This is a genomic window from Kitasatospora aureofaciens, assembly GCF_001188955.3.
In the GTDB taxonomy this organism is placed as follows: Bacteria; Actinomycetota; Actinomycetes; order Streptomycetales; family Streptomycetaceae; genus Kitasatospora; species Kitasatospora aureofaciens.
Genome location: NZ_JPRF03000054.1, coordinates 280,585 through 338,255, shown reverse-complemented (window position 1 = coordinate 338,255; position 57,671 = coordinate 280,585). Strand labels below are relative to the sequence as shown.

Below are 57,671 nucleotides of genomic sequence, written 5' to 3'. Positions count from 1 at the left end.
GCTCTACGAGATGGACGGTGTCCGCCGTCAGGACAGCGACACCCTCTGGATGCGCCAGACCGTGATGACCGCGTCCGGCCCGCACCGCCCGTACGAGGGCGGGGTGCCCGTCACCACCGCGCTCACCGAGCCGGACCTGCTCAGGCTGAACGGCGACACCTGGCGCACCATGACCGTCGTTGCCGACCTGGCCGGCATCGAGGTGCGCTCCGCCGTCACCCACCGCCTTCCCGCCGGCCGTCCGTCGGTGGCCGCCGAGGCGGTGGCACGGTGACCCGAGCGGCCGTCCTGGCCGGTGTCGGTGCCACGGTGCCCCCGCGGGTGGTCACCAACGCCGAACTCGCGCAGCGGCTGGACACGTCGGACGAGTGGATCCGCACCCGCACCGGCATCGCCCAGCGGTACGTCGTCGACCCCGGCATGACCACCGGCGATCTCGCCGTCGAGGCCGGACAGCGGGCGCTCAAGAGCGCCGGGACGACCACTGTCGACCTGGTGGTGCTCGCCACCACCACACCGGACCGGCTCTGCCCGGCCACGGCCCCCTCGGTCGCCACCCGGATCGGCCTGGTCGGCGTGCCGGCCTTCGACGTCGCGGCCGTCTGCTCCGGCTTCCTCTACGCGCTGCAGGCCGGTGCGGCCGCCATCGCCGCCGGACACGCCGACAGCGTGCTGGTCATCGGTGCCGAGACCTTCAGTACCATCCTCGACCCCGAAGACCGCTCCACCAGGGCCATCTTCGGCGACGGCGCCGGTGCCGTGGTACTGCGGGCCGGGCAGCCGGACGAGCCGGGCGCGGTCCGGCAGATCCGGCTCGGCAGTGACGGCGGCATGGCCGACCTGATCACCGTCCGCGGAGGCGGCTCCGAGGAGCGCACCAGCGGCCGGCCGCCCCGCCCGGAGGACGCCTACTTCCGGATGGAAGGGAAGTCGGTGTTCTTCACCGCCGTGCGCCGGATGACCGAGTCCTCCCTGGAGGTCCTGGCCCGGACCGGGTGGCAGGTCGCCGACGTCGACCGGATCGTCGCCCACCAGGCCAACGTCCGGATCGTCCACGCCGTCGCCGACCAGCTCGGCGTTCCCACCGACCGGGCCGTCCTCAACATCGACCGGGTCGGCAACACCTCCGCCGCCTCCATCCCGCTGGCCCTCGCGGACGGTGCTCTCGACGGCCGGCTCACGCCCGGCGACCGGGTGCTCCTGACCGCCTTCGGCGGCGGCGCGACCTGGGGGGCGGCAACCCTCACCTGGCCCGCCGTCACCCCGGGCTGAGCCCGGCACCACCACCGCGCACGACCGGCCACCACCCCGACGCACGAACACCACGAACACGCACGAGGAGACCACGAATGACCGGGACCGTCACCGAGATGATCATCGAGATCCTGACCACCAAGTACGAGGTGCCCGCTGAGGATGTCTCCCCGGAGGTCGCCTTCGACGAGCTCGCGGTGGACTCGCTCACCCTGCTGGAGATGTCCCTGATCCTGGAGAAGCGCCTCGGCATCGCCATCCAGGAGGGGGCCCTCGAAGCCGGCCAGACCGTCGGCGAGGCCGCCGAGATGATCAGCTCGCTCGGCGCGGCCGCCTGAGGTCGACCGTCGTGCGCCTCGTCCTGCTACGCCACGGTGAGACCGACCTCAACACCCGTAACCGCTTCCAGTCCCAAGCCGACACCCCGCTCAACGCCGAAGGACGGCGCCAGGCGCGGGCGGCGGCCGAGCGGCTGACGCCGGGCCGGTGGGCCGCCGTCCACGCGTCCCCGCTGGTACGGGCCGTGGAGACCGCCAGGCCCGCCGCCGAACGGCTCGGCCTGCCGCTGTCCACCCTCGACGGCCTGCGGGAGCGGCACCTGGGCACCGTCGACGGCCTGGACCGGACCCGTTACGCCGCCGAGGACCCGGAGGCCATGCGCCGGCTGCTCACCGATCCGGACTACGGGCCGCCCGGGGGCGAGACCGGGGCACAAGCCCACCGCCGCTTCCTCGCCGCGTTGCGCGGCCTCGTGGCGGCCGACCACGACGGACCCGTCCTGGTGGTCACTCACGGCGGCGTCCTGAACCTGCTGCGCGGCGGCCTTCCCGGCGGCGCGCACGGCGCGATGGTGGGCAACTGCAGAGCGGTCGGCCTCGACGCCGTCCTCTCCCCGGACGGCGAGCTCCAGATCGAGGGGTGGCGTTGGGACGTCGCCCCGCACGAATGCGAGGACGGGCCCGTCGCGGCGTCCTCGCCGACCCCGAACGAAAGGACCCCGGCATGACCATCCAGATCGTCGTCACCTTCGACCTCGTCCCCGAGCGGCTCGCGCCGACCCTGGCCGCGTTCCAGGAACTGGCCCGGCACACCCGCCGCGAGGTGGGCGCGCTGCGCTTCGACGTCTTCCGGTCGGAGGCCGAGGAGCACACGGTCGTCCTGGTCGAGGACTGGGCCGACCAGGAGGCCATCGACCTGCACATGAAGCAGGAGTACACCCGAGCGTTCCTCGCCGCGGTCGACGGTGCCTTCCGCACCCCGGCCAGGGTGCACCGGCTGGCCGAGATCGGCGGCTGAGCGGTGGCCGAGGAGCACGGACAGCCGCGTGTGCTCGTGGTGGGCGCCGGGCCGGTCGGCATGGTCCTGGCCTCCGAGCTGCTGCGCCACGGCGTCCAGGCCGATGTGATTTCCAACGCCCGCCGGCAGAGCCCGCATTCGCGTGCCACCATCCTCTGGCCGAGGATCCTGGAGCTGCTCGACCGGGTGGGCGTCGGGGAGAAGCTGGTGGCGGCAGGCCACTACTTCGACCAGATGAACTACTACTCCAACAAGAAGATGGTCGGCCTGGTCCGGTTCGACCGGCTGCGCGGCGTCGGCTACCCGTTCGCCATCACCATCCCACAGTGGCGCACCGAGGCCGTGCTGGAGGAGCACCTCGAAGCCCTCGGCGGCACGATCCGCTACGACCACGCCTTCGTCGAGGGCACGCAGTCCGAGGACACCGTCCACTGCGTCCTGCGCGGGCCCGACGGCACGTCGACCTCCCGGTCGTACGACTACGTGGTCGGTGCCGACGGCTACAACAGCACCGTCCGCCCGGCGTTCGGCTTCGAGTTCGCCGGTCGTACGATGCGCACCCGGCTGGCGATCACCGACGCCGAGCTGGTCGGCGAGACCACCAGCAGCGAGGCGGCCTACTACCTCACCCGCACCGGCAACATGGTGCTCGCCCCGCTCGGCGGCGGGATCTTCCGGGTGGGTGCCAGCGTGCCGGACGGCTACCAGGGCGAGCCGGACCGGGCGTTCTTCGAGCGGCTGCTGTCCGAGCGGGTTCCCGGGGAGCGGCGGCTCGGAGAGATGAAGTTCAGCGGGGTCTTCACCGCGCACGTCCGGTCGGCGAGCACCTACCAGCGCGGCCGGGTGTTCCTGGTCGGGGACGCCGCCCACGCCATGAGCCCCTCCGGCGCCCAGGGCGTCAACACCGGCATCCAGGACGCCGTGAACCTCGGGTGGAAGCTCGCGGGCGTGCTGCGCGGCGACTACCGGCCCGGTCTGCTGGCCAGTTACGACCGGGAGCGCCGGCCCGCCGTCGAGACGGTGGCCGGGCTGTCCACCCGGCTGGCCCGGATCGGCCTGTACAGCAAGCCGCACCAGGTCATCGGCCGGGACATCGCCTACCGGTTCGGATCGGCCACCCAGCTCCTGGAGCGCGTCCTGGCACCGAAGCTGGCCCAGGTCGACACCCACTACGGCCCGCGGCCCAAGCGCCGCGGCCTCGTCCCCGGCGAGCGGCTGCCGCTCGGTTGGCGGGCCTGCGCCGCCGCACCGGTCCTCGCCGTCGACCGCTACACCGTCCTGCTCTGGCCCGGCCTGGAGTACCGCTACGACCGGTGGGTCCAGCTGGTCGAGCGGCTGGGCGAGGCCGTCGACCGCGCCCGGGTCACCGACCTGGGCGGCCGCCCGCCGGGCCCCGTACTGGCCAAGTTGGGCGCGACACCGTGCGCGCTCGTGGTCCGTCCGGACGGCCACCTGGACAGAGTCGTCGAGCTCGACGACCGCGAGCCCGAGGCTGCCGTCCGCGCGGTCGACCGGGCGCTGGACGAGCGCCTCCTGCCGAGCCCGGCCCGGGCCCTCGTGACCAGCTGAACGACCCGGAGAAACCCGAACGGCCCGAACGGCCGTCCGCACCGCAACACCGAAAGAAGAGAACCGAGATGACCGACCGCGTGACCCTCACCAACGTCGCCGACATGACCGCCGAGCAGCGCGAGGTGTACGAGAAGTTCCAGTCCAACCTGACCCGTGCGCTGCTGCTCACCAAGGGCTCCGCCGGTCCGCACCTCGCCCTGGGCGGTTCGTTCACCGTCGGCCTGCTGAGCCTGCTGGACCGCGAGGTGATCGTGCTGCGGGTGGCGAAACTGCGCGACAGCGAGTTCGAGCGCCTGCTGCACTACCCCCTGGCCGTCAAGGCCGGACTGACCGACACCGAGATCGAGGACATCGAGGAGGGCCGGTTCGAGGAGATGCCGCCGTCCCGCGCCGCCCTGGTCCGCTACGTCGACGACTGCATCCTGCAGCACAAGGCCGGCCACGACGCGTTCTGGGGCCTGCGCGAGCACTACTCGCAGAACGAGGTCGCCGAGGTTACCCACCTGGCCGGCCACAGCGCGATGACCGCGATGTTCCTGGCCAGCCTGGAGATCCCTCTCGACCAGGACATCGCCTCCTGGGGCCGCCTGACCGAGGTCAAGTGACCGGCCGCCACGCACGAGGAGAAGCGACGTGAAGTACGCACGGCTGGGCTCGTCCGGCCTCAAGGTGTCCCGGCTGGCGCTCGGATGCATGAGCTACGGCGAGCCCGGCCGGGGCACCCACCCCTGGTCACTGCCGGAGGAGGAGAGCCTGCCGTTCATCGCCCAGGCCCTCGACCTCGGCGTCAACTTCTTCGACACGGCCAACATCTACTCGCTGGGTACCAGCGAGGAGTACCTGGGCCGCGCCCTGAAGAAGCTGACCCGGCGCGAGGACGTCGTCATCGCGACCAAGGTGTACGAGGCGATGGGCCCGGGGCCGCTCTCCGGCGGCCTGTCCCGCGGCGCCGTCATGCGTGAGCTGGACGCGAGCCTGCGCCGGCTCGGCACCGACTACATCGACCTGTACATCATCCACCGCTGGGACTACGGGACCCCGATCGAGGAGACCATGGCGGCCCTGCACGACGCCGTCACCGCGGGCAAGGTCCGCTACCTCGGCGCGTCGTCCATGCACACCTGGCAGTTCGTCAAGGCCCAGTACACCGCCGACCTGCACGGGTGGACGCGGTTCGTCAGCATGCAGAACCACTACAACCTGCTCAACCGCGAGGAGGAGCGGGAGATGATCCCGTACTGCCTCGCGGAGGGCGTCGGCGTCACCCCGTGGTCGCCGCTGGCCCGCGGCCTGCTGACCCGGGACTGGGACGCCCAGTCCGCCCGGACGGCCGGCGACCCGATCCAGGAGCGGTTCTACGGGCCGACCGAGGAGGCCGACCGGCGCGTCGCCCGGGCGGTCGCCGAGATCGCCGCCGAACGCGGAGTCCCGCGCGCCCGGATCGCGCTGGCCTGGCTGCTGCGGCAGCCCGCCGTCACCGCCCCGGTCATCGGCGCCACCGCGCCGCACCACCTGCCGGACGCGGCCGCCGCGCTCGACATCGAGCTCGACGACGCCGAAGTGGCCCGGCTGGAAGCCCCGTACGTCCCCCACGCGGTCGTCGAGTACGTCTGACCGCCGAACCCCCACCCCCTGGACCCCCGGGGCCCGGCCTCCCCCCCGTCGGCCGGGTCCCGGGCACCTGTCCTGCCCCCGTGCGCTCCGGCCCGAAACAGTGGCTGGCCGCACGGGGGCACCGCCACGCCCCGCCCGCCCAGCACGACACCGATTCGGAGACCACCATGGGGATCACAGACTTCGCCCTCACCACCGGCAGCGGCAAGGTCACCGCCGAGCAGCTCGCCCGTGAGTCCGGCTGCGACCAGGACAAGGTGAACGAGATCCTGCCCGCGGGCCGGCTCTCGGCGCTCGGACCGGGCGAGAGCTCGTGGAGCCTCGGGCGGGACGCCGCCGCCAAGGTCCTCGCCCGTAACGGGGTGTCCCCCGAGGACATCGGCCTGGTGATCTACGCGGGCTCCAGCGAGTGGGGGACCCCGTTCTGGTCGCCGGCCGCGAAGATCGCCCAAGAGCTCGGCATCCTCCAGGCGCACTGCTACGAGGTGTCCAACTTCTGCAACGCCGCGCCCACCGCGATCCGGATCGCCGACGACCAGGTCAAGGCCGGGGCCTGCCGCTACGCGCTGGTCGTCGTGGCCGACCGGCTCAGCGAACTGGTCGACCGCCCGGGCGGCCTGGTCGAGCTCTTCAACTTCGCCGACGGCGCCGCGGCCGTTCTCGTCTCGGCCGAGAAGCCGCGCTACGAGGTGCTGGCCTCGGCCAACCGCACCGACCCGACCTTCGTCGACCTCTACTACGGCGAGGTCCGGGAGAACGAGGTGAAGGTTTTCCGCCGGGAGGGCGGCGAGGGCCTCGGCGAGGCGTTCATCACCAACTTCACCGCCCTGACCGAGCAGGTGCTCACCGCCGTCGGCCGCGGCCTGGCTGACGTGGCCTACCTGTTGGTCACCCACGGCAACCGGAACACCCAGGTCAAGCTCTTGGACACGCTCGGGCTGCCGCACGAGCGCAGCGTCTTCAACTACGAGGTCGAGGGCCACCTCGGCGGCGCCGATCCGCTGCTCGCCCTGGAGGACCTGGAACGGGCCGGCCGGCTGGAGTCGGGCGACCTCGTGCTGCTCGCCACGGCCGGCTCCGGGTTCACCTGGGGAGTGACGGCCCTCCAGGTCGTCTGAGGCCGTCGCCGGGGCCCGCGGACCTCGGTCCGACGGTCCCGACGAAGAAGCCGCCCGGCAGCGGACTCCCGCTGCCGGGCGGCTTGCTCGTCGGCCCCGGTCGGCCGGTGCCGACCCGTCAGAACCGGCGGACCGGGTCGAGGTCCACCGCGAGCAGGCGTAGCGCCGCGTCGTGCGGACTGTCCGGCTCAGCGTGGTAGAACTTCAGGATGTTCCCGTCGCCCAGGTCGGCGGACTGGTACATCAACTCGAACTCACCGACGCTCGGGTGGTCGAAGGTCTTCGTGCCGACGGTGCAGTTCGCGACTCGGTGGCTGATCCAGAGCTTGGAGAACTCCTCGCTCCTGATGCTCAGTTCGCCGATCAGCTCGGCCAACTGCGGGTCGTGCCGGTGGTTCCCGGCGATGAACCGCAGGTACGAGACGTTCGACCGGGCCTCCAGCGGCCAGTCCACGTACAGGCCGCGGACGTTGTCGTCGAGGAAGTTCAGGCGGATCACGTTCGGCCGCACCGTCGCGTTCTTCGGCGCGTCGAAGTCGAGGTGCGGAGCGAACAGCCGGTGGTAGAGCGAGTTCCAGCCGAGGATGTCGCAGCGGTAGTTGAGCACCGCCACCGCCGCGTTCCCGAGAGAGTCGACCAGCATCCGGGTGTACGGGCTGATCTGGTCGACCCGGCGGGCCGGCAGCTCCCGCTCGGTCACCGGAGTGCCCACCTTCAGCAGGTACTCCTCCTCGTCCGGGCTGAGGTCCAGGGCGCGTGCGATCGCGACCAGGATGGCCGGCGAGGCGTGTGCGGTCTGGGACTGCTCCAGCCGCGTGTAGTACGTGGGGCTCACCCCGGCGAGCGCCGCCACCTCCTCGCGCCGCAGGCCGGGCACCCGGCGCGCACCGCGCACCGCCAGCCCGATCTCCTCCGGCTGGACCCGCTCGCGCATCCGCTTGAGGTAGCTACCCAGGTCGGTGTTCACTGGTTTTTCCACGCTCCTAGTGTCACACGGGGCTGAACAGGGGTCAGGGGTTCGCCTGGCTGGATCAGTCGGCGGTCGGCGCGCTGCGCCGGCCCCCCAGCGCCGCCCACAGCAGCAGGCCGGCCACCATGAGCAGCCCGGCGTCCACGGTCAGCGCGAGGTGGATGCCCGACAGCTCGTCGGCCGCGCCGCCCCCGTCGCCGATGCTCGCGGCGAACACCGCGCTCAGCAGCGGGATGCCGATGGCGATGCCGACCTGCTGCGCCTGGGTGGCCATGCCGGTGGCCATGCCCTGCATCGAGGAGTCGACGGCCGAGGTGGCGATCACCATGAAGGAGAGCATCGCCAGCATCGAGAAGACGCCGTTGACGAACTGCGCGACGACCACGGGGACGAGCCAGACCGAGTCGTTCGTCATCCACACCATCGGCAGCATGAACGCGCCCTGGCCCGCCAGCGCGGTGCCCAGCAGGATGCGCGGAGAGACCTTGCCGACGATCTTCGGGCCGATGGTGCCGCCGAGGATCTGGCCGGCGCCGACCCCGAGCAGGACCAGTCCGGCTGCCAGCGAGGAGAAGTCAAGCACGTTCTGCACGTACAGGCCGGTGAAGAAGATCATCGCGGTCTCGCCGCCGAAGATGAACAGCGCACCGAGGTTGCTCAGGGCGATGTCCGGCAGACGCAGGATCCGCACCGGTACCAGGGCGCCCTCGGTACGGCCCTCGACCACCCAGAACACGGCGAGCAGCACGGCCCCGGCCACCAGGGTGCCGGTCGCGAGGGCGTCCAGGCCGGACTCGGCGGCCCGGGTGATGCCGAAGATGCCGGAGAACAGGCCGGCGGTGATCAGCAGGGCGCCCGGCAGGTCGAGGCGGTCGCGGGTCTCGGCGCGGCTCTCCTCGACGACGATCGGGACCACGATCACGGCGGCCACGGCGACCGGGATGTTGATGAAGAAGGCCCAGCGCCAGGAGAGCAGTGCGGTGAGGACGCCGCCGAGGATCGAGCCGACGGTGAAGCCGGAGCTCATCATGACGCCGTTCAGCCCGAGCGCCTTGGTGCGCATCGCGGGCTCGGTGAAGGCGGTGGTCAGCAGCGCCATCGCGGCCGGGGTGATGGCCGCGGTGGCCAGGCCCTGGAGCGTACGGGCGACCAGCAGCAGCGCCGGGGAGGTGGCGATGCCGCCGATCAGCGAGGCGACCGCGAGCACCACCATGCCGGCGACGAAGATCCGGCGCCGACCGAGGTAGTCGCCGACCCGGCCGAAGACCAGGGTGCAGCCGGCCGCGCAGAGCGCGAACATCGTGGTGATCCACTGCAGGTTCCCGGCCGTGAAGCCGAGGTCCACACCGACCCGGGGCAGCGTCACGTTCAGGATCGAGAAGTCGGCCGCCATCATGAACTGGGAGGCCAGCAGCACCACCAGGACGGTGAGCTGGCGGCCGGTCATGCGGACCGAGGCTGACGGAGCCGTCGCGACGGCGGTATCGGTTGTCATGGTCCCAGCCTGGTACGACCGGCGCTGACCAGCCAGAACCCGGCTGTGCCTACCTCCGGCCTGCCTACCACTGGCAGTGCCAGGCTGGGGCCGGCTCCTCAGCCGAGGCCGGCCAGCCGGTCGGCGTACTGTTCCGCGTTGTGCCGCAGGAACCGCCGCCTCCTTCGGGGTCCAGCAGGTCCGCTCGTCCGCGCGGGGCTTGGTGGGCGGCGCAGGTGTTTGCGGTCGGGCGACCTCACCACCGCAGGCGCCATCAAACGCGGCGGCCAGGCGGTGGTCGCCGCGTTTGATGGCGCCTCGCTGGAATCGCTCTACTTCAGTGGCACGTTCCTCAACGGCTCGGGGAAGCAGAGCCATTCCGACAACTCCGGCGTCAGCGGACCCGCGGCCTTCTACCGGAGCTGTGAAGGCGCTTCCAAGTTCAAGATCGCACATCGTTAGCCGGGGGCGGTGACGGCCGAAGTCCTTCGAGTCCGCCCGAACGGGGCCGCTCGGCCGCCGACGCGAGTGACGGCCGTCCTCCGTCCGGTCGGCTCGCGATGCACCCAGGGGAGGAATGCCTCACTACTGGGGGTAGCGATGTGCGATCGGGTCGTCACGGTGTGGTTGGAAGGGCAGGGTCTGCGGATGAGGATTGTCGTCGATCTCAACCGGTGTCAGGGCTACGCGCAATGCGCGTTCCTGGCACCGGACGTGTTCGAGATGCATGGCGAGGAAGCGCTTCTCTACGACCCCGCCTTCACCGAGGCGCACCGCGAGCAGGTGCGACGGGCCGCGGCCGCTTGTCCCGTCCAGGCGATCCTGGTCGAGGCGGACGAGGCTCGGGTCACGCCGGTGGGGGCCTGAGATGGCGGTCTCCGTGGGCGAAGTCGTCCAGGCGTTCCGGCGCGACGGGCGGATCGTCGTCGTCGGCGCCTCGCTGGCCGGACTGCGGGCTGCCGAGGCGCTGCGCACGGGCGGGTTCAGCGGGTCGCTCACGCTGGTCGGGGACGAGCCCGACCTCCCGTACGACCGGCCCCCGCTGTCCAAGCAGGTCCTGCTCGGCCGGGCGCGCGCCGACGCCACCACCCTGCCGCAGCGCAACAGCGTCAACGCGCAGTGGCGGCTCGGTACGGCCGCCACCGGGCTGGACCTGGCGGCGAAGCGGCTACGCCTGGCGGACGGCGAGGAGATCGACTACGACCGCCTGCTCATCGCGACCGGCGTGCGGGCCCGGCCCTGGTTCAACGCGGCGGAAGCGGCCCTCGACGGGGTCTTCACGGTGCGCACCAGCGAGGACGCGGCCCGGCTGGAGCGGCGGCTGTCGGCGAGGCCGAGTCGGGTGCTGGTGGTAGGTGCCGGGTTCACCGGCTCCGAGATCGCCTCGGCCTGTCGCGAGCGGGGTCTGGAGGTCACGGTTGCCGAACGCGGGGCGGCGCCGCTGGTGGGCGCCCTCGGCGGGGTGGTCGGTGCGGTCGCCGCGGACCTGCAGCGCCAGCACGGCGTGGACCTGCGCACGGGCGTCATGGTGACGGCACTGGAGGGCGACTCCGGCGGCCGGCTCGAGCGCGCCCACCTGTCCGACGGGACCTCGCTGGACGTCGAGGTCGCGGTGATCGCGCTCGGTGCCACCCGGAACACCGAGTGGCTGGCCGGATCGGGCCTGGCCGCCGGGCCCCGGGGGATCGCCTGTGACGCGGGCTGCCGTGCCTTCGATGTCCAGGGCATCGTCACCGATGACGTGTTCGTCGCCGGAGACGTCGCGCGCTCGCCCCACCCGCTGTTCGGGTACCAGTTCCTCTCACTGGAGCACTGGGGCAACGCGGTCGAGCAGGCCGGGGTCGCCGCGCACAACATGATCAACGTCGGCCCGGACCGCCGGGCCCACCTGTGGGTGCCGACCTTCTGGTCCTCCCAGTTCGGCGTCAACATCAAGTCCGTCGGGGTGCCCAACATGGGGGACGAGATCGTCATCACCCAGGGCTCGCTCGCCGAGCGCCGGTTCGTCGCCGTCTACGGCTTCCAGGGCCGCATCGTCGCCGCCGTCACCTTCGACCAGGCGAAGTGGCTGGACTTCTACCGGGAGCAGATCGAGGTGCGCGCACCCTTCCCGCCGGACTACGCCACCGTCGACCGGCAGCCGGGCGGGATGCGACCGGTCCCGGCGGGGTTCCAGGACCCCTCCCTGCCCAGCCACGGCGCGACCGTGACCCTCACCGGCCACGACCCCAACGAACGCCGCGTCCAGTTCACCCCCGCACGCGCCTGACCGCCCGCCCACACCTCAGGAGACCGTTCCATGACGCCGGGCACCTTGCTCCAGCAGATCACCGACTACGCCAACCGCGCCAACCCGTACCCGCTCTACGCCGAACTCCGCAAGACACCCGTGGCCCGCCAGGACGACGGGTCGTACCTGGTCGGCGGCTACTACGAGATCAGCAGCCTGCTGCACGACCCGCGGATCAGCTCGGATCAACGCAACCTCGTCGCGCGGGACGGTGGGGGGCTCCAGGCGGAGGAGGAGGCGGGCCTTCCACCCTCCATGATCAGAACCGACCCGCCCGAGCACGACCGGCTGCGACGCATGGCGATGCGTCCGTTCGGCCCGCCGCACACCCCGAGGCGGGTTCACGAGATGGGGGGCGAACTGCACCGGATCGTCTCCGGCCTGATCGACGGCTTCCAGGGCAAGGACCACGTCGACATCGTCGACGACTTCTCCTACCCCTTCCCGGTCACCGTGATCTGCCGACTGCTCGGCGTCCCCCGAGAGGACGAGTCCCGGTTCCACGTCTGGGCCGACGCGATGGTCGGCGCCGCGGACCCCTCCCCGAGCGCGGACCTCCAGGAGCGGCAGCGCGCCGGGACGCGGGCCAGGACCGAGCTCGGCCGGTACCTGGCCGGACTCGCCGAAGAGCACCGCCGCAGCCCCGGTGACGACCTGCTCTCGGCGCTCGCCACCGACCACGGCCCGGACGGGCAGATGTCGATGGTCGAACTCGCGAGCACCTCCGTACTTCTCCTGATCGCCGGCCACGAGACCACGGTCAACCTCATCACCAACGGGATGCTCACCCTGCTCCGGTATCCCGAACACCTCGAACGGCTCGTCAAGGAACCCGAGGTCGCGGTCCCGATGGTCGAGGAACTGCTGCGCTACGAGCCCCCCGTCCATCTGGCGCTCCCACGCGTCGCCCTGGCCGACATCGAGGTCAAGGGCACCGTCATCCCCAGAGGCTCGACCGTCTGGCTCGGCCTGGCATCGGCCAACCGGGACCCGCGCCGCTTCGACGACCCCGACCGCTTCGACCCCGATCGCAGGGACAACCAGCACCTCAGCTTCCTCGGCGGGATCCACAACTGCTTCGGATCCCCCCTCGCCCGGCTGGAGGCCCAGATCGCGCTGACCGAGCTGGCTCGTCGGCTGGCCAACCCCCGGCTCGTCGAAGACCCCCCGCCCTACCGGCCGAACCCACTGCTGCGCGGGCCTCGTCACCTCGCGGTCGCCTTCGACGGCGTCCAGGGCTGACCGGTTCACCCGGCAGGGTTGGTCCCGGAGCCGGACAGCCTGCTGACCACCGGACGTAGCGGACGGCGCGCCCGGCCCTCCAGGGCGAAGCCCTCGCGGTAGCCGGGGTCGTGGTAGCAGCTTGCACCGCGCCGGCCGAGCACCGGGCCCCGGATTGCGTTGGACCAATGGGGCGATATCGGGCGAGCGGATACCGGGGGTGGAGCGGTTGTTCGCTTAGCCTTTCGCCCTGCCGCCTCCTCGGTGGCGCCGGGTTCGGGGACGAGGACAGGGGCGCAGGGTGAGTTCGTCGGGTGCGGCTGCGTCGGCGCGGCGGACGGGGTTCCGGGCGTGGCTGCTGGAGGGCCTGTCCGACATGGCCAAGCAGTATCCGGGGCCGCATGCGGAGGCGCCGGTCGAGCACAAGGGCCAGCGGTGGTGGCGGGTGATGTGCCTGACCGGTCTGGACTACTTCTCCACGCTCGGCTACCAGCCCGGTATCGCGGCGCTCGCGGCCGGGCTGCTGTCGCCGGTGGCGACCATCGTGCTGGTGATCGTGACGCTGTTCGGCGCGCTGCCGGTGTACCGGCGGGTGGCGCAGGAGAGTCCGCACGGTGAGGGGTCGATCGCGATGCTGGAGCGGCTGCTGTCGTTCTGGCAGGGGAAGCTGTTCGTGCTGGCGCTGCTGGGGTTCGCGGCGACGGACTTCATGATCACCATCACCCTGTCGGCGGCGGACGCGACCGCGCACCTGGTGGAGAACCCGAGCCTGCACAGTGCGCTGTCCGGCAGGCAGATGCTGATCACCCTGCTGCTGGTCGCGTTGCTCGGCGCCGTCTTCCTGAAGGGCTTCAGCGAGGCGATCGGCCTGGCGGTGGTCCTGGTCGGGGTGTACCTGGCGCTCAACGTCGTCGTGGTGGTGAACGGGATCTGGCACGTGCTGAAGGCCCCGCACGTGGTGACGGACTGGTCCGACGCGCTCACGACCGAGCACGGCAACGCGTTCGCCATGATCGGCGTCGCGCTGATCGTCTTCCCGAAGCTGGCGCTGGGCCTGTCCGGCTTCGAGACCGGCGTCGCCGTGATGCCGCACATCGAGGGCGACCCGGAGGACACCGAGGAGAAGCCGGTCGGCCGGATCCGGGGCGCCCGCAAGCTGCTCACCACCGCCGCCGTGATCATGAGCGCGTTCCTGATCACGACGAGCTTCATCACCACGGTGCTGATCCCCAAGGCCGCGTTCGAGGCGGGCGGGCAGGCCAACGGCCGGGCGCTCGCGTACCTCGCCCACCAGAACCTGGGTGGCGCCTTCGGCAGCGTCTACGACCTGTCGACGATCGCGATCCTGTGGTTCGCCGGCGCCTCGGCGATGGCCGGCATGCTCAACCTGCTGCCCCGCTACCTGCCGCGCTACGGCATGGCGCCGCAGTGGGCGCGGGCGGTGCGGCCGATGGTGATCGTGCTGACGCTGATCGGGTTCCTGGTGACGTGGTTGTTCGACGCGAACGTGGATGCCCAGAGCGGCGCTTACGCGACCGGTGTGCTGGTGCTGATCTCCTCGGCCGCCATCGCCGTCACCATCGCCGCCCACAGGGCCCGGCAGCGCGGCTGGACCATCGGCTTCGCCGTGATCGCGGCGGTCTTCCTGTACACGACGGGCGCGAACATCGCCGAACGCCCGGACGGTGTGAAGATCGGCGCCTGCTTCATCGGCGGGATCGTCCTGGTCTCGTTCCTGTCCCGGCTCAAGCGGGCCTTCGAGCTGCGGGTCACAGCCGTGGTACTGGACGAGGCCGCCGAACGGTTCGTCCGCGACTACACCCACCGGCCGATGCGGCTGATCGCCAACGAGCCGAACAGCCGGGACCTGGCGGAGTACCAGGAGAAGAAGCGGGAGATCCGGGCGCACCACGACATCCCGGCCGACCTCGACCTGGTCTTCGTCGAGGTGACGGTCCGGGACCCGTCCGAGTTCGAGTCGGTGCTCACCGTGCGCGGGGAGGTGCTCCACGACCGCTACCGGGTGCTGTCGCTGGAGAGCACCAGCGTCTCGAACGCCCTGGCGGCCCTGCTGCTGACGATCCGGGACCGCACCGGGCAGATCCCGCACATCTACTTCGAGTGGACCGAAGGCGGCCCGGTCGGCCACTTCCTGCGCTTCTTCCTGTTCGGACAGGGCGAGGTCGCCCCGGTCACCCGCGAGGTGCTGCGGGAAGCGGAGCCGGACCGCTCCCGACGTCCCCGTGTCCATGTCGGGTAGGGCCGGTCGACCCCGAAGGACGGAGCATGGACGTGGGAGCGGAGGAGGTGGCCAGGCGGCGGTGACCGGGAAGCTGCGGGTGTTCCTGGGGGCGGCGCCGGGGGTGGGGAAGACGTACGCCATGCTCCGGGAGGGGCGGCGGCTGCGCGCTGAGGGGCTGGACGTGGTGGTCGGCCTGGTGGAGACGTACGGCCGGCGCGGTACGGAGGAGCAGCTGGGTGACCTGCCGGTGCTGCCGAGGCGGCCGGTGTCGTACCGGGGGACGGAGCTGACCGAGCTGGACGTGGAAGCCCTGCTGGCGCGCCGCCCGGCTCTCGCGCTGGTGGACGAGCTCGCGCACACCAACGTGCCCGGCGGGCGGCACGCGAAGCGCTGGCAGGACGTGCGGGAGCTGCTGGACGCCGGGATCGACGTGGCGACGACGCTCAACATCCAGCACCTGGAGAGCCTCAACGACGTCGTCGAGCAGATCACCGGTGTCGCGCAGCGCGAGACGATCCCCGACGAGGTGGTTCGGGCGGCCGAGCGGATCGAGCTGGTCGACCTGAGCCCGCAGGCGCTGCGCGCGCGGATGGCGCAGGGCGAGATCTACGCGCCGGACCGGATCGACGTGGCGCTGGACCACTACTTCCGGGCCGGCAACCTGGGCGCCCTGCGGGAGCTGGCGCTGCTGTGGCTGGCGGACCGGGTGGAGGAGGAGCTGGCCGACTACCGGGCCCGGCACGGCATCCGGGCGCCCTGGGAGACCAAGGAACGGATCATGGTCGCCCTCAACGGCGCCCCGCAGGGCGAGCACCTGATCCGGCGGGGAGCCCGCACGGCGGCCCGGGTGCACGGGGACCTGATCGGCGTCCACGTCCGGCTGGACGACGGCACGGCGCAGCGTGAGCCGCCGGGCCTGGCGGCGCAGCGGACGCTGTTGCGGGAGCTGCACGGCAGCTACGTGGAGGTGAGCGGCGGTGACCCGGCCCGGGCGCTGGTGGACTTCGCCCGGTCGGAGAGCGCCACCCAGATCCTGCTGGGGCCGACGAGCCGCAGCCGGTTGCGCGAGTTGGTCTCCGGTTCGGTGATCAACCGGGTGATCCGGCTGGCCGGGCCGATCGACGTGCGGGTGCTGCCGCCGCCGGAGCCGGGGCTGCTGACGGTGCCGCCCGCGCCCCGGCGTCGGCGCCCGGCACTGGTCCCGGTCCGGCGGCGCCGGATGGCGTGGCTGTTCGGTCCGGTCGGGGTGGCTGCTCTGGCGTGGGCGCTGTCGCCGCTGCGCGGCTCGCTGGGTCTGTCCGGTGTGCTGCTGTGCCTGCTGCTGGTGGTGGCGGGGACGGCTCGGCTGGGCGGGCTGCTGCCGGCGGCGGGCAGCACGGCGGCCGGGGCGCTGGCGGCGGACTACTTCTACACCACGCCCTGGCACAGCCTGACGGTCAATCGGGGCGCGGACGTCGCGGCCCTGCTGGTGTTCCTCGCGGTGGCCGGGGTGATCTCCCATCTGATCGACGGCCTGACGCGGCGCTCGCAGCAGGCGGGCCGGGCGCGAGCGGAGGCGGCCGTCCTCACCAGGCTGGCGGGGGAGACGGTGGAGTCGGGGCCGCGGGTGCTGCCCGATCTGGTCGCGGAGCTGCGGCAGGTGTTCGGGCTGGACGCGGCTGCCGTGCTGGTGCGTACGGGCGCGCTCTGGCAACCGGCGGCTTCGGCCGGGGCGGAGGTGCCGCTGCGGCCCGACGAGGCGTCCTTCTCCGTCGACCTCGGCGACGACGCGGTGCTGGTCCTTCGCGGCGCACCGCTCAACGAGGAGGACACCCGACTGCTCGGGCCGTACGTCACCCAGCTGAAGCTGGCACGGGAGCGTGAGCGGCTGGCCGCGCAGGCGTCGGCGGCGGAGGTGCTCGCGCACACCGACGCGCTGCACACCGCGCTGCTGGAGGCCGTCGGGCAGGACCTGCGGGCGCCGCTGGCGGCGGTGCGCCAGGAGGCCGAACGGATGCCGGGCCCGGGTGGGCAGCGGGTCGGCGCCGAGGTGGAGCGGATGGAGCGGCTGGTCGCCAACCTGCTGGACCTGAGCCGGCTGCGGGCCGGGGTGATGCCGGTGGTGCTGCGGCCGACGGTGGTGGCCGAGGTGGTGCGGTCCGCTGCCGAGGGCGTACCGGGCGTTCGGGTCGACCTGGAGCCGGGGCTGCCACGGGTGCTCGCCGACGCCGGGCTCCTGGAACGGGTGTTCGCGGACGTCCTGGCCTGGGGGGCGGCCGGATCGGGGGCGGTGGTCGACGCCGGTGTGGTGGCCGGGCGGGTGGACGTCCGGATGACCGTCCACGAGGATCCCGCCCGGGAACCGGCGGGCCTGGCGGTGGTGCGGGGCTTCGTGGAAGCGATGAACGGTGAGCTGACCGTCGAGGAGGCACCTGGCGGCGGCACCGCCTACGTGATCAGCCTGGCCCGAGCGGTGGCCTGATGCCGTGGGACCGGGCTGGTCGGCGACCCGGGGCGTCAAGACCGCGTTGGGATCTCGGGCGGCGGCGTCAGGATTCCGTCAAGGGTGGGCTGCGGGCCTGTGGCCGTCGGGTTGGGTGGCGTCGAACGAACTTGCGGCGAAGCTGGGACAGGACCATGCGCATGTACTCGGCCCGCCCCGGCGGCCGTCGCTACCGCCCCGTCCTCGACCGCTTGCCGGTCGCGGTGTCCGGCACGGTGGCCCTGGTCGCCGGCGGTGCGCTCGCGCTCGGCCTCGGCCGGCTGGGCGAGCTCCACGCCGGCTGGTTCCCGTACATCGCGTACACCGGGCTGGCCGCACTGGCCGGAGGCTTCTCCCGGCCGCTGGCCGCGCCGGTGGTCGGCATGTCCGCATGGCTGTGCTGCAACGCCTTCGCCGAACACCGCCATGCCGAACTCGGCTGGTCCGGAACGGGGATCGAGAGCGAGCACTTCGTCCTCTTCACCGCCGCCGCCCTGGTGCTGTCGCTGCCGGCCGCGTTGCCGCGCCGGGCGATCCGCGTCGAGCGCCTTCCGGTGGGCGAGGGGACCGAGCGCCGTCCTGGTTGAGGCGCGCCGCCCCGGTGGTGTTCCGGAGGCGGCGGGCCGGTGTGGCTATCCGAGGCCGGGGACGAACTGGATCAGCAGGTCGATGGCCTTGATGCCGAGGAAGGGCAGGATCAGCCCGCCGAGTCCGTAGACGCGCAGGTTGCGCCGGAGCAGGTCGGTGGCGGAGGCGGGCTGGTAGCGCACGCCGCGCAGGGCCAGCGGGATCAGGGCGACGATGATCAGCGCGTTGAAGATGATCGCGGAGGCGATCGCCGAGGTGGGGCTGTGCAGTTCCATGATGTTGAGGTGGTGCAGTCCGGGGTGGGCGTTCGCGAACATCGCGGGGATGATCGCGAAGAACTTGGCCACGTCGTTGGTGATCGAGAAGGTGGTCAACGCTCCCCGGGTGATGAGGAGTTGCTTGCCAACCCGGATGATGTCGATGAGCTTGGCCGGGTTGGAGTCGAGGTCGACCATGTTGCCGGCCTCCTTGGCGGCCGGGGTCCCGGAGTTCATCGCGACGCCGACGTCGGCCTGGGCGAGGGCGGGGGCGTCGTTGGTGCCGTCGCCGGTCATGGCGACCATGTTGCCGGCGGCCTGTTCGCGCTTGAGGTGGGCGAGCTTGTCCTCGGGGGTGGCCTCGGCGAGGAAGTCGTCCACCCCGGCCTCCTCGGCGATGGCCTTCGCGGTGAGCGGGTTGTCGCCGGTGACCATGACGGTGCGGATGCCCATCCGGCGCAGTTCGGCGAAGCGTTCGGCGATGCCCTCCTTGACGACGTCCCTGAGCTCGACGACGCCGAGCGCGCGGGCGCCGTGGCGGTCGTGGACGGCGACGAGGAGGGGGGTGCCGCCGGCTTCGGCGATCCGGTCGACCAGGGGCTTGGCCTCCATGGGCAGGTGCCCGCCGGAGTCGATCACCCAGCGGGCGACGGCGGCGGCCGCGCCCTTGCGGATGAGGCAGGCGGTGCCGTCCGGCCAGGCGAGGTCGACGCCGCTCATCCGGCTGTGCGCGGTGAACGGGACGGGCCGCTGCTCGCCGAGTTCGCCGGGGGAGCGTGGCGGCACCCAGTACTGGCGTTCGGTCAGCTCGACGAGAGAGCGTCCCTCCGGGGTCTCGTCCGCGACGGACGCCAACTGGGCCGCCTCGGCGAGCTGTTCCGTCGTCGCGCCGGGCAGTGGGTGCAGCGCGACGGCCCGGCGGTTGCCGTGGGTGATGGTGCCGGTCTTGTCGAGCAGCAGCACGTCCACGTCCCCGGCGGCCTCCACCGCCCGGCCGGAGAGGGCGACGACGTTGCGCTGCACCAGCCGGTCCATCCCGGCGATGCCGATGGCCGAGAGCAGCGCGCCGATCGTGGTCGGGATGAGCGCGACCATCAGGGCCACCAGCACGATGGTGGTCTGCGTGGCGTGGGCGTAGATGGCCATCGGCTGGAGCGAGACGACGGAGAGGATGAAGACGATGGTGAGCGAGGCGAGCAGGATGTTCAGCGCGATCTCGTTGGGGGACTTCTGCCGGTTCGCCCCCTCCACGAGGTCGATCATGCGGTCGATGAAGCTCTGTCCGGGCCGGGCGGTGACGCGGATGACCAGGTGGTCGGAGAGGACCCTGGTGCCTCCGGTGACGCCGGTGCGGTCGCCGCCGGACTCGCGGATCACCGGCGCGGACTCGCCGGTGATCGCCGACTCGTCGACGCTGGCGACGCCCTCGACCACCTCGCCGTCCTGCGGGATCACCTCGCCGGCGGGTACGAGGACGATGTCGTGCAGCATCAACTCCTCGGCGGGAAGCACCTCGTGGCGGTGGTCACGGGTGCCGACCCGCCAGTGCAGCAGCCGCCGGGCGGTCGTACCGGCCTGGGCTGCGCGCAGCGAGTCGGCCTGCGCCTTGCCGCGTGCCTCGGCGACGGCCTCGGCCAGATTGGCGAAGAGCACGGTCAGCCAGAGCCAGAAGGAGATCACCCAGGCGAAGACGCTCGGGTGGATGACGGCGGTGACGGTGGTGAGGGCGGAGCCGGTCTCGACCACGAGCATCACCGGGTTGCGCACCATCGCGCGCGGGTTCAGCTTGCGGACGGCGGCGGGCAGCGCCTCGGCGAGCTGCCGGCGGGTGATCAGCCGGCGGCGGCCGGTTGCGGGCCGGGACGGCCGATGGCTCGCCGGTGGTTCGGGGACCGGGCGGCGGAACCAGTCCTGCTGGTCGTCGGTGGTGTCCGGTGTGCTGAGGGCCGAACGGCGCATCGTCTCGGGGACCTTCCGGGCCGCCCGGGGAGGAGGGCGGCGGTTCGGGGAGGACGGGGAACGCCGCACAGCGAAGCACCGGATCGTCACGCGACAGGCACGTCTTGACGAGGGTTTGGCGTGCGGCGCGACTTCCTTGACAGCCCCCTGACGCCGTGTCGGACGTGTGTTCGTCGGCAGGGAAGGACCGGGCCGGCCCGTTACACCGTCAACGAGGCGCCGGCGGCACGTCAGGGGTTCGTCAGGGAGACCGAACGGGCTTGCCCCGGGCATCGCGGAGGGCTTTGATGGGGGACATGCACCGCTCGACACGCCACCACGACCGCCCGCCGCATAGCCGGCCGCGGATCGTCGCTGTCGCGGTCGCCGCCGCCGTCCGGTAGGACCGAACTCCGTCCCGCTGGTCACCGGCCGCGCGCACGGGCCCGGCTCCGTTCGCCGTCGCCCGTGCCGATCACCGCCGACCGTCCCCTGTCCTGAGCGGCTCCAAGGGGCAGGGGGCGGCCGAGCGCTCTCCTCGCATCACATCACTTCCGCGCCGGCAGCCCCGGAGGCGGGCGGCTTCGTGCTGCCCCGCCTTCGCGCCCCGCCGGCGCCTTCCACCCTTGGATGGGCCATGTCCGACGCTGTTCTGTCCGCCCGCACCGCCCTCGTCACCGGCGCGTCCTCCGGCATCGGCTGGGAGACCGCCCGGCTCCTCGCCGGGCACGGCGCGACCGTGCTCGTGCACGCCCGCACCACCGCCGAGGCGGAGGCTGCCGTGGAGCGCCTGGTCGCCGCGGGCGCCCGGCGCGACCAACTCGTCGAGCTCGCAGCGGACTTCACGAAGTTGTCGGAGGTCGCGGTGCTGGCCGGCACGGTCGTCGAGCGCTACCCGTCACTCGACCTGCTGGTGAACAACGCCGCCGCGACGGCCCCCGAGCGCTGCACGCTCACCGATGACGGCAACGAGGTCTCGCTGCAGGTCAACTTCCTTGCCGCACACCTCCTTTCCAAGCTGCTGCGCGCCCCGTTGTCGGCGGCCGGCGATGCGCGGATCGTCAACGTGTCGTCCTCACTGCACCGCACCGCCTCGATGAACTGGTCGGACCCGCACCGGGTGAAGAAGTACTCGCGGGTCGCCGCGTACGCGCAGTCGCAGCTCGCGCTGACCATGGCGACGGCCGACATGGCCCCGGCCGGCTCCGGCGTCACCGCCGTCAGTGTCAACCCGGGTCTGTGCGACACGGCGCTGCTGCCGCTGTACGGGCGGGTCGGCGCCCCGGCCGCCGAGGGCGCGGCAGCAGTGGTACGGCTCTGCCTGCCCGAGACGGTCGTCGCCAACGGCGCCTACTTCGACGGTGAGGTCATCGCGTCGCCTGCGCCGGTCACCCAGGAGGAGCGCTCGCTGAAGCGCCTGGCCAAGCTCGCCGACCAACTGGTCGGCCGGGCCGCCTGAACCGTACCGACCGACGCTTCAACCCGACGATCGCGAGGAGGATCACGATGTCCAAGCGCGCCCGCAAGAAGAGGGCCCGTAGGAAGAAGAAGGCGAACCACGGTCGCAGGGCCGGGCAGAGCTGACCCCCTGAAGCCACCCGGTGTCGCGTGCCACCGACACCGGGTGCACCCTCGCGGCCCCTGGCGGTACTTGTCCGGACCGTGGAGGACGAGAGCCCCGGGGGCCGCGGCAGGTCGGCGCCGTCAAGATCGCGTCAAGGTGCGCGCCGCCCGCATCAAGCGCGCGTAGCAAACGGAATACGAGGGACGGCAGCGCTCCACGATCGTGGCAAACACGATCGATGGAGAACGCATGTCCGACACCACTACCCCGGCCGTGACGGCCGAGCTCGAACCGCCGGATGCCGGGGCGGGCGACGAGCGGCACCGGCTCACCGTGATGGGTGGGCTGGCGGCGCTGTCGCTGGACGCGATGGCCTCGGTGGCGTACGGCCCGGAGTCGATCGTGCTGGTGCTGGCCGCCGCCGGCGCGTACGGGCTGGGCTTCACCCTGCCGGTCACGGTGGCGATCGCCGTGCTGCTGGCGGTGCTGGTGGCCTCCTACCGGCAGGTGATCGCGGCGTTCCCGGACGGCGGCGGCTCCTACGCGGTCGCCAAGGCACACCTGGGCCGCCGGACGGCGCTGACCGCCGCAGCCTCGCTGGTCATCGACTACGTCCTGAACGTGGCGGTGTCGGTGACCGCGGGCGTGGCCGCGCTGACCTCGGCCGTGCCGGGTCTGTACGACGACCGGGTCTGGCTCTGCCTGGGCGTGCTCGCGCTCGTCACCGCGGTGAACCTGCGCGGGATAGCCGAGTCGGCGCGCTGGTTCATGGTGCCGACGGCCGTGTTCGTGCTGTCGATCCTGGCGATCGTGGTGGTCGGTCTGTTCCGGGACGCCCCGGTGAGCACCGAGGCCGCCGCGGGTCACGCCTCGGTACTCGCCGGGAACGCCACCGCGGTCGGTGCGCTGCTGCTGCTGAAGGCCTTCGCGGCAGGGTGCTCGGCACTGACCGGGGTGGAGGCGGTGGCGAACGCCGTCCCGTCCTTCCGGACCCCGCGGGTGAAGCGGGCGCAGCACACCGAGGTCGCGCTTGGCGCCCTGCTCGGCGTGATGCTGACCGGGCTGGCCGTGCTGATCGGGCGCTTCCACCTCCAGCCGGTCGAGGGGGTGACCGTGCTGGCCCAGCTCGCCGATGCCTCGCTCGGCCACGGCGTCGGCTTCTTCGTCGTCCAGTTCTCCACCGTGGTGCTGCTCGGGCTGGCCGCCAACACCTCCTTCGGCGGCCTGCCGGTGCTGATGGACCTGCTGGCCCGGGACAACCACCTCCCGCACGTCTTCGCGCTGCGCGCCGACCGCCAGGTCCACCGGCACGGCGTGCTGTTCCTCGCCGTGGTCTCGGCCGGGCTGCTGGTCGGCTCCGGCGGCGACGTCAACAGCCTGGTGCCGCTGTTCTCGATCGGCGTGTTCGTCGGCTTCACGATCTGCCAGGTCGGGATGGTCCGGCACTGGTTCCGCGGCCGGCCGGACGGCTGGCGGTGGAAGGCCCTGCTGAACGGTTTCGGCGCACTGCTGACAGGCGTCGCCACCCTGGTCGTCACCGGCACCAAGTTCACCGAGGGCGCCTGGGGCATCGTGGTGGCCCTGCCGCTGCTGGTGGTGCTGTTCGAGGCGATCCACCGCAGCTACGCCCGGATCGGCGAGCGGCTGGAGCTGGGCCGGGTGCCAGGCGCGGTGACCCGCCGGCGCAGCCTGGTGCTGGTCCCGGTGACGGCGATCACCCGGCTCACCCGGGACGGCCTGTCGGCGGCGCTGTCGCTGGGCGACGAGGTGCTCGCGGTGACCGTGGTGCACGAGAGGGCCCAGGCGGAGGCGCTGCGCCGGGACTGGGAGCTGTGGCAGCCCGGCGTGCCGCTGGTGGAGATCCCGGACGACCACCGGCGCCTTGGCCGGCCGATCGCGGACTTCGTCAACGAGCTCGGCGCGGAGCACGCCTACGACCGGCTCACCGTGCTGATCCCCGAGGTGGAGCCCGCGCACTGGTGGGAACGGCCCTTGCAGAACCGGCGCGGCGTGGTGATCGACCGCGCCCTGCGGCGGCACACCGATGCGGTGGTCTGCCGGCTGCGGATGCGGATGTAGCAGTGAGCTCAGCCGTCGGCCGACCGAAACGTTCAGGACAAGCCGCGGTCTCGGGTGCATGACGCGGACATCAACGCCGCGTCAAGGTTTCCGGACCACCCGTATGGACGGCATCAGGGAAGCCTGATGCGCTCTTCACGGCTGATTTGCTGCTCCCGCCGGTTTCAGCCGGTGCCGCGAGGCCGTCCTGTCCGCTCGTGAGCACATCCTCTAGCCAGTCTGGTGGAGCCCATGTCCGATCTCATCTACGTCGGTGTCACGGTCGCCGTGTTCGCCGTCATCGCCCTGATCGCGCGGGGGGTGGAGAAGCTGTGAGTGAGTGCAGCGAGCGAACCATCGAGAGGTGCGGGTTGCGCGAAGCGCCTGCCGAGCGCAGCGAGGTGGGCGCATGAGCGCCGAGAACATCGCAGGTCTCATCGTGGCCGTCGCACTCGTCGGCTACCTCATTCTCGCGCTGATCTACCCGGAGAAGTTCTGACATGAGCTCCACTCTCGCGGGCTGGCTGCAGGTCCTGGCCCTCGTGGCCGCGCTGGTCCTGTGCTACCGCCCTCTGGGCGACTACATCGCCCGCATCCTGACCACCTCCAAGCACCTCAGAGCCGAGCGCGGCATCTACAAGGTGATCGGTGTGGACGGTGACGCCGATCAGCGCTGGCCGGTGTACCTGCGCTCGGTGCTGGCCTTCTCGGCCGTCTCGGTGCTGTTCCTCTACGGCCTGATCCGTCTGCAGACGTTCCTGCTGCTGAACCTCGGTGTTCCGCAGATGGAGGGCCACCAGGCCTGGAACACCGCGATCTCGTTCGTCACCAACACCAACTGGCAGTCCTACGCGGGCGAGTCCGCGATGGGCCACCTGGTGCAGATGGCGGGCCTGGCGGTGCAGAACTTCGTCTCCGCGGCCGTCGGCATCGCCATCGTGGCGGCGCTGATCCGGGGATTCACCCGCAACAGGACGGACCGGCTCGGCAACTTCTGGGTCGACCTGGTCCGGATCAACCTGCGCCTGCTGCTGCCGATCTCGATCGTGTTCGCGCTGGTCCTGGCGGCCAACGGCGTGATCCAGAACTTCCACGGCTTCCACGAGGTGGCCGGCCTCGCCGGTGACGTCCAGAAGATCCCGGGCGGGCCGGTGGCCTCGCAGGAGGTCATCAAGGAGCTGGGCACCAACGGGGGCGGCTTCTTCAACGCCAACTCCTCGCACCCGTTCGAGAACCCGACCGGGTTCACGAACGGGCTGGAGATCTTCCTGATCCTGCTGATCCCGTTCGCCCTGCCGCGCACCTTCGGCCGGATGGTCGGCGACAACCGCCAGGGCTACGCGATCGCGGCTGTCATGGCGATCTTCTGGGTCGCGTCGACGGCGCTGCTCACGTTGGCCGAGTCGCAGCACTCCGGTGCCGCCCTGCAGGCCGCGGGTGCCGCGATGGAGGGCAAGGAGCAGCGGTTCGGCATCGCCGCGTCCACGCTGTTCGCCTCGTCGACGACGCTGACGTCGACCGGTGCGGTGAACTCCTTCCACGACTCGTTCACGCCGTTCGGCGGCGGCATCACGATGTTCAACATGATGCTGGGCGAGATCGCGCCCGGCGGTACGGGTTCGGGCCTGTACGGCATGCTGATCCTGGCGATCGTGGCGGTGTTCGTGGCCGGTCTGATGGTGGGGCGCACTCCGGAGTACCTGGGCAAGAAGCTCGGCGGCCGGGAGATGAAGTTCGCCTCGCTGTACATCCTGACGACGCCGGCGATCGTGCTGGTCGGCACGGGCATCGCGATGGCGCTGCCGGGCGAGCGGGCCGGAATGCTCAACTCCGGTGCGCACGGCTTCTCCGAGGTGCTGTACGCGTTCACCTCGGCGGCCAACAACAACGGCTCGGCGTTCGCCGGTATCACCGTGAACACCGACTGGTACGACACGGCGCTCGGTCTGTGCATGGTGCTCGGCCGCTTCCTGCCGATGGTCTTCGTCCTGGCGCTGGCGGGCTCGCTCGCCCAGCAGCAGCCGGTCCCGGCGACCCCGGGCACCCTGCCCACCCACAAGCCACTGTTCGTGGGCCTGCTGTCGGGCGTCGTCCTGATCGTCGTCGGTCTCACCTACTTCCCGGCCCTGGCTCTCGGGCCGATCGCGGAAGGTCTCTCCTCCTGATGTCCTCGTCAACGCTCACTCCCTCTCCCACGCCGGGTGACCAGGCCGAGGGCGCTTCCTCCCACAGAGTGTCGAGCGGTCTGCTCGACCCGAAGCTGCTGCTCTCCTCGCTGCCGGACGCGGTGAAGAAGCTCGACCCCCGGGTGATGGTCAAGAACCCGGTCATGTTCGTGGTCGAGGTCGGCTCGGTGGTCACCACCGTCTCCGCGATCGCGGACCCGTCGGTGTTCGCCTGGGCGATCACGGTGTGGCTCTGGCTGACCACCGTCTTCGCCAACCTGGCGGAGGCCGTCGCCGAGGGCCGCGGCAAGGCCCAGGCCGACACCCTGCGCAAGGCCAAGACCGAGAGCGTCGCCCGCCGGCTGACCAACTGGCCGGGCAGTGACGCCGAGGAGGAGGTCCCCGGCACCGCGCTCCAACTCGGCGACCACGTCGTGGTCGAGGCCGGGCAGATCATCCCCGGCGACGGCGACGTCGTCGAGGGCGTCGCCTCGGTGGACGAGTCGGCGATCACCGGCGAGTCCGCGCCGGTCATCCGCGAGTCCGGCGGTGACCGCAGCGCCGTCACCGGCGGCACCAAGGTGCTGTCCGACCGGATCGTGGTGAAGATCGCCTCGGAGCCCGGCAAGTCGTTCATCGACCGGATGATCGCCCTGGTCGAGGGTGCCGCCCGGCAGAAGACGCCGAACGAGATCGCGCTCAACATCCTGCTGGCGTCGCTGACCATCGTCTTCCTGGTCGCGGTGGTCACGCTCCAGCCGATGGCGACGTTCGCGGGTGCCCCGCAGTCGATGGTCGTGCTGGTCGCGCTGATCGTGGCGCTGATCCCGACCACGATCGGCGCGCTGCTGTCCGCGATCGGCATCGCGGGCATGGACCGGCTGGTGCAGCGCAACGTGCTGGCGATGTCGGGGCGCGCCGTCGAGGCCGCGGGCGACGTCAACACCCTGCTGCTCGACAAGACCGGCACCATCACCCTGGGCAACCGCCAGGCCGCCGAGTTCCTCTCGGTGAGCGGCGTCTCCACCGACGAGCTCGCCAGTGCCGCGCAGCTGTCCTCGCTCGCGGACGAGACCCCCGAGGGCCGCTCGATCGTGGTGCTCGCCAAGACCGGGTACGGCCTGCGGGCCCGCGCCCAGGGCGAGCTGACCCACGCGACCTGGGTGCCGTTCACCGCCCAGACCCGGATGTCGGGTGTGGACCTGGACGAGGCAGACGGCGTGCACCAGGTCCGCAAGGGCGCGGCGGCTGCCGTGTCCAACTGGGTCACCGCCAACGGTGGTTCGGTGACCGACGAGGTGTCGACGCTGGTCGACGGCATCTCGGCGGCGGGTGGCACGCCCCTGGTCGTCGCGACGAAGGTCGGCGAGGCTCCCGCCAGGGTCCTCGGGGTGATCCACCTCAAGGACGTGGTCAAGGAGGGCATGCGGGAGCGCTTCGACGAGCTGCGCCGGATGGGCATCAAGACCGTCATGATCACGGGCGACAACCCGCTGACGGCCAAGGCGATCGCGGAGGAGGCCGGCGTGGACGACTTCCTCGCCGAGGCCACGCCCGAGGACAAGATGGCCCTGATCAGGAAGGAGCAGGAGGGCGGCAAGCTGGTCGCGATGACCGGCGACGGCACCAACGACGCCCCCGCGCTCGCCCAGGCCGACGTCGGCGTCGCGATGAACACCGGCACCATGGCGGCCAAGGAGGCCGGCAACATGGTCGACCTGGACTCCAACCCGACCAAGCTGATCGAGATCGTCGAGATCGGCAAGCAGCTGCTCATCACCCGCGGCGCGCTGACCACCTTCTCGATCTCGAACGACGTGGCCAAGTACTTCGCGATCATCCCCGCGATGTTCGCCGGGGTCTACCCGGGCCTGAAGCACCTGAACATCATGGGCCTGCACAGCCCCCAGTCCGCGATCACCTCGGCGATCATCTTCAACGCCCTGGTCATCATCGGCCTTATCCCGCTCGCCCTGCGCGGCGTGAAGTACCGCCCGTCCGACGCCAGTTCCCTGCTGGCCCGGAACATCGGGGTCTACGGGGTCGGCGGTCTGATCGTGCCGTTCGTCGGCATCAAGCTGATCGACCTGATCGTCCAGTTCATCCCCGGCCTCAGCTGAGAAAGGAGCCCACCGCGATGTCCAAGCCCCTGCCCGCCGTCGTGCGGACCCACTTCACCGCGCTGCGCGTGCTCCTGGTGCTCACGGTGATCCTCGGGATCGCCTACCCGTTGCTGGTCACCGGGATCTCCCAGGTCGCGTTCAGCGGCAAGGCCAACGGCTCGATCGTGAAGTCCGACGGCAAGGAGGTCGGTTCCAGCCTGCTCGGCCAGAACTACAACCTGCCGAAGAAGAACCCTGACGACCCGAAGGAGGACCCGGTGCCGGACCCGAAGTGGTTCCAGCCCCGGCCCTCCGCCAACAACTACGCCGGTGACAACTCCGGTGCCTCCAACCTGGGCCCGAACAGCGAGGACCTGCTCAAGGCCGTCAACGACCGCCGCGCCGCCGTCGCCGCCTTCGACGGCGTGGACCCGGCGAGCGTCCCGGCCGACGCGCTGACCGCCTCCGGCTCCGGCCTCGACCCGCACATCTCGGTGGCCTACGCCAAGGAGCAGGTCAACCGGGTCGCCAAGGAGCGCAAGCTGCCGGTCGAGACGGTCGCCAAGCTCGTCGACAACTACACCGAAGGCCGCTCGCTCGGCTTCCTCGGCGACGAGGGCGTCAACGTCGTCCTGCTCAACAAGGCGCTGGGCGAGTCGAAGTGACGTTACGCCACCTCATCGCATGACCTGGCCGGCCCGGGTGTGGGAGCGCGTCTCCCGTGCCCGGGCCGGCTGACCCGTGTCCGCAGACGTGCACATCCCGAAGGAATGAAGCAGTGCCCATGGCCCGCGACTTCACACCCGGCTCCGGCGTCCGCACCGGTCGGCTGAGGGTGTACCTCGGTTCCGCCCCGGGGGTCGGCAAGACCTACCGGATGCTGGACGAGGCGCGGCGCAGACAGGAACGCGGGGCCGACGTCGTGGTCGGGTACATCGAGACCCACGGGCGCCAGCACACCCGGCGGATGTTGGAGGGTCTGGAGGTCCTGCCGCGGGTCCACCGCTCCTACCGCGGGGCCGAGTTCGAGGAGATGGACCTCGACGCGGTGCTCGCCCGCCGCCCGTCCGTCGTCCTGGTCGACGAGCTGGCGCACACCAACATCCCCGGCGGCCGGCACGCCAAGCGCTGGCAGGACGTCGAGGAACTGCTCGCCGCCGGGATCGACGTCATCACCACCGTCAACATCCAGCACCTGGAATCGCTGAACGACGTCGTCCGGAAGATCACCGGCATCCCGCAGCGCGAGACCGTCCCGGACGAGGTGGTCCGCCGGGCCGACCAGATCGAACTCGTCGACATGGCCCCGCAGGCGCTGCGCCGGCGGATGGCCCACGGCAACGTCTACAAGGCCGAGAAGGTGGACGCCGCGCTCTCCAACTACTTCCGGGTCGGCAACCTGACCGCCCTGCGCGAACTCGCCCTGCTCTGGGTGGCCGGCCGGGTGGACGAGGGACTGCGCGACTACCGGGCCGACCACCGCATCGACCGTGTCTGGGAAACCCGTGAACGGGTGGTGGTCGCCCTCACCGGCGGCCCCGAGGGCGAGACGATCATCCGCCGCGCCGCCCGGATCGCCGACCGCACCGCCGGCGGCGACCTGCTGGCCGTCCACGTCTCCCGCAGCGACGGCCTGGCCGGCGCCTCCTCCGGCGCGCTCGCCCAGCAGCGGCAGCTGGTGGAGGCCCTCGGCGGCAGCTACCACGTGGTGGTCGGCGACGACGTCCCCACCGCGCTGCTCGCCTTCGCCCGCGCCCACGACGCCACCCAGCTGGTGCTGGGCACCAGCCGCCGCGGCCGGATCAGCCGCTTCCTCACCGGCCCCGGCACCGGGCAGACCACCGTGGACGCCTCCGAGGACATCGACGTCCACATGGTCACCCACGAGTTCACCGGTCGTGGCAAGCTGCCCTCGCTCGGCCGCCGCCACTCCAAGCGCCGCACCATCGCCGGATTCGCCTCGGGCCTGATCGTTCCCGCGCTGCTCACGGCCGTGCTCTCGCAGTTCCACGCCCGGCTGAACCTGACCACGGACGCGCTGATCTTCCAACTCGGTGTGGTAGCAGTGGCGTTGCTCGGCGGGGCCGTCTCCGCGGTGGTGGCGGCTGTCATCGCCTCGGTGCTGCTCAACTACTTCTTCATCCCGCCCGTCCACACCCTGACCATCGACGAGACCAACAACATCGTCGCCCTGCTGGTGTTCGCCACGGTCGCCCTGACCGTCTCCACGGTGGTCGATCACGCGGGCAAGCTCACCTCCCGCGCTGCCCGCGCCACCGCCGAGGCCGAAACGCTCTCGACCCTGGCCGGCAGCGTGCTGCGCGGCGCCGACGCCCTACCCGCCCTGCTGGAGAAGTCCAGGACGGCCTTCGGCATGGACTCCGTCGCCCTGCTCGACAGCCTCACCGGCGAGACGGTCGCCCGCAGTGACGGCAGTGGCGACAGCCCTGCGGGCGAGGTGACCGAGGTCGCGGTCGGTGAGCGGTCCGTCCTGGTCCTCACCGGCCGCCGGCTGCCCGCCGCCGACCAGCGGGTGCTCACCGCCTTCGCCGCCCACGTCGCCGCCGCGCTGGAACGCGACCGGCTGGCCGTGGTCGCCGCCGAGGTGGAGCCGATCAAGGCCGCCGACCGGATGCGCACCGCCCTGCTCGCCGCCGTCAGCCACGACCTGCGCACCCCGCTCGCCGCCGCCCGCGCCTCGGTCGGCTCGCTGCGCAGCCCCGACGTCGAGTTCTCGCCCGAGGACCAGGCCGAACTCCTCGCCACCGCCGACGAGTCACTGGTCAAACTCACCCGGCTGGTCGACAACCTGCTCGACATGAGCCGCCTCCAGGCCGGCGCGCTCACCCTGCACCTGGCGCCGACCTCACTCGAGGAGATGCTGGTACGAGCCATGGACTCCTTGTCCGATCCGCAGGCCCCGATCCAGCCGCTGGACCTCGACACAGCGCCGGCGGTGCTCGCCGACCCGCCGCTGCTGGAACGCGTCCTCGCCAACGTGATCACCAACGCGCTGCGCCACAACGCCCCCGGCGCGCCCGTCCTGGTCACCGCCAGCCACCACGCCGACCTGGTCGAGGTCCGGGTGATCGACCGCGGCCCCGGCATCGCCCCCGAGGACCGCGACCGGGTCTTCCTGCCCTTCCAGCGCCTCGGCGACACCGACAACACCACCGGCGTCGGCCTCGGCCTCGCCCTCTCCCGCGGCCTCGCCGAGGCCATGGGCGGCAGCCTGGAGGTCGAGGACACCCCCGGGGGCGGCACCACTATGCTGCTCACCCTGCCGGCCGTGTCGGAGCCGCGGATGGTGGAGCCGGGCACCGCCCGACCGGAGAGGAGCGCGGTCCAGTGAGCCACATCCTCGTGGTGGACGACGAGCCGGCGCTGCTGCGCACCCTACGGATCAACCTGCAGGCCAGGCACTACTCGGTACTCACCGCGGCCACCGGCCAGGAAGCCCTGGACTCGGCGGGCCAGGCGCCGCCCGACGCCATCCTGCTCGACCTCGGCCTGCCGGACCTCGACGGGGTGAACGTGATCGTGGGCATCCGCTCCACGTTGAGCGTGCCGATCATCGTGCTGACCGGGCGGGACGGCATCGAGGACAAGCTCCGCGCGTTCGACGCGGGGGCGGACGACTACGTGACCAAGCCGTTCATCGTGGACGAGCTCATGGCCCGACTGCGCGCGGTTCTGCGGCGGCCCGCCGCACCCGCGCTCCAGTCGGCCGCGCGGATCGGGCCGAACGCCGTCGACCTCGACGCGGGCACCGTCACCGGCCCGGACGGCCCGGTCCGCCTGACCCCGACCGAGTGGCGCATCCTCGCCCTGCTGCTGGCCAATCCCGGCCGGCTGGTGCCCGGGCGGCAGATCCTGACCGAGGTCTGGGGGCCGGAGGCGGAGAGCCGCGGCAACTACCTGCGGGTCTACTTCTCCGGCCTGCGGCGCAAGCTCGAACCCGACCCGGCCCGGCCGCGCCACCTGATCACCGAGCCCGGGATCGGTTACCGGTACGAGCCCTGACCTTCGGCGCCAATGCTGCGTCAAGACGGTCGTCGAAGGCGTCAAGGACGCATCAGGAACGACGGACGGACGTTCGACAGAACCTAGGTTGAGCTGCGAGGAAACGGTTCGCCGTCCGGGCGTGGGGCCTGACGGCGAACCGTTTGCCGAACCCCGGCCCCCGGCGGGTTCCTCCGGGGAAGGTTCGGCGGCCAGTGAAAAACAGGGGGAGGGGGCGCGCGGCGATGCCAACGGGAACGTCGAGCGGTACGGCTGTCGAGGGGAACAGAGTCGCGTCGGAGACGGCGCGACCGGAGGCAGCCGTGCCACTGCCCGAGCCGCGCGCCCCCCGTCACCGGTCCGGCCACTCCTGGCGCAGCCGGACGTGGTGGAGCACCCCGCGCCTGGTGCGCGGACTCACCGGGCTCTGCCTGGTGGCCCTGCTCGCCGCCGGCACGGCGACCGGCACCGTCCTGGGCGGCGCTCGGGACGGCACGGACGTCATCGGCCACCAGGCCGCCCCGCAGGTGGTGCGCTCGGCCGACCTCTACTTCGCGCTCAACGACATGGACGCCCAGGCCGCCAACCTGCTGCTGTTCGGGGCCGACCCGGACTACACGAAGCTGCGCAAGGAGACCCTGGACACCTACGAGCAGCGCCGCACCCAGGCCGACAACGACCTGCAGCGCGTCACCGAGGCGGTGGCCGGCGACGCGGCCGGGCAGCGGGCCGTGCGCACCGTCATCGGCGAACTCGGCCAGTACGAGGCGCTGGTGGCCCGCGCCCAGCTGCTGGAGGAGCAGGCCCACGCCCCGGCCGGCCGCCCCTCGGCGGACGCCCTCGCCGCCTATCACCAGGCCACCGACCTGCTGCGCCAGCGCCTGCTGCCGGCCGTCGACGACGTGACCAGGGCCAACGCGGCCGTCGTGGATCGCAACTACACCGACCAGCGCGACGCCCTGTCCGGCGGCTGGTGGACGATCCTGGTCACCGGGCTGCTGGCCCTGGCCGGCCTCGGGCTGCTGCAGCGGGTGCTCGCGGTGCGCTTCCGGCGCCTGGTGAACGTGCCGCTGGCCGCCACCACCCTGCTCGCTCTCGCCGGGCTGATCACCGCACTGACGCTGACCTCCCGGGCGGACCACCAGCTGGTGGTCGCCAAGAGCAACTCCTTCGACTCGGTGGTCGCCCTCAGCCGGGCACGCGCGGTCGCGTACGACCTGAACGCGGACGAGAGCCGCTACCTGACCGACCCCGCCCGGGCGGCCGCCTACGAGCAGAGCTTCCTCGACAAGACCCAGTCCTTCGCACGGGTCGAGGGCGCCGCGCTCGCCACGTACGACGACAAGCTCGCCGCCCTGGCCGACAAGCACCGGGCCGACCACGGCCAGGTGGGCTTCGGCGGGTACCTCGGCGACGAACTGCGCAACATCACCTTCCCCGGCGAACAGGACGCGGCGGAGCGGGTGCTGACCGCCTTCCAGCAGTACCAGCGGGACGACCGGAAGATCCGCGAGCTGAACGCCCAGGGCAAGCTCAAGGAGGCGGTCACCTTCGACACCGGCACCACCCCGGGCCAGTCGAACGCCGACTTCGACGTGCTCAGCGCCGCCCTCGACGACAACCAGGCCATCAATCAGCGCGCCTTCGACGGAGCGGTCGCCGCCACCGACGACGACCTCGGCGCCACCACGGCCGGCCTGGGCGCGGCGGCCCTGGTGGCGGCGCTCGCCCTGACCGCGCTGGGAGTGCGGCCGCGCCTGCGCGAGTTCGCCTGATCGGGGAAGCCGGCCGCCGCGCGCCCGTGAATCTGCCCTGCCGCTCCCCGCTAATGCTCCGATAAGATGACCGCAGGTGTGCCGGGAAGCCTGGTCGGCGCGGGGGACGACTGCGGCGATCGGCGGCGGTGACCCCGGTTCTTGCGATGGGGTCCTTCCACCGATGCACGTTGTGGCGATCGTTCTCGTTCTGGTGGTTCTGGCCACGGCCGTGGCCACCTTCGCCCAGCGCCTGCGTGTGCCCGCGCCGTCGCTGCTGGTGCTGGCGGGCATCGGGGTGGCGCTGATACCCGGCGTCCCCGCGCTGCACGTACCGCCCCAGGTGATCGGCATGGTGGTCCTGCCGCCGCTGCTGTACGCCTCCGCCGAGGAACTGTCCCTGCGCGACCTGCGTACGGTGTGGCGGCCGGTGACGATCCTCTCCTTCGGTCTGGTCTTCGCCTCCGCTGCCGCCGTCGGCTTCGTGGCCGTGGCCGTTGCCGGGCTTCCGCCCGCGATGGCCTTCGTGCTGGGTGCCGTGCTCTCCAGCACCGATCCGGTGGCCGTCACCGCGCTCGGTCGTCGGCTGGCGCTGCCGGGGCGGGTCCAGGTCCTGGTGCAGGCGGAGAGCCTGTTCAACGACGCCACCTCGCTCGTGCTGTTCAAGGTGGCCATCGGGATCGCGGTGGCCGTCGGCGCCTCGGTGAGCCTGCCGGCGGCGGGTGGGGAGTTCCTGCTGCTCGGCGGGGGCGGCAGCGTGGTCGGCGCCGCCGTCGCGGGTCTGGTCTGGCTGGTGCGACGCCGCACCACCGACCCGGTGCTGGAGACGGTGATCGCCCTCGTCACGCCGTACGCGGCGTACGTGCTCGCGGAGTCCGCGCACACCTCGGGCGTCACCTCCGTCGTGGTCGCGGGCGTGTTGCTCGGGCGTTCCGGCCACCGGCTCACCGACGCGCACATCCGGCTGCAGCTGCACGCCGTGTACGCGGTGGTGGTGTTCCTGCTGGAGAGCGTCGTGTTCAGCATCGTCGGTCTGGAACTGCCCACCCTGGTGCGGGACCTGCCCTCCGGAACCGGCTGGTGGCCGCTGCAGGCACTTGCGCTCGCTGCTGTGCTGATCGCCGTCCGGGTGCTCTCCACACTGCCGCTGACCCGGGCGGTCAAGCCCAGCCAGGGAGGCGGCCGACTGTCCTGGCGGGTCGCCGGGGTGGTCACCTGGGCCGGAACCCGGGGCGTCATGCCGCTCGCCGCCGCGCTCTCCATCCCGCTGCTCGCCGACGACGGCACCAAGCTCGCCGGACGGCCGCTGGTCCTGGTGCTCACCACCGCCGTCGTCGTGTTCACCCTCGTCGTCCAGGGCCTCACCCTCGCCGCCGTCGTCAACCGCTCCGGGCTCGCCCTCGAACCCGAGCACACCGCCCGCGAGGAGGAGGACGCCCACGACGCCCTCAACCGTGCCGCCCTCGACCACGTCGAGCACCTCGCCGAACTGGAGGCCGTACCGGACACCGCCATCGACCGGGTCCGCCGTGGCCTCACCGCCCGCCTCGACCGCACCGCCGAGACCGCTGACGGCACCACCGCCGACGCCGCCTACCGCCAGCTGCGCCACGAGGTCATCGCCGTCCAGAGCACCGAGCTGCACCGCCTCTACGAGGAGCACCGCATCAGCGACACCACCCGCCGACGCCTCCAGCACGACCTCGACCGGCAGGAAGCAGCCCTCGGCGCTCCGTGACGCGGCCACAGGGCGGCGGCCTTGCGCCGGCGCGGCAGGAACGCCCACCGCTCGGACGTCACGGTGATTTCCGCTGCTCCTCACACCGGCCGGGGCGCCACAGGCACAGGCCGGGCTCCGGCCGGAGCCGACGTCATGCCGCCGCGCGCTCGCCGCTCGGTCGGCGGCGCAGTTCGGGGCGCTGGAGGGCCGGCGGCTGGTAGGCCATGTCGAGCGTGCCGGTGTCGGTGCCGGGCGGCACGATCGCGTCGATCCGGTCCAGCACGTCGTCGGTGAGGGCGACGTCGACGCCCGCGAGCAGGTCCTCCAGGTGTTCCATGGTCCGCGGTCCGAGGAGGGCGGACGTCACGCCCGGGTGAGCGAGCACGAAGCCCATCGCGAGGTGCGTGAGCGGCAGGCCGGCCTCCTCGGCCAGCGGGATGAGCTGCTCGACCACGTCGAGCCGGCGGTCGTCCGCGAGGTGCCGGAAGCCGTACCTGGACCGGTGCGTCGCGGCCGCCCGGCCCTTGCGGTACCGCCCCGTCAGCAGGCCGCCGCCGAGGGGCGACCAGACCAGGGTGCCCATGCCGAACTCCTGCGCCACCGGGAGTACTTCGCACTCGATGCCCCGGTTCAGGATCGAGTAGACCGGCTGCTCGGTGCGCGGCCGGGCCAGCCCGCGCCGCTCGGCGACCCAGTGCGCCCGGACGATGTCGGAGGCCGGCAGGGCCGACGTGCCGAAGGTGCGGATCTTGCCGGCCCGCTGCAGATCGGTGAGGGCCGCGAGGGTCTCCTCGATGTCCGTGTCGGGGTCCGGGCGGTGGATCTGGTAGACGTCCACGTAGTCGGTGTCGAGGCGGCGCAGCGAGTCCTCCAGCGCGCGCACCAGCCAGCGCCGGGACGCGCCCTGGTGGTTCGGCTCGTCGCTCATCGGGCTCCGGGCCTTGGTCGCGAGCACGACGTCGGCCCGCCGTCCCTTCAGCGCCCGGCCGACGATCTCCTCCGACTCGCCGTGAGCGTACCTGTCGGCGGTGTCGACGAGATTGATGCCGGCGTCGAGCGCCCGGTGGATGATGCGGACGCAGTCGTCGTGGTCGGGGTTGCCGAGGGCGCCGAACATCATCGCGCCGAGGGCGTAGGGGCTGACCTTGATTCCGGTCCGGCCGAGGCTGCGGTAGCGCACAGTGTCTCCTTCAGGTCTTCCTGCTGGGTCGCTGACACCAGCCTGTCTGTCGGTCGCCGGACTTTGAATCCTTGTGAATCCCGATTTCTTGCGCGAGAGTACGGACATGGATCCCGACCGACTCTCCGAGGCGCTCGACCTGGTCGAGGTGCGCAGCGTGCTGACCGGCGGGATCGCGGCCCGCGGCGGTTGGTGGGGCCGCGGTCCGCTGACCGATCCGGTCAAGTTCTTCGCGGTGGTGAGCGGGCGCACCCGGCTCACCACCGACGGCGTCGTCGAACCGATCGACCTCGTGGCGGGTGACGTGGCGATCCTCACCGGGCGCTCGTGGGTGGCCTTCGAGGCCGGCGCGGCGCCGCGCCGCGAGGTCCGACCGGAGTCGGACTTCGCCACCGCCCGCTTCGCGGGCTCGGACCCTGCCGTCGACGACGTCGTGATCGGCGGGTGCGTCAGCGTGAACGAGGCCGGGCGGACGCTACTGCTGGAGTCGCTTCCGCCGGTGGCCCACATCCGGTCCTCCGCCGCGGACGGGGACCGGCTGCTCGCCGCCCTGCTGCGGCTCTTCGACGAGGCGACCGGCGACCGGCTCGGCTCGGCCTTCGCGATCCGGCAGTACGGCCAACTGCTCCTGCTGGAGGTGCTGCGCTGCTACGTCGACCAGACCCTCCTGCCCTCCGGCTGGCTGCGCCTGCTCGTCGACGAGCGCCTGCGCCCCGCCGTCGACCTGCTCCACGGCCGCCCCGAACGCGCCTGGGGGCTGGAGGAGTTGGCGCGCGCCGCCGCGATGTCCCGGACCACATTCGCGGAGCGGTTCCGCGAGGCCGCCGGTGTACCGCCGCTCACCTACCTGGGCCGGTGGCGCATGCTGCTGGCCCAGCGCGCGCTGCGGAACGGCGACGCCCGCGTCGCAGCGCTCGCCGCCGAGCTGGGCTACGGCTCGGAGAGCGCGTTCAGCACGGCCTTCAAGCGCGTTGTCGGGGAGTCGCCGCAGCGCTACCGGGCGCGCGTGCGCCAGAAGGCCGTTCCGATCGCGGGCCGGTGACGGAGATCGGCCCTGGGCGGAGCCGGCGCGCCTCGGGTACCTGTCCGGGCTCATCCGTAGCGGGTCATGGAGCCGATGTCTCCACGGCACTCCCGACATGCGCGCCGGCCCATGCCCCAGTCGCCCCGTGGCGGGCCGACGCCGCCCACATCGAGCACCTGCGGCTGCGATGACCCGCCCCGGTACGCGCGAACGCCGGTGTGCCCCCTCGGATCCGAGAGGGCACACCGGCATTCGTACGTGGTCCCGGTCTCAGCCCTTGCGGCGGGCGGCCGCGGCGCCGTAGCGGCGCTCGAAGCGCTCGACGCGGCCCGCGGTGTCGAGCACGCGGGACTGGCCGGTGTAGAAGGGGTGGCTGGCGGAGGAGATCTCCACGTCGATCACGGGGTAGGTGTTGCCGTCCTCCCACTCGATGGTGCGGTCACTGGGGACGGTGGACCGGGTGAGGAAGGTCAGCCCGCCGACGCGGTCACGGAAGACGACGGGGCGGTAGGCGGGGTGGATGCCGGGCTTCATCACGTTCTCCTTGGCTGGGCGGGGTGGGGTCAGCGTTCCTCGCGGAACTCGGTGTGGCGACCGAGCACGGGGTCGTACTTGCGCAGGACGAGCCGGTCCGGGTCGTTGCGCCGGTTCTTGCGGGTCACGTACGTGTAGCCGGTACCGGCGGTGGAGCGGAGTTTGATGATCGGGCGCAGGTCGTTGCGGGCCACGGTGTCCTCCTGGGGCGGATCGGTGACGGTTGAGCCACCTTATAGCGAAATGGTTTTCGTTTCCATTAGGCGTGTAGTGTGGCAACGTCACCTGCGGCCACGGCATTCCCGGGCCGAGGCCGCGACCAGTCCTGCTCTTTCGGAGGCGCGATGTCCGCCCACTGCCAGCTCACCGGCCGGAGGCCGGGATTCGGCAACACCATCTCCCACTCGCACCGTCGCACCAGCCGCCGGTTCGATCCCAACATCCAGCGCAAGCGCTACTGGCTGCCCAGCGAGGGCCGGTACGTCCGCCTCACCCTCAGTGCCAAGGGCATCAAGACCGTCGACACGATCGGCATCGAGGCGGCCGTCACCCGCATCCGCGCCCGCGGGGAGAAGGTCTGATGGCCAAGCAGAGCAAGATCGCCAAGAATGAGCAGCGCCGCGTCGTCGTCGCCCGGCATGCCGAGCGGCGGCCGGAGCTGAAGCGGACCATCACCTCCCCGGCCGGCAGCCCCGCCGAGCGGGCGGCTGCTCAGGCCGAGTTGCAGCGCCAGCCCCGCGACGCCAGCGCCACCCGGGTCCGCAACCGCGACAGCGTGGACGGACGCCCACGCGGCTACCTCCGTGCCTTCGGCCTCTCCCGGATCAACCTGCGCACCCTGGCGCATGCCGGCCAGCTGCCCGGAGTGCGCAGGTCGAGCTGGTAGCCCGGCCCACCGACGGTCGCGCCGCGGGCTGCGCCCGGAGCCTCGTGGTCGAGGAGTGCGGCCCGTGGCTGGCCTCGCTGCCGGATGCCTCCTGGGAGCTGTACCCGCCGCAGCGGCGGGCGGCGGCCGCCCTGGACTGGGACCCGGTCCACGGCGACCGGGTGCAGCAACTCTGCTTCACCGCCGAGGGCTTGGACGCCGACGGGATCGTCGAGCTGCTCGACTCGTGCCTGCTCACCGACGAGGAACTCGCCTCCGGAGAGGAGGGCTGGAAGCACCTGCCGGACGCCTTCGACGACATGCTCGACCCGGTGGCCTGAGCACCGGCAGCCCGTTCAACACCAACTTCCGAAAGGGGAATCGCCCATGGCCGTACCCAAGCGCAAGACGTCCCGCAGCAACACCCGGCACCGCCGGGCCCAGTGGAAGGCCACCGCCCCGGATCTGGTCCCGATCGAGATCGACGGCCGTCGTCACCTCGTCCCCAAGCACCTGGTCCGCGCCTACCAGCGCGGCCTGCTGACACCCGAGCAGATCTAGCAGGAGGAGGCGCGCGGTCTTCTCGTCACCCTCGGCGAGGCGCTTCGAAGTGACCTTTCGGAGCATCTGTCCTGGGTGGCGCGACCGAGGCGTCCACCTGGTCCAGGCCGCCCCTCGGCGCCCCGGGTGGTGACCGGGCGTCCAGGGGGCGGCCTTCCGCCCTGTCTCGTACTGCTGTCGCGCCGGTCAGTCGGTCTTGCGCAGCGCCGCCGCCGAGCGCTCCAGCAGCTCACGCAGCTGAGCCTGCTCGGTGTCGTCGAAGGCGTCGGCGAGCCGCTGCTCGACGCCGCGGGCCAGTGTGTCGGCCTTCTTCGCCAGTGCGCGGCCGGTCCGGGTGAGCTTGGCCACGAGGACCTTCTGGTGCACGCTCGAGGTCTCACGAGTGATGAGGCCCTTGTTCTCCAGGTTGGTCAGGATCGTCGTCATGGTCTGCGGCGTGACCATGCACTCCCGGGCCAGCTGGGCCCCGGACATCCCGGAGGACTGCTGGAGCACCAGAAGGGTCACGTACTGCGGCACCGCGAGGCCGACCGTTCGGCGGCCCCGTCCGGGCCAAGGCCCTGGACCTGCTGGCCCCGCTCGGCCGCCACGTGGTCTACGGCAACGCCTCGCAGCAGGACCACGTCTACGAGGCCAACCAGATGTGGTACACCGCCAAGACGGTGGCCGGCTACAACATCGGCGGCCTGGCCGGCCAGCAGCCGGACCTGGTCCACGGCCACCTGGTGGAGGCCGCCCGCCGGCTCGCCACCGGCGCCGTCCGGATCGAGACCACCCAGCTCGCCCTCGAGGACGCCGTGAAGGCCCACGAGATCCTGGAGCGCCGCGACTCCACCGGCAAGTTCGTGCTGCGCGTCAAGGCCTGACGCCGGCGTCCGACGCCGGGCGCCCCGGCTCGGGGCGGGCGCCCGACGCGCCACCGGCCGCCTCCGCTGTCTGGCGGGGGCGGCCGTTTGACGTGTCGTCACCTGTGGCCGCAGCGGGCGCCGATCCTGCTCCGGCGTCGGCATGACCGGTAACACAGGCGCCAGTTGGGCCGTTCGACCGGCTGTCGTGCGCCCAGGGGGCACGCAGCCACTCGCGCGCCGAACGGGACTCGCGGCACGAGTCGGAGATGTGGGCGGTCGAGGGCCTCACCCACCGCTACCCGACCAAGGTGCTGGCCGAACTGGTCGCCACCTCCCTTCTCGACTCCCACTGATCCCCTTTCGACGCTCCAACGTCAACCGGGACTCCCAGCTGGACCGCGTGGCCCGCTACCACCGGGCGCGCGAGTTCATGGAGGTGGTCACCGGGCTGTGGGACAGCCTGGCCGCCCCGGACCTGGTGCTCGACACGGACCGGCGCCGACGGCTGGACACCGCGGGCTGAACCGTGCGGCCGTCCGGCCCGTTCCGGCTGTCCGCGGGCCCGGTCCGGCCTTCCGCGGGCGGCCTCAGGGGCCGAGGGCGTCGGCGTCGAGCGCCGCCAGCCGTTCCGGGGCCAGCAGCAGGTGGACCCGGCTGATCCGGCCCGCCCGGACCGCGAAGCCGAGCACCGCCGCCGGCACGCCGTCCCGGGTGACCAGGGCGCCGGGGGAGCCGTCGACCAGCACCGGGGTGAATGCCGGTCCGCCGCCCTGGCAGAGCGCCACGGTGCGCTCCGCCACCTCGTGGGCGCCGCGGAGCGGGTGCCAGCCGTCCGCGCGCAGTTCGGCCTCCGGTTCCAGGACGGCCGCCAGTGCCGCCGGGTCGCCGTCCAGCACCGCCGCACAGAACGCGTCGACCAGCCTGCGGCGGGCGGCCGGCCTGTCGTCACCGTCCGCCTCGCGCGCCGCCCGCACCCGGCGGCGGGCCTGCTCGGCGAGCTTGCGGGTGTCCGCCGTGGTCCGCTCCAGAACGGTCGCGACCTGGTCGACGTGCAGGCGCACCAGGTCGTGCAGCACGAAGGCGACCCGCTCGGCCGGGGCCAGCCCGTCCAGCGCGACGAACAGGGTGAGACCGACCGGGGCGGCCTGCGACTCCCCGCCGGACCGTTCGGGCTCGACGACCACGTCCGGCAGGCGCAGCCGCGGTCGTCCCGTCCGCGCGTCCAGCAGGCCCAGGCACACCCGGCCGGTCACCACCGCCAGCCACGCGGACAGGTCCGCCACCTCCTCCGGATTGATCCGGCCGAGCCTGACCCAGGCCTCCCGCACGGCCTCCTCGGCCTCGTCGAACGACCCCAGCAGCGGGTAGGCGAGAGCACGCATCCGCGGCCGAAGGTGCTCGAACTGGCCTGCCTGCCGCTCATGGTCGGGCACGGTCACACTCCTCGGTCCCGGGGGCGCGTCGTCGTGGGTGGACCTTACTCGGAGATCCCGGTTGATCACACCGGGTGGTACTGAGGGATTCGTCGAAGACACCCCGCCTGCGATCAGCGACCGCTGCCGGCAGAACGGCGCGGCCCCTCGTCGAGCGGTGGCTCGACGAGGGGCCGCGGTGGTTCCCGGGGCCGTCAGACCGTTTGCTGGGCCTCGAAGATCCAGTGGTGGTTGGCCTGGTCCGCGCACTGCCAGACGTCCAGGCCCTGACCGTTGGTGGTGTTCCAGCCGTGGAGGTCGAGGCAGAGGCCGGAGCCGGGGTTGTACAGCGAGTTGTCGTAGCGGCGGACCCAGGTCTGGGCGCCCGGGTTGCTGCCGCAGTCCTGCGCGACGACTGCGGTGCCGTTGACGGCCGGGCTGTCCGCGGTGCCCAGGCAGCGCCCGGAGACCGGGAGCTTGATCCGGTTGTCCTTGGTCATCGTGAAGTGCTGGCTGTCGCCGTTCCAGCAGTCGTAGATCCGCAGCGGGGCTCCGGCCGAGCCCCCCCAGTTGTCGAGGCACTTGCCGCTGTCGACCGCACTGCGGATCTGGATGGACGAGTCGGTGGTGGCGAGCGTGTTGACCTGCTGGTCCGTCAGCGCGTACGGGTAGGCCCGAGCGTCGCTGATCGCGCCGTTGAGCAGGTCGCCGGGGGTGGCCTTGTTGTAGGTGACGCCTCCGACGTTCAGGCTGCCGGGGGCCGGCTTCCAACCGGCGGGCATCTTGTCGGTGCCGACGGCGTTGCCGTTGACGTACAGCGTGATCGTCGAGGTGTCGGCGTTGAACGTGCCGGTCAGGTGGGTCCACTGGCCGACCGTGACGCCGGTGCGGCCGGTGCGGTCGTAGGCGGAGTACCAGGCCGTCGGGCTCTGGCTGTCGTTGCTCGGCGCGACGAAGGCCCAGTTGTTGAACACCTTCGAGTACTGCAGGTAGAAGGGACTGGCGACGTCGCCGGTGAGCGAGACGGCGGTCTGGTAGCCGTTGGTGTTGTTGACCTTCACCCAGGCCGAGACGCTGTAGTTGCGGGAGGTGTCGAGTCCGGGGTTGACGGCGCCGGCGTTGACGGGTGCGGTGGTGCGGTAGACGGACGCCCCGTCGAAGGAGGTGGCCTTGTTGGCGGCGCGGTTGTGGTCGTCGGTGAGCGTGGCTCCGGTCGGGTAGGTGGTGCCCGGGGCGTCACCGTTCTTGTACAGCTTGTTGGTGTCCCCGGTGTCGCCGCCGGTGCGGCCGTCCAGCGCCCACTGGGCCGGGTTGACGGCCGTGTTGGCGATGGTGCTGGGGCCGACCTGCCAGGTGTAGCCGGCGGTCGGGGTGCCGGGGGTAGTGGGCTTGCCCCACCAGATGTCGATGGTGCCGTCGGCCTTCTTGCCCCACAGGGTGGAGTTGCCGTTGCCGGTGAGGTCACCGTCGGAGCCGAGGGTGGTCCAGGTGTCGCTGGGCACCCCGCCGATCTTGGTCGAGGTCGCGATGCCGGTCAGGGTCGGGACCATGAGCGGCTTGCCGGACGGGTCGTTGATCGGCTGGCCCTGGTTGTCGGTGCCGAGGACGGTGCTGGTGTTGAAGGTGATGCCGTTGAGGTCGTCCTTGGCGCCGCCGTCGGCAGTGACGGCGAGGTTGCGGGTGAACAGGCCGGGGTGGCCCTGCTTGGCCCAGTCGCCGGGGGTGATGAGCTCCTTGTCCTTCCAACCCGAGGCGGCGAGTTGGACGGGCTTGCCCAGGGTGTTGGCGTTCGTCGCCGGGTAGTACCACAGGGCCGCGTCGGCACCGTTGTTGGTGGACTCGACGGTCAGCAGGCCGGTCTTGTTCTTGAAGCCGAGCTTGGGGTCGAGGTCGGCGTTGACCGGGTCGCCGAGGGCGGCGATGCGCAGGGTGGTGGACCAGTCGTTGGCGTTGTAGCCGGCGGCGGTCAGCCAGGAGCAGTCCTCGGTGGACGTCTTGGCGCACTTGGGCTTGGCGAGGGCGACCGGCTTGTCGACGCGTCCGTAGACGCCGGTGTTGCCGGGGTTGGGGTACAGCTTGAGTTCGGGGTCGCCGGTGGCGTGGGCGATGACGTCGTCGATGTTGTTGCCGCCGGTGAGGGTGCCGCGGTGGGTGAGCTGGACGCCCGTCCAGCTCTTGCCGCCCGGGGCCTCGGCCGGGGTCGAGACGGGGGAGACGGACGGGCTCTTGGCGTTCGGGTTGCCCGGGGCGTCGTAGGCGCGCAGGTAGCCGGCCTGGTCGGCCGTGAGGATGTCGGGCGCGCCGTCGCCGGTGACGTCACCGAAGACCGGCGGCGGGCCGTCCGGGTTCCACGGTACGTAGAAGGAGTACTGGGCGACAGGGGAGACGTTACGGGCGTTGTCCATCACCTGCATGTACAGGATGTTGGTGCCCCAACGGCCGGGAGTGACCGGAATCCCGTCCTTGGGCATGGAGCCGCCGCACGACCAGCTCACGTTGCCGAGCTGCGGGTCCCAGCCCCAGCGGGCGCAGATGACGCCGGAGGCGTTTCCGCCCGGTGCGGGGTCGGTGGCGGTGTAGGGCACGAGGCCCTGCTCGCCGACGTGCTTCTTCGTGACCTGGCCGTTGCCGGACGGCGGGAACTTGTCCGCCAGCTCGGCGGCCGACAGGACGTTGTAGACGCTCGGGACGGAGATGGTCGGCGGGGTCAGGTCGACGCCGAAGCGGCACATCGGGGTCGAGGCGGACAGCTGGACCAGCTTGTCGGAGGCCATGGCGCCCCAGCCGTAGACGTGGCCGTCCTTGATGACGCCCTGCTTGACCTGGAAGCCGGCGTTGCCGCCGTTGGGCACCTCGGCGGTGTAGCCGGAGTCGACGTCGGCGCTGAGGTCGGCGTAGTCCCAGATGTGCATCCAGCCGTACAGCGAGGACTGCGCGTTGCTGCTGACCTTGGCGTTGAGGGTGACGTAACCGGGGAAGCCGGCGTCGGAGTTGATCCAGCCGATGCTGTTGCCGTCGCATCCCTGGTTCTCCGCCCACGGCACGGCCGTCGAGGGGGCGGGCCAGACGTACGGGTTGGTCGGGGTGTTGGGCACCCGGTCGTACTCGACCACGACGGCGGGGTTGTAGGTCAGGCGCTTGAACGCCATCCTGTCCGACTCGTTGTGGGCGAAGAGGCCGAAGGTGAGGGTGTCGTGGCTGGGCGCGTACTGCCGGTAGACGCCGGTGACGTCGTAGTCGAACTGGGTGTTGCCGCCGCAGCCGTTCTGGCCCGCACCGCCGACGTTCGCCGAGCCGGACCAGGCCACCACGCCGGGGGAGTTGTTCCAGGTGGTGCTGTTGTCGATCGGCCCGGTGAGGGCGAGGTCGACCTGGTACTGGTTGGTGCAGGACATGTCGGAGGACTTGGCCTCCCAGACGGACAGCACCGCCTTGTTGATGACGATGTCGTTGTACCAGCGGGTGTCGAACTGGAAGTAGGAGCGCTCGATGCCCTTGTCGGTCCGCCAGCCCTGGTAGCCGACGCCCGGCTGCGCGTACTGGTCACCGGAGTTGGCGACGGTGCGGCCGATATTGGAGGTGCCCGGGTACTGGGACTGGGTCCAGGTCCAGGCGTTGGCTTCGCGGCGGTCGTAGAGCCAGCCCGGGTCGATGAACCAGGGTCCCTGGCCCTTGCCGAGGACGGAGTCGTCGGTGGTCAGCTCGACGGCGTCGCCGGAGGCCGTGGTCTTCATAGTGGCGACCTTGGCGCCGGCTCCGGGGCCTTCGGCGGTGCTGTTCCGGTCCTGGTCCTGGCGCGGGTCGTCGCCGTCGCGCTGGGCGGCGGAGGCCTTGCCCTTGGGCGTGCCGGGAGTGCTGGTGGCCGCGACAGTGCTGTCCCACATCTGCGGAGTGGAGGCATGCCAGCGGGTCTTGCCGTCCTTGGCCGTGGCGGTGAGGTTTCCGGCGTCGTCGGCCTTGACGGTGACGCCCTTGGCCTTGGTGGGGAAGCGGACCGTCTTCAGAGCCGGGTTCTTCGCCGCTTCGGCGGTCTTGACGGCGAGGACGGTTGAGAGGCCGCCGAGCTTGGAGGCGGTGACCTTGAGATCGATGCCGGGCGCGACCTCCGGGTAGACGAGCGCCTGGCCGCCCGGGTCGAGGGTCGGCTTGGTCAGGGGGAAGGGCGAGTCGATGGTGAGGGACTCGCCGTCCGGGCTGGTGAGGGTGCCGAGCGGGCCGCTGCCGCCGCCGGACAGGTGGACGCCCGCGACGGCGGTCTTCGGCCGGTAGCCGCCCTGGTCGTCGGGGACCAGGGTGCCGTCCAGGTCCGCCCAGGCGCCGTTCTGCTTCACCCGCTGGGGTTCGGCGTGCTGGGTACGGGAGAAGTGGCCGGAGGGGAGGGCGACGGTTTCGCTGGACTCGTCGGTCAACTCTGTTACGGAAACCGGCTTCCCGGTCCGCTTCGCTTCCGCAAGGGCCTTGTCACCGGGGAGTTGGGGCTTCTCGCCGCCGAACTTGGCGTCACCGGCGGAGATCTGGTCGGCCAGTGCCTTCGGGATGCCGGAGGCGGCTCCAGGGGTCGTGCCGGACGGGGAGTCGCCGGCGAACGCCAGCGGTGTGACCGGCCCGAGCGAGGTCAGTGCGAGCGCCAGGCCGACCGCGACGGCGTAGGAGCGCCGCGACGGGTGCCTGGTTCTGCGCATGCCGGAGGAGGCTCCGGAGGGAGCGGGCATGGTGAAGCCCCTTCGAGGAGAGGTGTGTGAGATCGGCCGCGGACTCCGGTGGTAATCGGATCGTCTGCGGAGGTATTGCAGCAAGCTGCCGCATTGCTGGTTCATCGTCAATTGACTTGCCGCGCTTGATGTCCGCTTTGACGGGCCGTCCGCCGATTTCGTTCGACTGTGATCTCAATCACTACCTCAGAGGATCCTCAAGCCGCTCGACTGCTGGATCGTTAGCCCCCTACCCTCCAGCGAGACCTGTCCGCGCCGAGCCGCGGTGCGGACTTCTCATGGGGGTGGAAATGTCCTCTTTTCCCGAACGACCACCCGGTGATGCCGGGTGGGAGACTTCGCCGTCGCGGTGGCGAAAATCCCGTTTGGCGGTGTTGAGCACACTTGCCGTGCTGACCGTCCTGGCGGCTCCGCTCGGCAGTGCCGTTGCGGCGCCCGGGGGCGGCGCGGACAAGGACCGGATCTGGTCACCGCCCGGCACGCCACTGTCCAAGACGGCCTCGGTGCGCGGCGCGACGGACAAGGTGAAGTCGGTGGCGCCGCAGACCGGTTCACCGAACTGGGTGCCGCCGAAGTCGGTGCCGCAGCCCAAGCAGGGCAGCGCGGACGTCGCGCTGGACCCGAGAACCGGCGCATCGAAGCAGGCGGGCGACCTGCCAGTCTGGCTGGCGCCGGTGGCAGGAGGTGACGTCACGTCAGCCGTGCTCGTGCGGGTGAAGGTCGTGGCGCCGCCTGCCGAGGCCGACAAGGGCGCGCAGAGCACGATCGTCGCGCTGTCGAGGGGTGAGGCGGCCGAGGCCGGCAAGGTGCAGGTCGGTCTCGATCTCGGAGCGCTGGGCGTCGGCGGCGACTTCGCCCCCCGCGCGCGGCTGGTGGCACTGCCCGAGTGCGCGCTGACCACACCGTCCGCCGAAGGTTGTCGGACTCGCACGCCGGTCGCGTCGCGCTACGACGAGCAGGCGAAACGGCTGGTGGCGGATGTCGATCTACCGGCCGCGGGTGGCAAGTCGAAGGGCGCACGGACGGAGTCCGCCGTCGCGGCGGAGTCGCTCGCCGCGCCGGGGCAGGTGCTGCTGGCGCTGGACGCCACGCCTTCGGGCGGGACGGGCACCTACAGCGCCACGCCGTTGGCTTCCAGTCAGAAGTGGACGGCCGGAAGCTCGTCGGGGTCGTTCACGTACAGCTACCCGATCGTGGTGCCGCCCTCGCTCGGCGGGTCGGCGCCCTCGCTGGCCCTCGGATACGACTCGGCGTCGGTGGACGGCAAAACGGCGTCCACGAACGCGCAGGCGTCTTGGATCGGTGACGGCTGGGACCTGAGCGCGGGTTTCGTCGAGCGTTCGTACGGGGTGTGCGACAAGGCAGGGATCACGGGTTCGGCGGACCAGTGCTGGGGAGGGCCGAACCTGTCGCTGTCGTTGGGTGGGCATTCTGGTGAGCTGGTACCGGACGATGCCTCGTGCGTTAGTGGTACCGCGACCGATGAGCAGTCGAAGTGCACCTGGCGGTTGAAGGACGATGACGGGACGAAGGTCGAGTTCCTGACCGGTGCGAACAACGGGACGTGGAACGGTTCGTACCTGAAGGTGACGGACACCTTCGGGACGGTGTACTACCTCGGTCTCAACCAGCTTCCGGCGGCAGATGGTTCGCCGAGCAAGGTCGGGCCGGAGAGCAAGTCGGCGTGGACGGTGCCGGTGTACTCGCCGAACCCCGGTGACCCGTGTTACGACGGGTCGAAGGGCAAGGGCTCGTGGTGCCAGACGGCCTGGCGTTGGAATCTGGACTACGTGGTCGACACGCACGGCAACCTGACCACGTACTCCTACACTCCCGAGATCAACTGGTACGCGCGCGGCGGGGCGCAGAACGGCGGCAAGGGAACGAACACCCCGTACACGCGGGGCGGGGTGCTGTCGGCGATCACGTACGGGCAGCTGCTGTCCGACCAGTTGGGCGCGGGGGGCTCGTACCAGGCGGCGGCCCGGGTCGACTTCGACTCGGGTGAGCGGTGCGTCTCGGGGGCCGCGGCGTGTGACCCGTCGCAGCGGACCGCGGCGAACGCCGCCAACTGGCCGGACGCTCCGCTCGACAAGCTGTGCCAGGAGAGCGGCGCCTGCACCAACTATGGCCCCACGTACTGGTCGACGCGGTGGCTGAACGGGATCACGACCTCGATCCGTTCCGGGGGTTCCTACCGTCCGGTGGACAAGTACGAGTTCACCCACGTCTTCAAGACGCCGCAGAACGCGACGGAGAACGCGCCGATCGCGTGGCTGCAGTCGGTGAAGCGGACCGGCAAGGACACCGCCAACGGCCAGGCCGAGCAGTCGCTTCCTGAGGTCACCTTCGCGGACCTGCTGCTGCCGAACCGGGTGGACGGTCTGGTGCCGGCGCGTCCGCGCTACAACCGGCCGCGCATGGCGGTGATCACCAATGAGACCGGCGGCACGATCACGGTCTCCTACACCAAGGATTCGTGCTCGCGCGCGGCCGGGCGGATGCCGGGCTCGGCGGACAGCGACACCATGGCCTGCTTCAACGTGAGGTGGTTCGACCCGCAGCTGCAGTCCACGGTGGACGACTGGTTCCTGCGCTACCCGGTCGACACGGTCACCGTCGACCCGAACGGCAACCTCATCGCCGGTTCTGTGCCGATGACCACCTCCTACACCTACGGTCCGGCCGCGTGGCGCCGCAACGACAGTCCGCTGGTCGAGTCCGATTACCGGACCTGGGACCAGTTCCGCGGTTTCGCGAGCGTGACCGCGGTGACGGGGTCGGGCAAGGACGGCCCGCAGTCGAAGTCGACGACCAGCTACTACCAAGGCATGGACGGCGACATCAAGTCCGACGGCAAGCCCAGGGCGGCCTCGATCGCCGGGGTGAAGAGCGGAAACCGGCCCGACTCCGACTGGCTGGCGGGGCAGGTCCTGGAGACGGACACCTACCCGGACGCTTCGGCCGACGTGGCATCGCCGCTTTCGTATACCGTCAATGCCTATGAGGCTCCCGCAGTTAAGGCCACGCACAACCGCGCGGGCCTGCCGGACCTCGTCGCCCGGTTCCAGGCCACCAGGGTGACCTCGACCACGACTGCCAAGACCACGACCGGTACCCGTACTTCATCGACGGTGACGACGAGCGACCCGGCGAACAACGACAGGGTCATCAGCTCGTTGAGCACCGCAGACGGTACACCGGACGTCTGTACGCGTAACAGCTACGCGACCGGTGCCAACTCGCAGATGACCGGCCTGGTATCCGAAGTGCTCGTGGTGTCGGGCGCCAACGCCTGTACTGCCGACCAGACTTCGGTCAATACGGTGTCCGCCACGCGCACGCTTTTCGATGGCCAGGGCTTCGGCGGTGCGGGAGCCAAGGGTGAGGTCACCGGTACCCAGGTGCTGGACCGCTACGACGGCGGGGGCACTGCCGAGTACGTCACCACGACGACCAGCACGTATGACGCCTACGGCCGGGTCACCTCAGTGGCCGGACCAACGGTCACGGACAGCGCCAACCCGAACGGTGCCATCACGACGACGGCGTACAGTTCGGCGAATCCGGGCGAGGTGCCGAACAAGGTGGTCACGGGCACTCCGGCGCCGGCCGGTGCGCCGGATGCGGGTACGCCCCGGACGTCCACGGTCACGGTCGACCCGGGCCGCGCCCTGCCACTCACCGCCACTGATCTCAACGGCCGCACCACGACCAAGGCGTACGACGGCCTGGGTCGCCTTCGGGCGCTCTGGATTCCTGGGCGCGACACCGGGGCGAGTGCGAGCGTCACCTTCGACTACGCCGTCAGCGGTACCCAGTCGCCGTCCACTGTCACGACGAAGACCTTGCGACCGGGTGGTACCGCCTACGGCACGTCGACGCAGATCCTCGATGGTCTCGGCCGTGGCGTGCAGACGCAGCGCGATCCGGCGGTCTCGGCGTACCAGGGCCGGCTGATCGCGGACACGTTCTATGACTCTCAGGGGCAGGTGGGCCGTACCTTCAGCACCTACTACGAGGACACCAACAAGCCGAACACGACCCGGTGGATCCCGGACGGCGCGATGGTGCCGAGCCAGAGCGTGGTGCAGTTCGACGGTCTGGGGCGTGCGGTGAGCACGCAGTTCGTGGCGCTGGGGAAGGTGCAGACCACGACGACGACGGCGTATCCCGGTGCGGACCGGGTGGACGTGTCGCCGCCTGCGGGTGCGACGGCCACCAGCACGGTTACGGACGCGCGTGGGCGCAAGACACAGTTGTGGCAGTACAGGACGGCTTCGGCGACGGGTAACCCGGCTGACGCGGACGTCACCAACTACACCTACACGCCTGGTGGTCAGGCGGCGACCCGGGTGGACCCGGCTGGGAACACCTGGAGCTTTGGCTACGACCAGCGCGGCAGGGTGGTGCGCGCCGACGATCCGGACACGGGTGTGTCGACGCGAACCTACGACGGTGCGGGGCGGTTGGCGTCGACGATGGATGCGCGTGGTCAGACGGTCGTGATCACGTACGACCTGCTGGGTCGCAAGACGGGGACGTTCAACGGTTCGGTGGCTCCGGGGAACCAGTTGACGGGCTACACCTACGACACGGTTGTGAAGGGGCAGCCGACGGCGTCGACCCGGTACGTCGGTGGAGCGGGCGGTGCGGCGTACACCAAGTCGGTCGGTGAGTACGACGTGGCGTACCGGGCGACCAAGACCTCGGTCTCCATTCCGGGTGCGGAGATCGGCAAGACCGGGCAGGTGACCTTCGACTACACGGCGGCCTTCAATCCGCTCAGTGGTTCGATCGTGTCGGAGGGCCGGGCTGCGGCGGGTGATCTGGCGCAGGAGGCGGTGAACTACAACTATGAGGACTACGGTCAGCTCAACGACGTCAGTGGTTCGGGGTACACGTATCTGCGGCAGGCTGACTGGGACGCGTACGGGCGCAACGTCCGTGACACGGTGAACCCTTGGGGCACCCAGGTCGTGGCGACGAACACGTACGACGAGTCGACGGGCCGCTTGCTGACCCAGTACGTGGACAAGCAGACGTCCACGACCGGTACGGTCCAGAACACCACGTACGCGTACAACCCGGCGGGTCGGATCACGGCGATCCGTACGGTCCCGGACAACAGTCCGGACCAGACGGACCTGCAGTGCTTCACCTATGACTACCTCGGTCGGGTGACGACGGCGTGGTCGGACACCGGGAATCTGAACCAGCCGACCCCGTCGCTGGCCGGGCAGGGCGCCTGCGCCAACTCCACTCCCACGAGCGGGGCTTCGACGGCCGGGACGACGACGGTCGGTGGCAGTGCGCCGTACTGGCAGGACTACACCTACGACGCGGTCGGCAACCGGACCCGGCTGGTCATGCACAACCCGACCGGCGACCAGTCGAAGGACCTGGCCATCGACCAGGTCTTCCCGGCGGCCGGCTCGCGCAACGCGCCGACCTCGGCGGCGGGCACGGGCGGCGGCACCGGTGGTGTGCACGTCCCGACCACGGTCAAGTCCACCTTCCCCAACAACGGCAGCACACCGGGTGGTTACCAGTACGACGCGGCGGGGAACACGACGAAGATCGCGAACCCGGGGGCGAACAAGACCCTGGGCGCCGGCTTCGTCCTCAACCCGGGCGAGTCGGTGCGCTCCAGCAGCGTGCAGCTCACGATGCAGACCGACGGCAACCTGGTGCTGACGTCGCTGCGGACCGGGCTGGTCACGTGGTCGACGAACACCGCGAACCATCCGGGTGCGTGGGCGACGATGCAGGACGACGGCAACTTCGTCGTCTACGACCCGCAGCGCGTGCCGCTGTGGTCCTCCCAGTCGTGGGTCGGCCCGAACAGCAAGTACTTCGCGGTCGTTCAGGACGACGGCAAGTTCATGGTGTACGCGCCGGGCTGGGTGCCGAAGTGGGACTCCCACACCTGGACGACGGTGGACGCGGCCAACGGTGCGGACCTGACTTGGGACGTCGAGGGCAAGCTCGCGACGCTGAAGCAGGGTAGCGCCACGACGTCCTACGTCTACGACGCGGACGGCAACCAGCTGATCCGCCGCAACCCCGGCAAGGTCACCGTCAACCTCGGCGACGGAGACGAACTCACCTACGACAGCGGCTCCAAGACCAGCACCGGGACCCGCTACTACGCCCTGCCCGGCGGCGTCACCCTCGTCCGCCAGGGCCCGACCAAGCTCACCTACCAGTTCACTGACAACCACGGGACAGGCACCCTGTCCATCGACTCGGCCACGACCAGCGAGACCCGCCGGTGGACCGACCCGTTCGGAGTGCTGCGCGGCTCCGGCGCGGCCAACTCCTGGGCCGGCGACAAGGGCTTCGTCAACGGCCTGAAGGACGACGCGACCGGCTTCACCAACCTGGGCGCCCGCCAGTACCAACCCAGCACCGGCCGCTTCCTCAGCGCCGACCCGCTGATGCTCCCCGATGACCCGAATCAGTGGAACGCCTACGGGTATGCGAACGGGAACCCCGTGAATTACTCGGACCCCACCGGTCTGGCCCTGGAGGAGTGTGCCAACGGGATGGCCGTGTGCACGAACCATGGGACCGTGATCGACACCTCCAAGGACAGCCCGATCTACAACCAGGTCGTCGCCGAGATCAAGGCCGGGGAGGCCACCCGCCGGGCGGGCTACGAGACGTACATCCACGGTGCGCCGCCGGCAGGCAGCCCCGCCAACAACAAGAAGCTGAAGCCGGTCCCCGCCTCCGACGTGATCAAGGACATGCCCTCGGGCGGCGACGATGTCGTGGCCACCTCCACCGAGAAGACGTGGGACGACTATCTCAACATGAACATCGGGGCAGAGGTGCAGATGGCAAAGGAGGACACGGTCAAACAGCTCACCGAGAGCAGGTCGAAGACCAAGCAGTGGACCAAGCAACTCGCTGACAAGACCACCAAGTCCGAAGGCCGGAAGATCGCCGGATCGCTGGAGGCCTGGGACGTCGTCAAGATCGAGGCCGAGGGAAACTGGAACACCACCACCGAGACGGGCAGCCAGACGACCGACGCCACGACCGATGCGAACACGGTCACTATGACGGAGCCTGTGAAGGTCAAGGCCGGACAGGAATATGGGTGGGCGCCGCTGTTCCACAAGAATTCCTACCAGACCACCTATTACCACAAGAACGGGACGGTGACGCGGAAGGAGTGGTCGACCATTCAGTTCGTCAGCTGGAACCGCGTTACCTTCGATTCGCCGCCCGAGATGCACGTCGACAGGTGACGGCGCGGTCGCGGGACGGCATGGAGAAACGACTTCATGAGGAAGGAGGATGAGCCACGTGGCGGGACGTCCTGTGAAGCTCGGTGTGGTACTCGTGGGCCTGGTGTGCGGCGTCAGCTCGTGCGCTTCGCTGCCCGGAGGTGGCGGGCCGACCGCCGCGGGTGGCGGTGCGGCGACGGTCACTGCCCGTCCGGCATTTCCGGAGAACATCAAGAAGTTGGTCCTGAAGTTCGCGACGGAGAACGGGACGGCGCCGGCCGGTGGCCGGTTCACCGAGTACGACGGCGCGCACGGGCCGGAGCTGATCTGGGTGTCGGAGAGGACCGGCGATCTCTGCGTCGCATCGGAGACCGTCACGGCCGGGATGTGTCAGACCGCGAAGCGGACGGCGGAGGCACCGGTTCCCGGGGTCGACGTCTTCGAGGACAGCGGGTTGACCGACCACCATGGAGAATCCTCGTGGGCCATCCGGCTGGTCGCCAGCGGGGAGGCGGTCGACCATCTGTCCTGTCAGGGAAAGGACTTCCCGGTCCTGAAGGTGTACTCAGCCGACCTTGCGGGCGCCTTGCGCACCGTCTACACCGTCGCAATCCCGAGGAACCTCCAGGGCGAGTACAAGGTGGCGGTCCGTCGGGGCAGCGAGTCGGCCGAGGAACGCCTCGACCTCAACATGGACAAGGTCGGCCCGCCAGCGCAGTGTTGAGCGGTCGGCCATGACCGGCGGTGCCCCGTCTCCCTTTATGGGAGGCGGGGCACCTTCCTGTCGTCCGTGGCCCGGGGGTGGGTCCAGCCCCACCCCCAACCGGGGTGCAGCTGGATTCTGCCGCTGATCTGCGGTCCCTAGATTCGATCACGAGCCGCCCCGGGACGGGGCGGGTGTAAGGGATCGGGTTCGGGGAGGGCGTTGTGAAGGGAACGGTGGCGGAGGGGGCGCCCGCGCTGCGGTTGGTTGGGCTGCGGAAGCGGTTCGGTGGGCACACCGCCGTGGACGGGGTGGACCTGGTGGTGCCGAGCGGTTCGTTCTACGGGCTGGTCGGTCCGAACGGGGCGGGCAAGACGACGGCGCTGTCGATGGCGGTCGGCCTGCTGCGGCCGGACGCCGGTAGCTCGGCGGTCTTCGGGGTCGACGTGTGGAGCGACCCGGTGCGGGCCAAGGCGCTGGTCGGGGTGCTGCCGGACGGCATGATGCTGCCTGAGCGGCTCACCGGGCCCGAACTGCTGCACTACCTGGGCCGGTTGCGCGGCCTGCCGTCCGCGACCGTGGACGCCCGGGCCGAGGAGCTGCTGGCGGTCCTGGAGCTGGACGAGGCCGGGCGGACCCCGGTGATCGACTACTCCACCGGGATGCGCAAGAAGATCGGTCTGGCGACGGCGCTGCTGCACGCGCCCCGGTTGCTGGTGCTGGACGAGCCCTTCGAGGCCGTCGACCCGGTGTCGGCGGCGACGATCCGGGTCATCCTGAGGCGCTTCGTCGCCGCCGGCGGCTCGGTGGTGTTCTCCAGCCATGTGATGGCCCTGGTCGAGCAGCTCTGCGACCACGTCGGGGTGATCGCCGGGGGCCGGGTGCCGGCGGCTGGGCCGGTGGAGGAGGTGCGGGCGGGGCGCGGGCTGGAGGAGGTCTTCGTCGAGCTGGTGGGCGGTCGTACGGGCGGGGAGGAGGGGCTGTCGTGGCTGGCGTCCTGAAGCCCTCGGATGTGCCGAACCCCGGCGGTCCCCGGCACCCCGGCGGGCCCCGGCACTCCGGCGGCCCCCTGAACCCCGCGGTCGTTCTGACCGGGATGAAGCTGGCCGTCCTGCGCCGGTCGATGTCCGGCCCCCGGGCCGCGAGCCTGATCGCCGGGGGCGTGGGCGGCGTCCTGACGGCCGTCGGCACCGCCCTGCTGGGCCTGGTGGACTTCCCCGCTCCCGAGTCCGGCGTCGGCACGATCGCCCTGGTGCTGCTGGTCTGGACCGTCGGCTGGGCGCTCGGCCCGACCCTCACCGGCGGCGACCCGACCCTGCGGCTGTCCTACTTCACGCTGGTGCCGCAGCGCCCGCGCCGGCTCGCCCTCGGCCTGCTGGCCGCCTCGTTCGTCGGCATCACCCCGCTCGTCGGCCTCATCGCCTTCTCGGTGCTGATCGTCTTCGGCGCCGGGCTCGGCCTGCTGCCCGCGCTGGTCTCCGTCCCGGCCACCCTGCTGCAGCTGCTGCTCGTCGTGGTGCTCGCCAAGCTGAGCCTGCAGTGCCTCGGCAGCGTCGCCCGTACGCGGCTGGGCTGGGAGCTTTCCGCGCTGCTGGTCGGGCTGGTCTGCGGGTTCCTCAACACGGGCTGGTTCGGTCTCGCCTTCTTCTTCGAGCTGCTCGGCGGCCACTGGGCACCGGTGATCGGCACGGTCGTACGCGCTCTGCCGTCCGGCTGGTCGGTGGTCGCCGTGGACGCCGCCCGGCGCTCCGACTGGGCCCTGGCCGGCGCCTGCCTCGGCGGACTGCTCGCCCTCTGCGCGCTGCTCTTCGCCGCCTGGACCGCCCTGCTCTCCCGCCAGCTGGCGCGCGGCACGGCCGACGGTGGCCGGACCGCTGCCCGCCGTGGCGCCGCCCGTCGGAGCGCCCGGCTGCGGGCCGTCACGGACAGCCCCGCGGGCGCCGTCCTCGGCAAGGAGCTGCGGCTGTGGGCGCGCGACCCGCGCCGGGCCCGGTTCCTGCGGATCGCCCTGTGGAGCGGCCTGTTCACCGGTCTGCTGCCGATGCTCGGCGGCTTCTCCACCGTGCTGCCGTGGAGCGGTGTCGTTCTCGCGCTGTACGCCGGCGCGCTCGGCTCCAGCCTGTACGGCCTGGATGCCGGCGCCCTGTGGCTGACCCTGGTCGCCCCCGGCGCCGAGCGGATCGACGTCCGGGCCCGGCAGTGGGCCTGGCTGCTGGTGGTCGGGCCGGCCGCCCTGCTGCTCACCGTGGCCGTCACCCTCGCCGTCCCCAACGGCTGGGCCTGGCCCTGGCTGCTCGCCACCCTGCCCGCCGTGCTCGGCGCCGGGGCGGGCCTGACCCCGCTGACGTCCCTGCTCGGCCCGGCACCGTTCCCGGACCTGCCCGGCGGCAACCCGTTGGACGGCTTCAGCGACGAGAGTGGCGACCAGGCCCGGATGCAGAGCCTGGCCGTGCTGCTGCTCCAGCTCGCCGCCGCCCTGCCCGCCGCCGGCGTCGTACTGGCCGGCACGCTGCTGCACAACGCGCCGCTGCGGTGGGCGGGGACGGCGGTCGGCCTCGGCACCGGACTGCTGTACGCCGGGTGGCTCGGCCGGGCGGCCCGTCACCGGCTGGAGACCCGGGGGCCGGAGCTGCTCGACGTGATGCGCAAGGGCGTGCGGCGGGGGACGGAGCCGGCGCCGGCCCGCTCGCCGGAGGAGCAGGAGCAGCAGGACCTGCTGGACGGCCTGTCCCGCCGCCGCACGGCGCTCGCCGGGCTGCTGGTCACCGTCGGAATGCTGAGCGTCGCCCCGCAGGGCGGGGTGGCGCTGGCGATGTCGCTCCTCGCACCGGCGAACCGGAGCTGGTTCCTGGCCCTCTACCTGCCGCCGGAGTGGCAGGTGCCGGTGGCGGCGGGGTTCGTCCTGCTGGGCACGGTCTGCCTCTTCGTTGTGTA

At 71.3% G+C, this 57,671-nt stretch carries 45 protein-coding genes and 1 pseudogene (2 of these 46 only partly in view); 37 read left to right on the top strand and 9 right to left on the bottom strand.

The annotated features are described in order from the left end of the window. The 9 genes from HS99_RS31515 to HS99_RS31475 all read left to right on the top strand — a co-directional run. On the top strand, positions 1-274 hold the final stretch of the coding sequence (locus tag HS99_RS31515) for an AvrD family protein (RefSeq protein ID WP_030557287.1). Its footprint begins 761 nt before the window's first position; only the last 274 of its 1,035 coding nucleotides appear in the window; the start codon falls outside the window, past its left edge; it ends in the stop codon at positions 272-274. Beyond that, positions 271-1,272 (top strand): beta-ketoacyl-ACP synthase III, encoded by a 1,002-nt coding sequence (locus HS99_RS31510; RefSeq protein ID WP_030557286.1) that lies wholly within the window; start codon positions 271-273, stop codon positions 1,270-1,272. The genes HS99_RS31515 and HS99_RS31510 overlap by 4 nt, the downstream gene beginning before the upstream one ends. A gap of 77 nt (positions 1,273-1,349) precedes the next feature. Beyond that, entirely contained in the window at positions 1,350-1,592 is a 243-nt protein-coding gene (locus HS99_RS31505) for an acyl carrier protein (protein ID WP_050366492.1), read from the top strand. An 11-nt stretch (positions 1,593-1,603) separates the two neighbouring features. Beyond that, positions 1,604-2,260: a histidine phosphatase family protein gene (locus HS99_RS31500; RefSeq protein WP_050366491.1), complete on the top strand. Its 657-nt coding sequence runs from the start codon at positions 1,604-1,606 to the stop codon at positions 2,258-2,260. Continuing rightward, positions 2,257-2,550, top strand: a complete 294-nt coding sequence (locus HS99_RS31495) for a putative quinol monooxygenase (RefSeq protein WP_030557281.1) — start codon at positions 2,257-2,259, stop codon at positions 2,548-2,550. Before HS99_RS31500 ends, HS99_RS31495 begins: the two co-directional genes overlap by 4 nt. Before the next feature lie 30 nt (positions 2,551-2,580). Next, positions 2,581-4,119, top strand: coding sequence for an FAD-dependent monooxygenase (locus HS99_RS31490; RefSeq protein ID WP_050366490.1), 1,539 nt, complete (start codon positions 2,581-2,583; stop codon positions 4,117-4,119). Positions 4,120-4,187: 68 nt separating this feature from the next. Beyond that, positions 4,188-4,727: a carboxymuconolactone decarboxylase family protein gene (locus HS99_RS31485; protein ID WP_030557279.1), complete on the top strand. Its 540-nt coding sequence runs from the start codon at positions 4,188-4,190 to the stop codon at positions 4,725-4,727. A gap of 28 nt (positions 4,728-4,755) precedes the next feature. Continuing rightward, entirely contained in the window at positions 4,756-5,736 is a 981-nt protein-coding gene (locus tag HS99_RS31480; protein ID WP_030557277.1) for an aldo/keto reductase, read from the top strand. 167 nt (positions 5,737-5,903) lie between these two features. Beyond that, a complete protein-coding gene (locus tag HS99_RS31475) occupies positions 5,904-6,854 on the top strand; it encodes a 3-oxoacyl-ACP synthase III family protein (RefSeq protein WP_030557276.1) in 951 nt (316 codons plus the stop codon). A gap of 118 nt (positions 6,855-6,972) precedes the next feature. Here HS99_RS31475 and HS99_RS31470 read toward each other — a convergent pair whose 3' ends face one another. Together HS99_RS31470 and HS99_RS31465 are read right to left on the bottom strand one after the other, a co-directional pair. After that, entirely contained in the window at positions 6,973-7,833 is an 861-nt protein-coding gene (locus tag HS99_RS31470) for a helix-turn-helix domain-containing protein (protein WP_050366489.1), read from the bottom strand. 52 nt (positions 7,834-7,885) lie between these two features. Then, the gene (locus HS99_RS31465) at positions 7,886-9,319 is read right to left on the bottom strand and encodes an MFS transporter (protein ID WP_030557275.1); all 1,434 of its coding nucleotides are present in this window, start codon (positions 9,317-9,319) and stop codon (positions 7,886-7,888) included. 627 nt (positions 9,320-9,946) lie between these two features. Between HS99_RS31465 and HS99_RS31455 the strand changes: the two genes are divergently transcribed. The 6 genes from HS99_RS31455 (at position 9,947) to HS99_RS31430 (ending at position 18,099) form a co-directional block, all read left to right on the top strand. Continuing rightward, positions 9,947-10,165 (top strand): ferredoxin, encoded by a 219-nt coding sequence (locus tag HS99_RS31455; RefSeq protein WP_030290600.1) that lies wholly within the window; start codon positions 9,947-9,949, stop codon positions 10,163-10,165. A gap of 1 nt (position 10,166) precedes the next feature. Next, entirely contained in the window at positions 10,167-11,567 is a 1,401-nt protein-coding gene (locus HS99_RS31450; RefSeq protein WP_030557272.1) for an NAD(P)/FAD-dependent oxidoreductase, read from the top strand. A gap of 30 nt (positions 11,568-11,597) precedes the next feature. Beyond that, on the top strand, positions 11,598-12,830 hold the full coding sequence (locus tag HS99_RS31445; RefSeq protein WP_030557270.1) for a cytochrome P450: 1,233 nt from the start codon (positions 11,598-11,600) through the stop codon (positions 12,828-12,830). A gap of 355 nt (positions 12,831-13,185) precedes the next feature. Further along, positions 13,186-15,069, top strand: coding sequence for an APC family permease (locus HS99_RS31440; RefSeq protein WP_223885933.1), 1,884 nt, complete (start codon positions 13,186-13,188; stop codon positions 15,067-15,069). 61 nt (positions 15,070-15,130) lie between these two features. Continuing rightward, positions 15,131-17,512, top strand: a complete 2,382-nt coding sequence (locus HS99_RS31435) for a sensor histidine kinase (protein WP_030557268.1) — start codon at positions 15,131-15,133, stop codon at positions 17,510-17,512. A 155-nt stretch (positions 17,513-17,667) separates the two neighbouring features. Continuing rightward, entirely contained in the window at positions 17,668-18,099 is a 432-nt protein-coding gene (locus tag HS99_RS31430; protein WP_141763854.1) for a hypothetical protein, read from the top strand. A gap of 45 nt (positions 18,100-18,144) precedes the next feature. Here HS99_RS31430 and kdpB (HS99_RS31425) read toward each other — a convergent pair whose 3' ends face one another. Continuing rightward, a complete protein-coding gene (gene kdpB / locus HS99_RS31425) occupies positions 18,145-20,316 on the bottom strand; it encodes a potassium-transporting ATPase subunit KdpB (protein ID WP_046386680.1) in 2,172 nt (723 codons plus the stop codon). Between the two features lie 616 nt (positions 20,317-20,932). Here kdpB (HS99_RS31425) and HS99_RS31420 point away from each other — a divergent pair. The 11 genes from HS99_RS31420 to HS99_RS31375 all read left to right on the top strand — a co-directional run bounded on the left by HS99_RS31420 (position 20,933) and on the right by HS99_RS31375 (position 35,678). Further along, entirely contained in the window at positions 20,933-21,754 is an 822-nt protein-coding gene (locus HS99_RS31420) for an SDR family NAD(P)-dependent oxidoreductase (RefSeq protein WP_030557265.1), read from the top strand. 47 nt (positions 21,755-21,801) lie between these two features. Continuing rightward, complete coding sequence (locus HS99_RS48595) at positions 21,802-21,879, top strand: 50S ribosomal protein bL37 (RefSeq protein WP_370863322.1); 78 nt, start codon at positions 21,802-21,804, stop codon at positions 21,877-21,879. Between the two features lie 229 nt (positions 21,880-22,108). Next, positions 22,109-23,938, top strand: coding sequence for an APC family permease (locus HS99_RS31415; RefSeq protein ID WP_030290616.1), 1,830 nt, complete (start codon positions 22,109-22,111; stop codon positions 23,936-23,938). Positions 23,939-24,326: 388 nt separating this feature from the next. Beyond that, a complete protein-coding gene (gene kdpF / locus HS99_RS31410) occupies positions 24,327-24,416 on the top strand; it encodes a K(+)-transporting ATPase subunit F (protein WP_037831562.1) in 90 nt (29 codons plus the stop codon). Between the two features lies 1 nt (position 24,417). Further along, positions 24,418-26,082, top strand: a complete 1,665-nt coding sequence (kdpA, locus tag HS99_RS31405; RefSeq protein ID WP_030290618.1) for a potassium-transporting ATPase subunit KdpA — start codon at positions 24,418-24,420, stop codon at positions 26,080-26,082. Then, positions 26,082-28,202: a potassium-transporting ATPase subunit KdpB gene (gene kdpB, locus HS99_RS31400; protein ID WP_030557264.1), complete on the top strand. Its 2,121-nt coding sequence runs from the start codon at positions 26,082-26,084 to the stop codon at positions 28,200-28,202. The genes kdpA and kdpB (HS99_RS31400) overlap by 1 nt, the downstream gene beginning before the upstream one ends. A gap of 17 nt (positions 28,203-28,219) precedes the next feature. Beyond that, a complete protein-coding gene (kdpC, locus tag HS99_RS31395; RefSeq protein WP_046386681.1) occupies positions 28,220-28,849 on the top strand; it encodes a K(+)-transporting ATPase subunit C in 630 nt (209 codons plus the stop codon). A 119-nt stretch (positions 28,850-28,968) separates the two neighbouring features. Next, the gene (locus HS99_RS31390) at positions 28,969-31,536 is read left to right on the top strand and encodes an ATP-binding protein (RefSeq protein WP_050366488.1); all 2,568 of its coding nucleotides are present in this window, start codon (positions 28,969-28,971) and stop codon (positions 31,534-31,536) included. Then, a complete protein-coding gene (locus tag HS99_RS31385; RefSeq protein ID WP_030289994.1) occupies positions 31,533-32,207 on the top strand; it encodes a response regulator in 675 nt (224 codons plus the stop codon). Before HS99_RS31390 ends, HS99_RS31385 begins: the two co-directional genes overlap by 4 nt. Before the next feature lie 302 nt (positions 32,208-32,509). Then, a complete protein-coding gene (locus HS99_RS45405; RefSeq protein ID WP_050366487.1) occupies positions 32,510-33,961 on the top strand; it encodes a GlnX family signal transduction membrane protein in 1,452 nt (483 codons plus the stop codon). Positions 33,962-34,124: 163 nt separating this feature from the next. Next, entirely contained in the window at positions 34,125-35,678 is a 1,554-nt protein-coding gene (locus tag HS99_RS31375) for a Na+/H+ antiporter (RefSeq protein ID WP_030289990.1), read from the top strand. Positions 35,679-35,811: 133 nt separating this feature from the next. Here HS99_RS31375 and HS99_RS31370 read toward each other — a convergent pair whose 3' ends face one another. After that, positions 35,812-36,840, bottom strand: coding sequence for an aldo/keto reductase (locus HS99_RS31370; protein WP_030289989.1), 1,029 nt, complete (start codon positions 36,838-36,840; stop codon positions 35,812-35,814). Positions 36,841-36,946: 106 nt separating this feature from the next. Between HS99_RS31370 and HS99_RS31365 the strand changes: the two genes are divergently transcribed. Then, complete coding sequence (locus HS99_RS31365; RefSeq protein WP_030551900.1) at positions 36,947-37,882, top strand: AraC family transcriptional regulator; 936 nt, start codon at positions 36,947-36,949, stop codon at positions 37,880-37,882. Positions 37,883-38,134: 252 nt separating this feature from the next. Here HS99_RS31365 and HS99_RS31360 read toward each other — a convergent pair whose 3' ends face one another. Next, the gene (locus HS99_RS31360) at positions 38,135-38,398 is read right to left on the bottom strand and encodes a type B 50S ribosomal protein L31 (RefSeq protein ID WP_030289987.1); all 264 of its coding nucleotides are present in this window, start codon (positions 38,396-38,398) and stop codon (positions 38,135-38,137) included. Positions 38,399-38,427: 29 nt separating this feature from the next. Then, a complete protein-coding gene (gene rpmG, locus HS99_RS31355; RefSeq protein ID WP_030289986.1) occupies positions 38,428-38,592 on the bottom strand; it encodes a 50S ribosomal protein L33 in 165 nt (54 codons plus the stop codon). Between the two features lie 150 nt (positions 38,593-38,742). Between rpmG and rpmB the strand changes: the two genes are divergently transcribed. The 4 genes from rpmB to rpmF are packed head-to-tail and all read left to right on the top strand — an operon-like array spanning position 38,743 to position 39,824. After that, positions 38,743-38,979, top strand: a complete 237-nt coding sequence (rpmB, locus tag HS99_RS31350; RefSeq protein ID WP_030289985.1) for a 50S ribosomal protein L28 — start codon at positions 38,743-38,745, stop codon at positions 38,977-38,979. Next, complete coding sequence (gene rpsN, locus HS99_RS31345) at positions 38,979-39,284, top strand: 30S ribosomal protein S14 (RefSeq protein WP_030551897.1); 306 nt, start codon at positions 38,979-38,981, stop codon at positions 39,282-39,284. Before rpmB ends, rpsN begins: the two co-directional genes overlap by 1 nt. A gap of 44 nt (positions 39,285-39,328) precedes the next feature. After that, entirely contained in the window at positions 39,329-39,604 is a 276-nt protein-coding gene (locus HS99_RS31340) for a GTP-binding protein (RefSeq protein WP_030551896.1), read from the top strand. Positions 39,605-39,650: 46 nt separating this feature from the next. Next, a complete protein-coding gene (gene rpmF / locus HS99_RS31335; protein ID WP_030551894.1) occupies positions 39,651-39,824 on the top strand; it encodes a 50S ribosomal protein L32 in 174 nt (57 codons plus the stop codon). 186 nt (positions 39,825-40,010) lie between these two features. On the opposite strand, the gene HS99_RS31330 is transcribed toward rpmF, so the two are convergent. After that, positions 40,011-40,343, bottom strand: coding sequence for a MarR family winged helix-turn-helix transcriptional regulator (locus HS99_RS31330; RefSeq protein ID WP_050366486.1), 333 nt, complete (start codon positions 40,341-40,343; stop codon positions 40,011-40,013). Positions 40,344-40,375: 32 nt separating this feature from the next. Between HS99_RS31330 and HS99_RS31325 the strand changes: the two are divergent. Beyond that, positions 40,376-40,690 (top strand): annotated as a pseudogene (locus HS99_RS31325) (zinc-binding dehydrogenase); the annotation flags it as partial. 382 nt (positions 40,691-41,072) lie between these two features. Then, positions 41,073-41,195, top strand: coding sequence for a hypothetical protein (locus HS99_RS47960; protein WP_267885519.1), 123 nt, complete (start codon positions 41,073-41,075; stop codon positions 41,193-41,195). A gap of 64 nt (positions 41,196-41,259) precedes the next feature. On the opposite strand, the gene HS99_RS31320 is transcribed toward HS99_RS47960, so the two are convergent. Further along, a complete protein-coding gene (locus HS99_RS31320; RefSeq protein WP_030551888.1) occupies positions 41,260-42,105 on the bottom strand; it encodes a sigma factor in 846 nt (281 codons plus the stop codon). A gap of 194 nt (positions 42,106-42,299) precedes the next feature. Continuing rightward, on the bottom strand, positions 42,300-46,766 hold the full coding sequence (locus HS99_RS31315; RefSeq protein WP_030551886.1) for a LamG-like jellyroll fold domain-containing protein: 4,467 nt from the start codon (positions 46,764-46,766) through the stop codon (positions 42,300-42,302). Between the two features lie 419 nt (positions 46,767-47,185). On the opposite strand from HS99_RS31315, the gene HS99_RS31310 reads away from it, so the two are divergent. The 4 genes from HS99_RS31310 to HS99_RS43655 form a co-directional block, all read left to right on the top strand. After that, positions 47,186-54,055 carry an RHS repeat-associated core domain-containing protein gene (locus HS99_RS31310; RefSeq protein ID WP_050366484.1) on the top strand — a complete coding sequence of 2,290 codons (6,870 nt, stop codon included), beginning with the start codon at positions 47,186-47,188 and terminating at the stop codon, positions 54,053-54,055. 58 nt (positions 54,056-54,113) lie between these two features. Next, positions 54,114-54,758, top strand: coding sequence for a hypothetical protein (locus tag HS99_RS31305; protein WP_141763853.1), 645 nt, complete (start codon positions 54,114-54,116; stop codon positions 54,756-54,758). Positions 54,759-54,961: 203 nt separating this feature from the next. Then, positions 54,962-55,738, top strand: a complete 777-nt coding sequence (locus tag HS99_RS31300; RefSeq protein ID WP_232543095.1) for an ABC transporter ATP-binding protein — start codon at positions 54,962-54,964, stop codon at positions 55,736-55,738. Then, positions 55,723-57,671 carry the 5' portion of a hypothetical protein gene (locus tag HS99_RS43655; RefSeq protein ID WP_050366483.1) on the top strand. 40 nt of this gene lie beyond the right edge of the window, so 1,949 of the gene's 1,989 nt are visible here — the first part of the coding sequence; the start codon lies at positions 55,723-55,725; its stop codon lies beyond the right edge, outside the window. Before HS99_RS31300 ends, HS99_RS43655 begins: the two co-directional genes overlap by 16 nt.

Coding starts and splice junctions, on each gene's coding strand:
- HS99_RS31505 (WP_050366492.1), top strand. CDS start 1,350: ATGACCGGGACCGTCACCGAGATGATCATCGAGATCCTGACCACCAAG.
- HS99_RS31495 (WP_030557281.1), top strand. CDS start 2,257: ATGACCATCCAGATCGTCGTCACCTTCGACCTCGTCCCCGAGCGGCTC.
- HS99_RS31485 (WP_030557279.1), top strand. CDS start 4,188: ATGACCGACCGCGTGACCCTCACCAACGTCGCCGACATGACCGCCGAG.
- HS99_RS31475 (WP_030557276.1), top strand. CDS start 5,904: ATGGGGATCACAGACTTCGCCCTCACCACCGGCAGCGGCAAGGTCACC.
- HS99_RS31465 (WP_030557275.1), bottom strand. CDS start 9,319: ATGACAACCGATACCGCCGTCGCGACGGCTCCGTCAGCCTCGGTCCGC.
- HS99_RS31455 (WP_030290600.1), top strand. CDS start 9,947: ATGAGGATTGTCGTCGATCTCAACCGGTGTCAGGGCTACGCGCAATGC.
- HS99_RS31450 (WP_030557272.1), top strand. CDS start 10,167: ATGGCGGTCTCCGTGGGCGAAGTCGTCCAGGCGTTCCGGCGCGACGGG.
- HS99_RS31445 (WP_030557270.1), top strand. CDS start 11,598: ATGACGCCGGGCACCTTGCTCCAGCAGATCACCGACTACGCCAACCGC.
- HS99_RS31440 (WP_223885933.1), top strand. CDS start 13,186: ATGGCCAAGCAGTATCCGGGGCCGCATGCGGAGGCGCCGGTCGAGCAC.
- HS99_RS31430 (WP_141763854.1), top strand. CDS start 17,668: ATGCGCATGTACTCGGCCCGCCCCGGCGGCCGTCGCTACCGCCCCGTC.
- kdpB (WP_046386680.1), bottom strand. CDS start 20,316: ATGCGCCGTTCGGCCCTCAGCACACCGGACACCACCGACGACCAGCAG.
- HS99_RS31420 (WP_030557265.1), top strand. CDS start 20,933: ATGTCCGACGCTGTTCTGTCCGCCCGCACCGCCCTCGTCACCGGCGCG.
- HS99_RS48595 (WP_370863322.1), top strand. CDS start 21,802: ATGTCCAAGCGCGCCCGCAAGAAGAGGGCCCGTAGGAAGAAGAAGGCG.
- HS99_RS31415 (WP_030290616.1), top strand. CDS start 22,109: ATGTCCGACACCACTACCCCGGCCGTGACGGCCGAGCTCGAACCGCCG.
- kdpF (WP_037831562.1), top strand. CDS start 24,327: ATGAGCGCCGAGAACATCGCAGGTCTCATCGTGGCCGTCGCACTCGTC.
- kdpA (WP_030290618.1), top strand. CDS start 24,418: ATGAGCTCCACTCTCGCGGGCTGGCTGCAGGTCCTGGCCCTCGTGGCC.
- kdpB (WP_030557264.1), top strand. CDS start 26,082: ATGTCCTCGTCAACGCTCACTCCCTCTCCCACGCCGGGTGACCAGGCC.
- kdpC (WP_046386681.1), top strand. CDS start 28,220: ATGTCCAAGCCCCTGCCCGCCGTCGTGCGGACCCACTTCACCGCGCTG.
- HS99_RS31390 (WP_050366488.1), top strand. CDS start 28,969: ATGGCCCGCGACTTCACACCCGGCTCCGGCGTCCGCACCGGTCGGCTG.
- HS99_RS31375 (WP_030289990.1), top strand. CDS start 34,125: ATGCACGTTGTGGCGATCGTTCTCGTTCTGGTGGTTCTGGCCACGGCC.
- HS99_RS31365 (WP_030551900.1), top strand. CDS start 36,947: ATGGATCCCGACCGACTCTCCGAGGCGCTCGACCTGGTCGAGGTGCGC.
- HS99_RS31360 (WP_030289987.1), bottom strand. CDS start 38,398: ATGAAGCCCGGCATCCACCCCGCCTACCGCCCCGTCGTCTTCCGTGAC.
- rpmB (WP_030289985.1), top strand. CDS start 38,743: ATGTCCGCCCACTGCCAGCTCACCGGCCGGAGGCCGGGATTCGGCAAC.
- rpsN (WP_030551897.1), top strand. CDS start 38,979: ATGGCCAAGCAGAGCAAGATCGCCAAGAATGAGCAGCGCCGCGTCGTC.
- rpmF (WP_030551894.1), top strand. CDS start 39,651: ATGGCCGTACCCAAGCGCAAGACGTCCCGCAGCAACACCCGGCACCGC.
- HS99_RS31315 (WP_030551886.1), bottom strand. CDS start 46,766: ATGCGCAGAACCAGGCACCCGTCGCGGCGCTCCTACGCCGTCGCGGTC.